The following is a 57,109-nucleotide window of genomic DNA, read 5'->3' as shown; positions in this document are numbered from 1 at the left end:
AGCGCGTCACGTCGAAGCTCGATGAATTCGGTCCCAACACCAGCTTCCACCGCATCCTGTGGGACGATGCGGAGCGCGGGTCATCAACCGTCACGCTTCGGCCGGACGATGAGATCAAGCGGGTCGTTCTGTGCACCGGCAAGGTCTACTACGACCTCTTGGACGCGCGCGACACGCAAGGCCGCGACGACATCTATCTCTTGCGTCTGGAACAGCTTTATCCGTTCCCCGCGCGCGCTCTGCTCCACGAATTGGGACGCTTCAAAGCGGCTGAGTTCGTCTGGTGTCAGGAAGAGCCGAAGAATATGGGCGCCTGGAATTTTATGGACCCCAATATAGAATGGGTGCTGAACCATTTGGGCTATAGCCAGTCGCGCGCCCGGTACGCCGGACGCTCGGCTTCCGCCTCGACGGCAACAGGCCTTCTTTCGCAGCATATCAAGGAGCAAACCGCGCTCGTCGCGGAAGCGCTCGGAACATAACGAGAGGCTGAAATGTCGATCGAAATTCGCGTCCCCACGCTCGGAGAAAGCGTAACGGAAGCGACCGTCGGTAAGTGGTTCAAGACGACGGGCGAAACCGTCAATGCTGACGAACCGCTTGTCGAACTGGAAACGGATAAGGTCACGGTAGAAGTCCCCGCGCCGGCGTCAGGCGTGTTGGGCGACATTCTCGTGCAATCTGGGTCAACTGTTGCGGTCGGCTCGGTGCTCGCGGCACTGAATGAAGGAAAGGGCGGAGCAGCTGCTGCGCCGACGGCTGCACCGCAACCGCCTGAACCAAAACCGCAGCCTCAATCGCAACCCGAACCCAAACCTGCTCCCACGTCAGCGAAGGAGCCTGCTCCAGCCGCGGCCTCAGGCAGCGAGCCATCGCGCGAGGTTCCGCCGCCCACTCCTGCCGCGCTGAGAGCGATGATGGAAGCGGGCCTCGAACCGAGCGATGTGCAGGGTTCCGGCCGGCGCGGGCAGATCCTGAAAGAAGACATCGCAAACGCCCTCGCTGCCGCGGCGCCTCGCCAGGCACCGCCGCCGCCACCGCGTGCGCCGGAACCCGCCGCCGCGCAACAGACGGCGGTCGCGCTGAAGCAGACGCCAACGACCGAATTCAAAGCGATGCAGGATGCGCGGCTGCCATCACCCGCCAACGATGAAACGCGCGAAGAACGCCTCAAGATGACGCGGCTTCGTCAAACGATCGCGCGACGCTTGAAGGAAGCGCAGAATACGGCGGCTATGCTCACGACGTTCAACGACGTCGATATGAGCGCGGTGATGGCGTTGCGCGCGCAGTATAAGGACGCGTTTGAAAAACGGCACGGCGTCAAGCTGGGCTTCATGGGACTGTTCGTGAAAGCCTGCATCCAGGCGCTTCGCGACGTGCCGTCCGTCAACGCCGAAATCGACGGCGATGAAATCGTCTACAAGAATTACTACCACCTCGGCGTGGCAGTCGGCACCGAGAAGGGTCTCGTCGTGCCGGTCGTGCGCGACGCTGATCGATTGACGCTCGCCGAGATCGAACAGCAGATCCATGCCTTCGGTAAACGTGCACGAGATGGCAAATTGTCGATCGACGACATGCAGGGCGGCACATTCACAATCTCGAATGGCGGCGTCTACGGCTCGCTGATGTCGACACCGATCCTGAACGCGCCGCAATCCGGCATTCTCGGTATGCACCGTATCGAAGAACGCCCCGTCGTTCGCGGCGGACAGATCGTGGCGCGGCCGATGATGTATCTCGCGCTGTCCTACGATCATCGCATCGTTGACGGCAAAGAGGCTGTGACGTTCCTTGTCCGCGTCAAGGAATGCCTGGAGGATCCGCAGCGCTTCATTCTGGAGCTTTGACATGGCATTTGGCCCCAATCCGCCGCCGATCCAGGCGCACATCTGCGTGCGCGATGGCGTTGCAGCGCTCGCCTTTTACGAGAAGGCGTTTGGGGCCAAGATAACATTCAAGGCCATGGCCGAAGACGGTGTTCGCGTTTTGCACGCCAACATCGCCGTCTATGGCGGCGAGGTGATGCTGCACGACGAGTTTCCCGAATTTGGCGGCGATGTGATGGCGCCAACGACGCTCAATGGAACGACGTTCGCGATCAGCATCAATCTGCCAAAGCCAGCGGACGTCGACGCAGCAATCGCAATGGCATCTGAAGCGGGTGCTGACGTTCTTCTACCGGCTGGTGACGTTTTCTGGGGCGCCCGCTATGGTCGCGTGAAGGACCCGTTCGGACACGTCTGGGCATTCAACGCCCCGCTTGCAACCACCAGCGAAATCAAGGTCTCATGAGCTACGATCTGATCGTTATCGGCACCGGACCGGGCGGATATGTTTGTGCCATCCGCGCCGCGCAACTCGGTTTGAAAGTTGCGGTCGTCGAGAAGCGCTCCACACACGGCGGCACGTGCCTCAACGTTGGTTGCATCCCGTCGAAAGCACTGCTTCACGCATCCCACTCCTTCGCCGAGGCGAAGCACGGTTTCGCAGAGATGGGCATCGAAGTCTCGCCGTCCCTGGATCTGCCGAAGATGCAGGCATTCAAGCGCGAGGGCGTAAAAGGCAACGTCGACGGGGTCGCCTACCTGCTGAAGAAGAACAAGATCGATACTGTCTTCGGTACCGGCCGCATCGTGAAGTCCGGCCAGGTCAGCGTCACGGACAGAAACGGTGAAACGCAAACGCTGGAAGCCAAAGCGATCGTTATCGCGACGGGCTCAGACGTGACGCGTCTTCCCAATATTGAGATCGACGAAAAGCGCATCGTCTCTTCAACGGGCGCTCTGGAGCTTCCGGCTGTCCCACGTAAACTGCTTGTCGTCGGCGCAGGCGTTATTGGACTTGAACTCGGGTCCGTATGGAAACGTCTCGGATCGGAAGTTCTCGTCATCGAGTATCTCGACCGCATCCTGCCCGGCATGGATCGGGAGGTTGCGAAGGCATTTCAACGGATCCTTGAAAAGCAGGGCATCGCGTTCCGCCTGCAAAGCAAAGTCGCGGCCGTCGAAACCGGTCGGAGCGGCGTCGTGGCGAAAGTCGAACCGGCGGCTGGCGGCGTCGCAGAGTCGATCGAGGCAGACGTTGTTCTCGTCGCCGTAGGACGCGTTCCCTACATCGAAGGGCTGGGCCTGGCGGAAGCAGGTGTCGCGCTGGATGCCAAAAAGCGCATTCTGGTGGACGGCCATTTCCAGACAAGCACATCCGGAGTTTTCGCCATTGGCGACGTCATCGCCGGGCCGATGTTGGCGCACAAGGCTGAAGATGAAGGCATCGCCGTCGCCGAAATCATCGCGGGGAAAGCGGGCCACGTGAACTACGACGTCATCCCGAACGTCATCTACACCTCGCCCGAGGTTGCAAGCGTCGGCAAAACCGAAGAAGAGCTGAAATCCGCGGGCGTCGCCTACAACGTTGGTAAGTTTCCATTCACAGCGAACGGCCGCGCCAAGTCAATCCGCGCCACTGAGGGTTTCGTCAAAATTCTCGCTGACGCAACGACAGACCGCGTTCTCGGTGTCCACATCATCGGTCCGAGCGCCGGAGAGTTGATCGCTGAAGCGGCGGTCCTGATGGAATTCAGCGGCTCAGCCGAAGACCTTGCACGCACGTGTCATGCGCATCCGACCTTCAGCGAAGCGGTCAAAGAAGCGGCCCTCGCCGTGGCGAGCCGCGCAATCCATTTGTAATTGCTTACTCGACGGCAGTGACGGTGAAGCCCTGCTCGCGCAGCAGCGCAACGAGGCCCTTGGGGCCGGAAAGATGCAACGCGCCAATCCCGATGAAGGCTTTCCCCTTATCGAGAAGCGGCAAGGCGGCTTCGGCCATGCGCGCATTGCGATCGACCAGCAGCGCTTTTTGAAACCCGTCGAACGCGCTTGCAGGCGTTCCATGCTCGGCCGCCAACGCAATCTGAAACGGCATGGCAGCGGAAATTTTCCGGTTCAAGTACATCTGCACCAACGTTTCCATGAGGTCGTTGGAGCGATCGATATACTGGAGGCCAACCTTCAGCATGGCGACCTGTTCGTCGTCAGGTATCGATGCCATAGCACCGAGCTGGTCTTGAATCGTTTCGAGACCGACGACCTTGATGCCACGCCTCTCCGCTTCCGCACCAACCAGAAGATCGAGCACCTTAGCGCCTGACGCGACTTGTTTGCGCTCGCAATCGGATGTCGCCATCAACATGCTGACGAGCCACGGCTTCATCAAAGTTGACGCAGAATCGGGAAGCCCCGATTTCGAGACGACCTGCTGCACTTTCTTGAATTCCTCGGGCGATAGACGCGTGTCGAGCTTCGTTCCGTCGGAATAGACGAGCAGCGCACTGGCTTTCGCCATCGCTTCAGCCACGGCCTTGTCCGAGAGATCCGCCACTTCGAGTGCGACCGAGGTCGAATGCCCAATCGCATCCTTCGTCGCCGGAGAAAGCCGTGCGATGCGCGGATCAGAGAGATGCATCGTTCCGAGGAGATAAGACGGGTCAACGCCGGGCTTTTCAATTTTCCAAAGCACCGCCTCGCTGTTCGGCAAGGCGCCCGCTTCGTCCATCACAGTCTTGTATGCGGCGGGCGCGCGCTCGCTCATTTCGGCAAGCATGTCGACGCCGAGACATTTCGGAGGCGCGGTTTTTCCGTCCTGGAACGAAAAGGCAGCGAACACGAAAACCAGCGCGACAACCGCCGCTGCAGCGATCTCGGTCCGGTACTTTGTGATGCTCATCGGAGGTACTCGAAACGCATTGACGTTAACAGTTCAGGACCGCCCGGCCCTCGGATGCGCCTGATCGTAAACGGCCAGCAGACGCTCTCGATCTACTTCCGTATAGATTTGCGTCGTCGAAAGCGAGGCATGACCCAAAAGCTCTTGAATTTGTCGTAAATCCGCGCCGGCCGAAAGCAGATGCGTCGCGAAGGAATGGCGCAATGCGTGAGGCGTCGCGGTGTCTGAAAGTCCAAGTTCGCCCCGCAACCGCTCCATCAGCAATTGAACGATGCGCGGCGACAAAGGCCCCCCGCGCGCGCCCAGGAACAACGGTCCGTCTGCCGGAAGCGGATAGGCGCAGAGCCGGATGTATTCCGCGATGGCCGACGAGACGATGGGGAGAGCAGGCACCAGACGTTCGCGCCCGCCCTTGCCGCGAATGTGCATCACGTCTCGGCCGTCAACAGGCGCTGTCCGCGGTGTAAGGCTTAAGGCCTCGCTGATGCGCAACCCCGCGCCGTAAAGGAGCAGAAGCACGGCGGTATCGCGCGCGGCGACCCAGGGAATGTCGTTTTCGCCACGGTTCGCGACAAGAGAGGCCGCGCCATCAACGGTCAGCGGACGCGGAACGCCGTGGGGTATCTTCGGCAGTGCGATCGTGAGAACGGCACGGTTTTTCAGTGTGTCTTCTCGCTCGAGCCAGCGGAAGAACGTCCTCAACGCTGAGAGCGAACGCGCAAGGGAGCGCGAAACAACGCCCGACTTTCGCCGCGACGAAAGAAATCCGCGAAACGTCTTCGCGTCGACGCGGGCAAGATCGGCAAGGCAGGGCGCATGCCCAAGATGGCTTTTCAAATAGGTGAGAAATTGCCGAACGTCGCGCGCATAGGCGTCAATCGTGGCCGTGCTCTGGCCGCGCTCACCGCGCAAATGATCGAGCCATACCGCCACAGCGCGATCGAGATCGCCTCCGAGCGCAAGCTCATCGTCATCCACATTCGCCGTCGTGTCGCGCGGTGCCATGGATTAGAGCTGTTCGGCTTCGGTTAATGAAACGTTACCGACGCCCGTTCTACAGCAATTTGCCGGGATTCAGAATGCCATTCGGATCTAGAGCGCGTTTGATCGAGCGCATCACATCGAGTTCGACGGGCGACTTGTAACGCGTCAGCGCCTCTCGCTTCATCTGGCCGATGCCGTGTTCCGCAGAAATCGAGCCATCGAGTTCCGCAACGAGATCAAAGATTGCGTTCGACATCTCGTCCCAACGAGCGAGATAGTCCACGCGAGCCATGCCCTCCGGCTGGGTCACGTTGTAGTGCAGATTGCCGTCGCCGAAATGCCCGAACGGCACCGGCCGCGCGCCCGGGCAGATGCGCTCCACGACCGATTCTGCGCGCCGGAGAAATTCCGGAATGCGCGCAACAGGAACGGAGATATCGTGCTTGATACTGCCGCCGGCGCCTTTCTGCGCTTCGGAAAACGCATCGCGAAGACGCCAGAAATCGTCGCCCTGCTGGAGCGACGCGGCAATCACGCCATCACGGATGATGCCGTCTTCAAGTGCCGTCGCCAGCAGCGGTTCGAGCCAGCGCGCCGTGCTGAGCGTTTGCCCGTGCGAAAACTCAACCAGCGCGTACCACGGATGGCGTGCAGCAAATGGATCGCGTATTCCCGGCATGTAGCGGACTGCGAAATCCAGGGCGCGCTCAGACCAGAGCTCGAACGCCGTCAATGATTGTCCGGCCCGCGCTTCTGCCATGCGAAAAAAAGCGAGCGCCGCGTCCGGAGACGCAAGCGCGACGATGGCGACCTCACGCTCGACCGGTACGGGAAAAAGCTTCAACGCCGCCGCCGTAATAATGCCGAGCGTGCCTTCCGAGCCGATCAAAAGATCGCGGAGATCGTATCCCGTATTGTCTTTTTTCAGGCGTCTCAGGCCGTTCCAGACGCGCCCGTCAGCCAACACCGCTTCGAGACCAAGTGCCAGTTGTCGCGCGTTGCCGTAAGCGAGAACGGCCGTGCCGCCAGCATTGGTCGCCAGTGCGCCGCCGATCGTGGCGCTTCCTTCGGAAGCCAGACTGAGCGGAAAAAGTCGCCCTGCGGACTGCGCCGCCTCCTGCACCGCGCTGAGAGTTACACCGGCCTCAGCGACCATCGTGCCGCCCGCCGCATCGACGTCGCGGATGCGCGTCATGCGCGTGAGCGACAGCACAATCTCGGTGCCGGACTTCGAAGGAATCTGACCGCCAACAAGACCCGTATTGCCGCCTTGCGGAACGACGGCAACGCCTTCTGAATTCGCCAGCGCCAAGATGCGCGAGACCTCATCCGTCGAGCCCGGGCGCAGCACGACCGGCGTCTTGCCAGTATAGCGATCGCGCCATTCCCGAAGATAGCCCGCCTGATCGGCCGCACTCGTCAGCGCGTTTTGCGCGCCGACGATCTCCGCGAAACGGTCAATCAGGTTTTGAGATAAAGGCTTCAGGAACACGTCACCCGCCGGTTAAACGATCGTCTGTCCGGTTTTCTTCCAGTCGCTCACGAATGCGGTGAGTCCCGCGTCCGTCAGCGGATGTTTCACCAACGCCTTCAGAATAGACGGCGGTATCGTCGCAACATCAGCGCCGATCAGGGCCGCTTCCTTGACGTGGTTCACCGTGCGGATGGACGCGGCGAGAATATCGGTCGAAAGGTCCGGGTAATTATCATAGATCGTGCGAATCTCACGGATGAGATCCATGCCGTTAAGCCCGATATCGTCGAGCCGGCCAATGAACGGCGACACGAACGTCGCGCCAGCCTTCGCCGCGAGCAGCGCCTGATTCGCCGAAAAGCACAGCGTGACGTTCACCATCGTGCCGTCGCTCGTCAGCGCCTTGCACGCGCGCAGGCCGTCCAGCGTCAGCGGCACCTTGATGGTGACGTTCTTGGCGATTTTTCGAAGCACGTCGGCTTCGCGCATCATGCCATCGTATTCCGTGGCCGCCACCTCAGCCGAAACCGGGCCGGGCACCACGTCGCAGATCTCCTTCACGATTTCCTTGAAATCGCGACCCGCTTTGGCAATCAGAGTAGGGTTGGTCGTCACGCCGTCCAGCAGACCCGAAGCCGCCAACGCCTTGATCTCGGTCACGTCGGCAGTATCGACGAAGAATTTCATTTCTTTCTCCTGAGCACGTCCCTTAAGTCTCGGCTTGCCTTTGGTGCGCCGCAACTTGGGACGAACCTAGCATGTGCCAGTCTTGGAGAAAGCTTCTAGTCCGTTGAACGTGCCTTTGGATAGCCTACTCGATATCTCGGATAATAATCCGCCCTCCGGCCTCAGAAGCGTGCCGGTGCTGATGCCTGTCGCCTTGGATCAGACTTACGACTATCTGGTGCCAGATGGCTTTGATGTGGCGCCGGGCGCGTTTGTCCTGGTGCCGTTTGGCCCGCAAACGCGGATCGGCATCGTGTGGGACGAACCGCGCGGCAACGCCAAACCCGTCGATCCTGCCAAGATGAAGACGGTAACGAGCCGGATCGACGCACCGCTGCTGCCCGAAATTTCGATGCGCTTCGCCGAATGGGTGGCCAGATACACGCTGGCGCCGCTCGGCATGGTCGCACGCATGATGATGAGCGCCGATCAGGCGTTCGAGCCGCCGAAGCACCGGTTCGGCGTTCAAATTGTTGAAGGCGCCGCGCTCCCGTCAAAAATGACTCCCGCCCGCACACGCGTGCTGGAGATCGCCGCCGACGGTCTGGTGCGCGCCAAATCCGATCTCGCGAATCTTGCGGCGTGCTCGACGGCCGTTGTCGATGGCCTCGCGGCGGCGGGAGTCCTCGTCGAAGTCGCGATACCCGAACGCGCGTTCCCCTGGCCCAACCCGAAGCACGCGGAAACCGAATTCACGCCGGAACAGACTCGCGCCGTCGAATCTTTGCGCTCTGCTGTCGATGCCGGAAACTTTTCGACAACGCTGCTGGACGGCGTCACAGGGTCGGGCAAAACCGAAGTTTACTTCGAAGCAGTGGCGCGCGCGCTGGAAGCTGATCATCAAGCGCTCATCATGCTTCCAGAAATTGCGCTGACGAGCCAGTTTCTCGATCGCTTTGCCCGGCGGTTTGGCGCGCCGCCCGTTGAATGGCATTCGGCGTTGAGTCCGGCCGAGCGTGGCCGCATCTGGAAAGGCGTAGCGCGGGGCGATGTTCGCTGCGTCGTCGGTGCGCGCTCAGCGCTGTTCCTTCCGTACGCAAATCTCGGCCTCGTCATTGTCGACGAAGAGCATGACCAGGGTTTCAAACAGGAAGACCGCGTTCACTATCAAGCGCGCGATATGTCCGTGGTTCGCGGCAACCTCGGAAAGTTTCCAGTCGTCCTCGCATCCGCGACGCCATCGATCGAAAGCCACGTCAATGCGCTTATCGGCCGATATCGCCACGCCGTATTGCCGGGGCGTTTTTCCGGTGTCGCAATGCCGGACGTTTCGTTGATCGACCTGCGCGCTCAGAAACTCGAAACGGGCAAATGGCTGGCGCAAGGCTTGGCCCAAGCCGTAACGGAAACGCTCGAAAAAGGTCAGCAATCGCTTCTGTTTCTGAACAGGCGCGGCTATGCGCCGTTGACGCTTTGCCGATCCTGCGGGCATCGGCTCGAGTGTCCGCAATGCACGGCTTGGCTCGTCGAACACCGCTTCAAGAAAAAGCTCACTTGCCACCATTGCGGGTTCTCGCTCGCTCTTCCCGAGAAATGTCCGAAGTGCGCGGAACCGGGGTCACTCGTCGCGTGCGGACCGGGTGTTGAGCGCGTCCAGGAGGAAGTCGCTGCACGCTTTCCAGACGCTCGTGTTGCGCTGCTCTCCTCGGATCTCATACCCGGCCTACCGGAAATGCGCGAGATCATCCGCGGTATCGAAGCCCGCGAATTCGACATCATCATCGGAACGCAGATTGTCGCCAAGGGTCACAACTTTCCGGGCCTCGCACTCGTCGGCGTGGTGGACGGCGACCTCGGCTTAGCGCACGGCGCCGATCCGCGCGCGGCGGAGAGAACGTTCCAGCTGCTGCATCAGGTGACGGGGCGCGCCGGACGAACGAGCTTCGTCGGCCGTGGCCTCGTGCAGACGTACTCGCCCGATCATCCCGTCATGCGCGCAATCGTTGCGGGAGATCGCGACGCTTTCCTCAATTACGAAGTCAAGACGCGACAGAACGGATTGCTTCCGCCCTATGGCCGGCTCGCGGCAATCCTCGTTTCAGCGCGCGACAAGGCGCTGACGGAGGTAACCGCGCGGGACATCGCACGCCGCGCCCCGCAATCAGAAACGATCTCGGTTCTGGGGCCTGTCGAGGCGCCCATTGCGATCGTTCGCGGCCGCCACCGTTGGCGGCTTCTCATCAAAGCGCCGCGGGAGGCCGATTTACAGGGCTATCTGCGCGCATGGGCTGGAACCATTCCAAAGCTTAAGAGCGACGTTCGGATCACGGTCGATATCGATCCCTACAATTTCCTCTAACGTGTCCGCGCGCCCGCAGCCGCGATCCGGTTGAATCCGTTTGCCATATGCAAAAATCGAGGTGTTGCCGCGAGCGTGCCGCCATTTCGCATTGGCCGCAAATCGGTTACCACGGACCCCGGCCCGGCACCTCGGCGCCGATACGATGCACACGACTGAAAGCGACCAATGCCCCTGCGTATCGCCGTTCAAATGGATCCAATCGACCGCATCGATATTGGCGGCGATTCGACGTTCGCAATCCTTCTCGAAGGTCAGAAGCGCGGGCATGAGATTTTCTATTACACGCCGCCGAACCTCTCGCTTCTCGGCGGCCGTCTCCTTGCACGCGGTGAAACGCTAAAGGTCGAAGACCGTCACGGCGCACATTACGAAGTCTCCAATCCCCGCATCGAAAATCTCACAGATCTTGACGTCGTGCTTCTGCGTCAGGATCCGCCATTTGATATGGCGTACATCACGACGACGCATCTGCTCGAACGGATTCATCCCGAAACGCTCGTCGTCAATGACCCCGCGCAAGTCCGCAACGCGCCGGAAAAATTGTTTGTGCTCGACTTCCTCGACCTGATGCCGCCGACGCTCGTCACGCGCTCGCTCGCCGACGTCGCAGCATTCCGCACCGAGTACAAAGACATCATCATCAAGCCGCTCTACGGCAACGGCGGCGCCGCTGTCTTCCGCATCGCGCCGGACGATGGAAATCTTGGCTCACTCGTCGAGCTCTTTCAGACGGTCTTCCGCGAACCATTCATGGTTCAGCAGTACCGTCCTGAGGTGAAACAGGGCGACAAGCGCATCATTCTGGTCGATGGCGAAATCGCCGGCGCGATAAATCGCGTACCAGCTGCGGGCGAAACACGCTCGAACCTGCACGTTGGCGGCAAGGCAGCACCGACCGATCTCACCGAGCGCGAACGCGAAATTTGCGCGCGGCTCAAACCGGAATTGAAGCGCCGGGGGCTCATTTTTACCGGCATCGACGTTATCGGACCGTATCTCACCGAGATCAACGTCACGTCGCCAACCGGCATTCGTCAGGTCAAGACGTTCGGCGGAAACGATATCGCCGCGATGATTTGGGACGTCATTGAAAGCAAGAAATCCGGCGCCGACTGAGCGACCAAAGAAAGGCTCCGCCAGCACATGCAATCGAACACCTTCCGAAAGCTCGCGGGTTCGCTTCTATTCGCGGCGACGTGTGCCGTCACAACGATAGCGCCCATCCCCTCGGCCATCGCCGTAACGGCTGGCCCCTTCGACGCCGCTCTCGGGCGATGGATCGGCCAAGGCATGCTCGGCCTGAAGGCAAGCGCTCCCGAGCGCGTCAAATGCCGCGCCACCTACATTCAAAGCGATGCGCCGAATGAGATGAAGCAGACGATCCGCTGCGCAACGTCCGGCGGCAGCATCGAGGTCGTCAGCAATCTCATAGAGTCGGGCGGCAAGCTGACCGGACACTGGAAAGAAACGATCCATAACTTCGAAGGCGACCTGACGGGTGACGTCACGCCGAAAGGCTTCAAGATTGTCGTCCAAAGCAAAGATGTGACGGCAAACATGGACATCATCATCATGGGCACTAAGCAGGTCGTCGAGATTCAATTCATCAACTCGTCGCTGATCGGCCTGTCCCTGATCATGGCGAAGGGATAAGCCCTTGCCCGCCCCGCGCCTCTGACGCCATCTGCCGATCGTTTTGGCAATGATGTCGGCCATGGAAGCCGTCGCGCCGGACGCCATTGCGCCGTACGTGGCGATCGGAGAGCTGGCGCTAGATGGATCGATCCGCGCAGTGCCGGGCACCCTGCCCGCTGCCATTGGCGCGAACGCGCTTCGCAAAGGCCTGATTTGTCCCGCCGCGTCCGGGCCGGAAGCCGCCTGGGCGAGCGAAGACCTCGATATCCTGGCGCCGGAGCATCTCCTGTCGCTCGTCAATCACTTCAAAGGCACGCAGACCCTGTCGCGGCCACGGCCGAACGTCATGCAGGCGGACGCGGCTCTCGCCGATATGCGTGACATCAAAGGGCAGGAAACGGCGAAGCGCGCGTTGGAAATCGCCGCCGCTGGCAACCACAATTTGCTGATGGTCGGTCCACCCGGATCTGGCAAGTCGATGCTCGCGTCGCGACTGCCATCGATTCTGCCGCCGCTACAACCCGAAGAGATCCTCGAAGTCTCGATGGTGCATTCGCTGGCGGGCGAACTGGTCGGCGGCAAGCTGACGACGGCCAGGCCGTTCCGCGCGCCGCATCATTCCGCCAGTATGGCGTCCCTCGTCGGCGGCGGTTCGCGGCCTCGCCCTGGAGAAGTTTCGCTCGCGCATCTCGGCGTGCTCTTTCTCGACGAGCTTCCAGAGTTTCAGCCGAATGTCCTCGATGCGCTTCGCCAGCCGCTCGAAGCGGGCGAAACGGTCATCGCCCGTGCCAATCATCGGATATCCTATCCCTCGCGCATCCAGCTCATCGCAGCGATGAACCCATGCAAGTGCGGCGGCAGCGTCGGACAAGCTTGTCGACGTGGTCCACGTTGTGCCGATGATTATCAGGCGCGCGTCTCGGGACCACTTCTTGATCGCATTGACCTGCAGATCGAAGTCCCGGCCATCTCCGCGGCTGACTTGGTGCTTCCGTCGCCGTCGGAAGGCAGCGCCGAAATCGGTATCCGTGTTGCGGCCGCACGCGACCGTCAGCGAACGCGCTATCAAAAACTCGGCGTCAAGGGCACGCGCACAAACGCGGAATGTTCGCCCGCGTTGCTCGAACAAACCGCGATGCCGGATGAGGCTGGGCTCGCACTACTGCGCCATGCGGCGGAAGCGCTGGGCCTGTCGGCGCGAGGGTTTCATCGCACGCTCAAGGTGGCGCGGACCATCGCCGATCTTGAAGGCTCCGACGGCGTTGCCCGTGCTCACATCGCTGAAGCTTTGAGCTATCGCGGCGAAACGCTACGCCGCGCACGCGCAGCATAAAAAGAAAAAGCGCCGGAATTGCTTCCGGCGCTCCAAACTCAGAAAAACGGCGAAATCCTTATGCAAACGCCGATTTCACACCGGCCTGCATCGCCGCGGCTTGGGCGGTATTGCGCAACAAGCAAGCAATGGTCATCGGGCCAACGCCACCGGGAACCGGCGTGATCGCGCCAGCAACGGCCGCGCACTCGTCATAAGCGACGTCGCCAACGAGCTTCGTCTTGCCATTCTCGGACGGAACGCGATTGATGCCGACGTCGATGATCGTCGCGCCGGGCTTAATCCAGCTCGCCTTGACCATCTCCGGAATACCGACGGCCGCAACGACGAGATCCGCGCCCTTGACGACGTCCTCGATATTCTTGGTTCGCGAATGAGCGATCGTAACGCTGCAGTTCTCACGGAGCAGAAGCGCTGCGACCGGCTTTCCGACAATGTTTGAACGACCAATGACAACGGCGTTCAGGCCAGAAAGGTTGGACAGCACTGATTTCGCAAGGATCACCGAGCCCGTCGGCGTGCAGGGAACGAGCGCACGCTCGCCAACCCAAAGGCGGCCGACATTGACCGGATGGAATCCGTCGACGTCCTTGTCGGGATTGATCGAGTTCAGAACCTTTTCCGAATTGATATGCTTCGGCAACGGCAACTGAACGAGGATGCCGTGGCACGCCGGATCGTTGTTGAGCTTCTCGACGAGAGCCAGCACGTCGGCTTCGCTGGTCTCCGCGGCGAGCCGATGCTCCCACGAGTTCATGCCGACTTCGACCGTCTGCTTCGCCTTGTTCGCAACGTAGACCTTGCTGGCTGGATCTTCACCGACCAGCACAACTGCGAGGCCGGGCTTCAAGCCATGCTCTTTCTGCAGGCGCGCAACTTCAGCTGCGACTTCGGCGCGAACGTCCGCCGCGATTTTCTTTCCGTCGATGACCTGGGCTCCGGACATTCCCCTTATTCCTCCTCGATTATTCTATCGTTTGAAAATGCTTCGACGTGAGACTGCAATTTCGCGCCGAGCAAGTCTGGGTCGCCATCGATCCGAACCGACTTCAGCCGCGATTTTCCGCCCGTGGAAAGGGTGACCGTTCGTTTTGGAACGTCCAGCCATCGCGCGACCAGCGCTTCGAGCGCTCGGTTCGCAGCGCCATCCTCGGGAACGGCGCGCAAGCGTGCCTGGAAAGCCTGACCGTCGGCGGTTTGTGCCAACCCGTCAATGGCCTCTTTGGTGGATCTGGGCGTGACCCGGAAGTGCGCAATCACGCACGCGGCGCCGTGCCGCCACGGCCCTCGCAGAGAGCCGCCAGCGGACGAAGATCCGGTCAAATGAATGCCTTGGCGATATTCGGCAGCAGGACTGTCTGCACGAAGTAGCAGAGAAGCAGCAGGATGACAGGCGAAATATCGAGCCCGCCGAGGTTCGGCATGGCGTTCCGGATGGGGCGCAGCAGCGGCTCTGTCACAGCGTTAAGAGCCTGCCAGATCGACCTTACCATCGGATTGTAGGCATTGATGACGCCGAAGGCCATCAGCCATGACACCACGACGACGGCGATGACGATGTACGTGTACAGCGTGATGAGATAGCTGATGAAATTCAGAAGTTCGAGCATCGGGAATCCGCGGTTGCCTGCTGCGCCATGTAGCCTCGTCATCGCAGCAATCGCAAGTGCTTGCGCGGATTATGCCTATCGGGTGCGGGCCTGCAATGTGGGGTTTTGAGGGGCCGACGAGCGACCATTCGGCGTCCCTGAGACCGGTGTGCCACGGCGCCCAGTTACGGCTCCGTTTCTTGACAATCCAAGAGCGTAAATCCTAAATGCCCGCGCCTTTGGGGCCGTAGCTCAGATGGGAGAGCGCTGCAATCGCACTGCAGAGGTCAGGAGTTCGATCCTCCTCGGCTCCACCAAAAACATTAAAGAATAAAGTGAGTTATTCTGAACATTTTCACAGGGCCCCTACTCGCTCTGTTGGGGTAAGCGCAGGGTAAGCAGCAGCGTCAATTCGATGCTTCGGCCGTCGCATGACGCTTGATCGGCGACGCAGAAGCGCCGCCGACCGTGTCCGGTCTCAGGCGGATTGCGTCAGAGACTCGGCAAATGCGCCAGAACCTCGTCCGATCAATTCCACTCGACACAAGGGGGGAATATCGTCGGCTGAGATGGAACCGATTCTGTCTTGGCCAGCAGGACAATGCGCTGACAGTTTTCTGAGACTGGAACCAAGTCGCGCGCGTTCATCACCCTATTATCGAATGTCCGATTGGGCAGTGTGGCCATGCTTCGTCCACGCAAGCATGGAGCCATCGTAGAGCGACACATTCTGATAGCCCAACAGCTCATGCAGAACGAACCAGTCTATCGCCGCGACATGTCCCGTGTTGCAGTATGGGGCAACCGGTCGATCGGGGTTTAAGCCGATAGCCCGCATGGCTGCCGCAAGCTTGTCCTTCTCACGAAAAGTCCCATCCGAATTCAAGTTCGCCTGGAACGGAAAGGACTTTGCCCCGGGGATATGTCCTGCCCTCGAAACAGCGGGCCGCTTTTCCAAGCCCACATAGAATTCAAAAAGCCGTGCGTCGAGAAGGTCAGTACGGCCATTTTGCACGATTTTTTCGACGGCGGCCGTATCGGCGATGAATTCAGAGCGCGCGGGATGGGCAACAAAATTGCCAGCTTCTACGATTTCATCCTCGCCCCAAACCTCTCGGCTTTCTGATATCCATTTGCTGGTGCCGCCATCAAGGATCGCAACGTTGTTATGGCCATGTAATTTGAGCTGCCAGTAAAGATAGGCGGCATATCCAACGTCGTCGGGGGATCTGCTGCGATGCGTGAGAACGATTGGCTGATCGACGGAAACACCGGCATCTCGCATCACCTTCTGGAAGGCGTCGGCGGGCACACCAATGTCTTCTATAGCTATTCCTGCTTCCGTCGCGGTGGCGCGCAGCGTTTTGAAATCTACGCGAATGGCTCCAATGATATGCCCGCCTTCTTTGAAGCTATCGGGATCATTGCGCACATCGATGACCCGCACACTGTCCTGGTTCTCGGCTAGCCACTGCGTGGTCACCAGAGGCGACGGCAGTTCGAGGGCCGTTGCGGAGATCGGGAAAGTCATGAAAATGCTGGCGAGGCCTACAAATATCGATCGCGTCATAGATGTTTTTCCTCCGGGTTTGAAAACATGTTTTTTGGCTGATTAAGCCCAGCCTGCTTCGTCTCCTGCATGGCGAAAGCCACGATGACGCCTGAGGCAAATGTCAGCAGACCAACGCTGACGATGGCCCACGACAGTCCGAACGCGTCACCGATAAAGCCTGCGATCAGCGCGCCCACCGCGTAGCCCATGTCCCGCCAGAAGCGATAGATGCTGAGCGAACGCGCTCGCCAGGTGGGATGCGCCACATCCGAGACCGTGGCCAGCAGCGTCGGATAGACCATGGCCGTGCCGAGCCCGAGCAGGATGCTAGCGACCAGCCACCATACGAACCCATCCCGTCCTGCCACCATAAACAGCGCTGCAGCCTGCAACCACATGCCTGCTACGATCAGGCCCTTGCGGCCGATGCGGTCGCTGAGCGGGCCCGTGATTGTCTGCGTGACACCCCACACCGCCGGATAAACTGCTTTTAAGAGTCCGATCGGCTCGATACCCAGCCCGCGCGCAGCGAAAAAGATGGGAAAAATTGCCCAACTCATTCCGTCGTTGAGGTTGTTGACGAGCCCGGCCTGGGAGGCAGCGAACAGAGTTCGGTTCGTGAAAGAGGTGCGCAAAAACACCTCCTTGAAGCTGATCGGATCGATCCTTGCGTGAAGACTTGCCTCTAGCCGCACATGCTCGTTCGTGTCGCGGACGAGAAGCATTGAGAGGCCTAGCCCGATCACCCCATAGCCAATACCCAGATAAAAGGGGTCCGGCCGCAACGCGCCTGCCTCGGCAGCAATCCAACCGGTAAGAAATGCGGTCAGGCCAACCATCAGATAGCCGGCGCATTCGTTGAGCCCAACCGCTAATCCGCGCGACTTGGGACCTACAAGATCGATCTTCATGATGACGGCCATGGACCAGGCGAGACCCTGACTGACGCCCAACAGGGCATTGGCGACAATGATCCAGTTCCAGCTCGGCGCCCAGATGATGAGGAAGGGAACAGGCAAAGCAATAAGCCATCCCAAAACCAGAACGCGTTTGCGGCCCCACCGGTCGGCCATTTGACCGGAAAGCAAGTTCGTGAACGCTTTCGAGATACCGAAGCTCACGATGAAGGAAGCGACAACGGCGGTCGATGCGATCTTGAACTCCTCGGAGCCGATCAGCGGCACCACAGTGCGCTCCAGCCCGACCATGCCGCCGACGAATGCATTCACCAGTACGAGCAAGGCAAACTGACGCCAGTTTTCGCGCAGCCCTAGCTTGACCGATGCGTGTGAGGCTGTCGTTCCCCCGTCCATCTCAGGCCGTTACCGCCGGCCAACCGGAATTGGCGGTTTGTAACGCGCGAGAATCTTGCGGAGCAGGTGGAATCTTGGCGAGGATGAAGTGGACGAAAGCAGTTTCGTCATCGACGCGCGGTGCCTCGTCCGTGGTCTTACCGAGCATGCAGGCGGTCGATCGATGGTGAGCACGGAGCTGGGTATCGATGAGCGGATGGATGCGCATCACCGCTTCTTCCACCGCGAGCAGGTAGGGCCTGCCGACGCGACCCACGTCAGCTCCGGCGGGGCGCTCTCTGACGCCAAAAATATAAAAATTCCGACTGTCTCCCCGATGCAGAATTCGAAAGAGGTCCATGGCCTTGAATTCCGCGCTCACAACATGTAATGTTTAACATTCAATTATTATGCGGAATGTGCCTAGGAAAATATCCATTGTCAAGCTGCAGCCCCAAACAGGCAATCTTTGCGAGCCTCGCCGAAGTCGCGCAGGCCCTTGGTCACCACCATCGGCTTGAGCTTTTGGAGCATCTCGGACAAGGCGAGCGCAGCGTCGAAGATCTTTCGGCTCGCGCGAAGCTGAACTTCGCAAACACGTCGCGTCACCTGCAGATCCTGCGCCGTGCGCGCCTTGTTGAAACCCGCCGGAACGGAAAGCGCGTTCTTTATAGTTTGGCGGGAGATGTCGAAGTTGTGAGTCTCATGCACGCGCTTGGCCGTGTCGGAGAACGCAACATCGCGGAAGTCGGGCGCGTGATGACGGATTTCTTCCACGCGCGCGATGCGCTGGAACCAGTCGCGCGCACGGAGCTTCTGACACGCCTTCAGGCAGGCCTCGTGACTGTTCTAGATGTGCGTCCGGAGGATGAGTTTGCGCAAGGCCACGTCGCCGGCGCACTCAATATCCCCATCGACGAGCTTGAACGCCGCCTCAAGGAGCTGCCACGGAGACGCGAGATCATTGCCTACTGTCGCGGACCTTATTGCATTTTCTCCTTCGAAGCCGTTGCCGAACTTCGGACGCGTGGGTACCTCGTCCGTAGGTTGGAAGATGGCTATCCCGAATGGAAAGCAGCTGGGCTCCCGGTGGAGGTCTCGGACCGCGAGCCAGCGATATCAATTCGCTCTTAAAATGAAAAAATCCGGAGGACACTAATGCAATCCACTATTCAACCCCATAACCAGCGCGTAGCGACGGTGTGGAATTCAGGCGGCAGCGAGTACGATAATATCAGTCGCGGCATTGCCGATTCCATTGCCCACTGCGTTCTCAGACTCGACCCGCAGCCTCGTGAGCAAATCCTCGACCTCGCTACGGGCACCGGCTGGACATCTCGCGCAGTGGCCCGGCTAGGCGCGAACGTGACGGGTGTGGACATCAGCGATGAACTGCTCGCGGCGGCGGAGGAACGGGCGCGGCGCGAACATCTCACGATCCAATACGATCGGGGCGATGCCGAAGGCTTGCCCTATGCCGACGGTCAATTCGATGCTGTGATTTCGACTTGTGGCATCATGTTTTCTAGCCGACCAGAGACGGCGGCAGGCGAACTCGGCCGCGTTTGTCGCAAGGGTGGGCGCGTCGCGCTCACGACATGGCTTCCCGACAGCAACCTGTTTAAGATGTTTATGGTGATGAAGCCGTATATGGCGCCCCCGCCTTCGTCGCCCCCGCCCTCTCCATTTGAATGGGGCAAGATGGAGCGAGTGCAGGAACTTCTCGGTGGCATGTTCGATCTTAAATTTGAAAATGGCACTTCATTCTACCGTGAGCCTAGTGGGGAAGCGGCCTGGACGACATTCTCTACGTCTTACGGTCCAACACGGGCGCTCGCCGCAAGCCTCGATAATGCGAAGCGCGCGGAATTGAAGCGCGATTTCATCGCGTTTCATGAGGACTTCCGCAACGATCTCGGCATTTGCGTGCCCCGCGAGTACCTCGTCACGCTCGGGGTACGCCGTTAGGATAGCCGACGATGCGCGGCTGCTTGCTCGTCGTCGCCATCGAACGGGCATCCGGATGGGTCAGCGAGACTTGCGGTTCGCCGGTCGTGTTCATGCGTTTTTCGACGGCGCGGAGCGTTTCGGCTTCTTTCTTGAGACTGCGCGTCAGCCAGATCAGTTCCAGATTGCGGCCGCACTCTCGCTCGAAGAGACGCCACGACTGCACTTGGTTGAGGTAGCCGTATGATACAGCTTTAGCATCGTCGCCGGATGATAGGCTGGCCGTCCCGTCGCATTCGATTCGACATCGAAGCCGAGGGCCGCGAGATCAAGCATGTCGATGAAAGTATCGATGGCCCGAACTGGGCTTTCCTCGCTAACGTAATCGTCAACGTACGCAGGCAAAAGTGACGTTTGCGTTCGGTCCAAGCTTTCAATGAAGCGCGTCATGGGAGCCCCGCAAGCAGCGCGAGGATTATACCATGCGTCGAGGCTCAACCCGATAAACTGCCCGCGTTTTCACACAACCTCTCTGCATAGCCACAAGCGACATAGCCGCAAGGTCCCATTTGCAGACATTCACCATGTGAGCGGACTGCTCAGGCAGCGCCTTGCTGGTGACGTCTGTTGAGTGAAGCCAAGCGGACTGCGCGCGACCGTCTACGGCAACGCGCTAGGAGTCACGAGCATAGAAGGCTTCGGAGACGATTTCCTCAACCACATCCCTATCAAGCGGCAACCTCGATTCATGAATAGCGGCCAATATCTCAAGGAAGACGGCTTCCGCTTTCCTAGCGTTGATGATCTTCCTAAGTTCATCCGACACCCCGGGCGCTACTCCATCGAGTAGCGACCATTCTGCGTCTTCTACCGCCGATGCTATACGAGCGTTGTCGGAAAGCGTTTGTTCCAATCTTCTGAGCAGGTCGTCCGGATCTAGCATGAGATAAAAAAGGAAGATCAATTCCGCGAGATTCTCCCGTGCAAACGCCGAACCGTTGTTCTCAATGTCTGCAACACTTGCGATTATATCTCGCACACGATTTACTGCTCGCGATCGACGTTCCTGATCCTGGCGAATGGCGTCGCCGTAACTCCTATCAAGATGAGCGGCATCACACGTGTGCCAGTCGTCCTCCTTCAGCGACCGAACAAAGCGATCGACCTCGTAAAGCCTCCCCTTGCTGCGCGCAAATCGCAGATGCTCTGAAAAACGCTCTCGCTTCTCACGATCCGTCGAAAATGCCCACCCCGATAATATCAACGGGGGCTCTAAATCACCGCGCGGCTGTCCCAGCAATCGCCAAATGGCGTCCCACTTGCCGGGCTGCGGACAAATGCGGTCTTCACTAGATGCGAAGACAAGCAGTCGCTGGAGCTGTTCTTCGTCGGACATGCTGACACTCGAAAGCTATTGGTCGCAAAATTTCCTGTCAGCGCTCTTTCGCCTTCAGTGGGGCTGCGGTCGTTCGGCCCTGGTCACTCCCGACATTTTCGAATTCAAACAGAACTGGCATAGCTCCCACCGGCATTGACCGCTCGATCTTCAACTCGCCCTGCTCTTTGAGAACATGCTTATGAAGCTTGTCGAAGTCAGAGCACCATACCGTCTCGATATCCCGATCTTTTGAGTGATCGTTGGCGTTTGCCTCAGAGCCAAACCGCATGGGCCGGAACTGTAGCTGTTCGGCCCCTCTCACTTCGACACCCATCTCAGGGTTAGCAGCACGGCGCATCACCAGCCGGCCATCTTTGACCCAAGCTGTTTCCATGCCCTCGCGTGCTTCGTAGCCGAGGTCTGCGAGCGTCTTTAAAATGGCGCGGCGCTTCGCTGCCAATGCTCTTCCCTTCCGCTCGGCGTCAGTGACGTCAACCACACGTTTCGAAACTGACGCCGCCGTCGAGGCATCTTCGCGCTGCAAGGCATCCCGTGCTTCCGCGATCAATCCCATGGCCGCCGGAAGTCTCAGGGCCTCCAGCTCGGCCACCCTTTCTTCGAGTGCAGAGAGAGCCTTGATCTCATCTCGGCGCTTTTGGATCGCCGCAGAAACCTCGAGTTGGAGCGTATATGTCGGCGAGGACAACCCGGTTCGCGTGGTCGACGCCTTCGTCGATGCGCTCGATCTCGCTGCGCTCGGCTTCGACGGTGTTGTTCCTGAAGAGACGGGTCGTCCGAGCTACCATCCCGCGACGATCTTGAAGATCTACATCTATGGCTATCTCAACCAAGTGCAATCGTCGCGCGGCCTCGAACGCGAGTGCCATAGGAATCTTGAGCTGATTTGGCTTACGGGCCGTCTGGCGCCGGATTTCAAGACCATCGCCGACTTCCGGAGGGACAACGGTCCGGCCATCCGCAAGGTTTGCCATCGTCGCGATCGACGGCAGCAAATTTAAAGCCGTCAATGCGAAAACCAGGAGCTTCACGCGCGAGAAGCTCAAGCGGCGTCTTGGCGAGATAGACGCGCTCATCGAAAGATATCTCGTTGAACTCGACCGTGCCGACGAGGTGGTGAGCAAGACCGGCATGGGAGTGCCCGAGGCGCGGTTGGCGCGTGCAATCAAGAAGCTCGCCTCCTGCCGACGAGAGGTCAACGCCTTGAAGGCGATCGAGCAGCGAATGGACATTAGTGGGGAAACGCAGGTCTCGCTGACAGATCCCGATGCTCGCGCCATGGCAACGACGAGCCGGAAGCCCCGCGTCGTTGGCTACAATGTTCAAACTGCCGTCGAGACGAACCATCATCTGATCGTCGCGCATGAGGTGACGAACCTCGGCTACGATCGCGACGCCCTGGCGATGATGGCGCGCGCAGCGCGTGAAGAGATATCCCGCCCCGACATCGAGGCACTTGCCGACAAGGGCTATTACAAGGGCGAGGAGATCGTCGCGTGCGAAGAGGCTGGTATCCCGGTTACCTTGCCCAAGCCGCACACCTCCAATGCGGCAGCCCATGGCCGCTTCGACCGCGCCGACTTCATCTACATCGCCGGCGATGATGCCTACGTCTGCCCGGCCGGCGAGCGACTGACGTACCGCTTCACGAGCGTCGAGGCCGGAAAGACGCTGCACTCGTACTGGACGGATGCCTGCGGAAGCTGCGCCATTAAAGGCCGCTGCACTACCAGCAAGGAACGCCGCGTCCGTCGCTGGGGGCACGAAGGCATCCTCGAGCGGGTCCAACAGCGGCTCGACGATGATCCCAACAAGATGTCGCTACGGTGCCAGACCGTCGAGCACCCGTTCGGGACGATCAAGGCGTGGATGGGTGCTACACACTTCAAGATGAAAACGCTGAAGCACGTTGCCACCGAGATGGCATTGCACGTTCTGGCCTACAATCTGAAGCGGGTGATGGCGATCCTCGGGGTGCCGCAGCTTCTGGAAGCGATCTGAGGCCGGCGACTGGGCCGGACTTCTTACCAGAAAGCTGGCTGCTTCTTCGTTCTCACACAGCCTCTCGGCAAAGCGGCTATAGGTCGGTAGGGGATGCTGCGGTTGCTTACGGCCGCTTTTGGGATTGTGCGACCGAACGCAAAGGTCTGCAAATACTAGCCATCGCGTTTCATTGCTCGTGACAGACGATCCGCAAGACCGTCGAGACCCTTGACGTTCAAGGTTTCATCGAACGCCTTCACACCGATATGCTTTCCGATCAACTCAACGCGCTTGACGCGATCTGACACGCGGATCTTTTTCACCTTGCCGATCTCGGTGCCCTCGACCGAGATAACGTCGATATCGAGACCCACGATCAATCCTTGCCGCCAGATCTTCGGCCACCGCTTCACGGGGAGTAGATCGCCGGCATCATCGTACAGGTGGGCAATGTCCGCCTCGGCTTCTTCCGAGAGACGCTTGAGCACCCAATTGGCGTCAATCTTCGTTTCTTGCGAGCGCGCGAGCATCGCAACGTTGATCGCATTACGAACTTGAGTTTTTTCAAGTAGCTCGTGACCGATGCGCGATGCGGTCTTCTTCGAATAGCCCGCACGAATTGCCGCCCGAGTTGCGTTCAAATCGAGGAGATAATTCTCGACAAACCGCTGCTGCTTTGACGTTAACATGTTCAATCATCCGGTTGACCTTCTCGGCGTTCCGGCCACAATGTTCACGCCGCTGTTCGCCATGGCACGAATCGCCGGGTGGAGTGCCCACGTCATCGAACAGCGCCAGGACAACAAGATTATCCGGCCAACGGCCAACTATATCGGGCCGGAGAGCTTGCCGTTCGTTTCGCTTGATGACCGAAACCGCAAGCACATCTGCCAGCACGCGGCGTGAGAAATCCACACGTTGTCCCGAATGATACACAAGGGTTTGCGTTTATCGTGATCTGGCACACAACATCTTGGAGTGCACTCCGAATCAGCCCTTTATAGGCGTCGTCATGGGTCGCTGAGTTTCAACGCTCGGCGCTAAGAGGGAACCCGGTGCGCATCTCCTTTATGGGGGCGTAATCCCGGGGCTGCCCCCGCAACTGTGAGCGGCGAGTCGTCTGTCGAAGAGTGCCACTGATGCTTATGCGTCGGGAAGGACAGACAGGCGGCGATGACCCGCGAGCCAGGAGACCTGCCTTTGACAACGGTTTTTTCGTCCGCGGGCGGGGTGTCCCGGTGGATTGGTTTATTCCCGTGCATGTGCGCGAGGATGAGCGCGCGTACCATTCGACCCAAGCCCCCTATCTTTCAGGGGTTTGCCGATGTCTTATACAATTGAAGCACGAAGCTCACACGTCGACTCTTCTTCCGGCACCAGCCCTTCTAAAGCGGCATCCGGTTCTGCCTTTCAAGTGATCCGCCGCAACGGCAGCGTGACACCATTTGATGCCAGCAAAATTTCTGTCGCTCTAACGAAAGCATTTCTCGCCGTCGAAGGCGGACGCGCGGCTGCATCGCGACGTGTCCACGAGACAGTCGAAGGATTGACGAGCCAGATCGTCGCCGCATTGACCCGGCGCAGCGCGCAGGAACGCACGTTCCATATCGAAGAAGTTCAGGACCAGGTCGAACTCGCTTTGATGCGCGGCGAGCATCACAAAGTTGCGCGCGCCTATGTTCTGTATCGCGAGGATCGCAAGCGGGAGCGCGCGGCCGAGCTGGCCATGGCGCAGACCCCCGCCGTGCCCGCGATCAATGTCAAAGCGAAGGACGGAAGCCTGTCGCCGCTTGATGGCGCGCGTTTGCAAAAGCTCATCGGAGAGTCCTGCGAAGGTCTGGAAGACATCTCTGCAGATGCCGTGCTCACCGAAACGCAGCGCAATCTCTATGATGGAATTACGCTCGACGAACTGGCCGATGCTCCGGTTCTGGCCGCGCGAACGTTGATCGAAACCGAGCCGAACTATACATACGTCACAGCGCGTCTCTTGATGGACAAGCTGCGCCGCGAAGCTCTCTCGTTCATTGCCGGCCGCGTGGACGAAGCACGCCAATCCGAGATGGGCGAACGCTATCCTGAATATTTCAAAGCATTCATTGCGAAAGGTATCGCCGCGGATTTGCTCGATCCGGAACTCGCACGCTTCGATCTGGAGCGCATCAGCAGCGCCCTGAAACCCGAGCGGGACGCGATCTTCCAGTACCTCGGTTTGCAGACTCTTTATGACCGTTATTTCCTGCAGACGAACGGGATCCGCTTCGAGCTTCCGCAAGCCTTTTTCATGCGCGTTGCGATGGGCCTGGCTCTGCGAGAGATCGACCGCGAAGCCAAGGCAATCGAATTCTACAATCTGATTTCGTCGTTCGACTTCATGTGCTCGACGCCGACACTGTTCAATGCGGGGACGCCGCGTCCGCAACTGTCGTCCTGCTTCCTGACGTCGGTGCCAGATGATCTCGACGGTATCTTCAAATCGATCAAGGACAACGCGCTCCTTGCGAAGTACTCCGGCGGCCTCGGGAATGACTGGTCGCGCGTCCGCGGGCTAGGCGCTCACATCAAAGGCACCAACGGGGAAAGCCAGGGCGTCGTCCCGTTCCTGAAAGTTGCAAACGATACGGCGATCGCCGTCAACCAGGGCGGCAAGCGCAAAGGCGCAGTCTGCGCGTATCTCGAAACGTGGCACATCGATATCGAAGAGTTTCTCGATCTGCGTAAGAACACCGGAGACGACCGGCGGCGCACGCATGACATGAACACGGCGCACTGGATTCCCGATCTCTTCATGCAGCGCGTTGCCGAGGACGGGCAGTGGACACTGTTCTCGCCGGACGAAGTGCCGGATCTGCACGACCTCTATGGCACGGCATTCGCTGAGCGCTATGAGGCGTACGAAGCAAAAGCCGAGCGCATGGAAATGAAGGTCGCCCGGCGCGTTCGCGCTGTCGACCTCTGGCGGCGCATGCTGACGATGCTATTCGAGACGGGGCATCCGTGGATCACGTTCAAAGACCCATGCAACCTGCGTTCGCCGCAGCAGCATTGCGGCGTTGTGCATTCTTCGAACCTCTGCACTGAGATCACGCTCAACACATCGAATGATGAAGTTGCTGTCTGCAATCTCGGTTCTGTCAATCTCGCAGCGCACGTTACCGCTGATGGACTCGACCGCGAGAAGCTTGCCCGCACGGTGAAAACCGCGATGCGCATGCTCGACAACGTCATCGACATCAATTTCTACACGATCCCGGAAGCCCGGCGCTCGAACCTGCGTCACCGTCCGGTGGGGCTTGGCATGATGGGCTTCCAGGATGCCATCCAAACGATGCAGATTGCCTACGGGTCCGACGAGGCAGTGGACTTCGCGGATATCAGCATGGAAGCAATCAGCTTCCACGCGATTTCCTCGTCCGTCGATCTCGCCGCCGAACGTGGCCGTTATCCCTCGTTCGATGGTTCGCTCTGGAGCCAGGGCGTGTTGCCGATCGACTCGATCGAGTTGCTGAAGGCTGCGCGCGGCCCGGATATCCGTATCGACACCTCGTCGACGCTCGATTGGGCAACGCTGCGTGAACGCGTGCGCACGATTGGTATGCGTAATTCCAACACGATGGCGATCGCGCCGACGGCTACGATCTCGAACATCTGCGGCGTGGCGCAATCGATCGAGCCCGCGTTTCGCAACTTGTACGTCAAGTCGAATATGTCCGGCGATTTCACCGTCGTGAATCCCATTCTCGTGCGGGATCTTAAGGCGCGCGGCTTGTGGGACGAGGTGATGGTTGCAGATCTCAAGTATTTCGACGGCTCGCTCGGATCGATCGACCGCGTGCCGGATGACCTAAAGGCCCTTTACGCGACGGCGTTCGAGATCGATTCGCACTGGCTCGTCGATGCCGCCGCGCGCCGACAGAAATGGATCGACCAAGGCCAATCGCTAAATCTTTACATCGCGGCGCCGAACGGACGGAAGCTCGATGCGCTCTACCGCTTGGCGTGGGAGCGCGGATTGAAGACCACGTATTACCTCAGGTCGCAATCTGCCACGCATGTCGAGAAATCGACGCTGAAGCGGACGGACGGAAAGCTCAACGCCGTCGCCAGTTCCGTCCTTTATTCGGCTCCTGCGGACAACAATTCGATGAGCGGAAAAGCCTGCTCGATCGACGATCCAACCTGCGAAGCCTGCCAATAACTTTCGCTTTTAAAATCTGAATTTCGAAACGGAGACGTCACATGCTCGACTGGTCAGAGCCAGCCGCAAATTTGCCCTCGACTCGTATGCCGGCACGCATCATTCCGCAGGACGATGCAACGGGATTAGGAAACATCGATCGCAGCGGCGAGCGCGTTCGCGTTGACGATAAGGCGATGATCAATGCACGCGCTGACGTCAATCAGCTTCTGCCGCTGAAATATCGCTGGGCATGGGAGAAATACCTGGCCGGCTGCAACAATCATTGGATGCCGACCGAAGTATCGATGCAGGCCGATATCGCGCTTTGGAAATCCAAAGACGGGCTCACTGAAGATGAGCGTCGCATGGTCAAGCGCAATCTCGGTTTCTTCGCCGCCTCAGAGTCGCTCGTCGCCAACAACATCGTGCTGGCGATCTATCGGCATCTGACAAACCCCGAATGCCGCCAGTATCTGTTGCGTCAGTCATTCGAGGAGGCCGTGCATACGCACACATTCCAGTACATCGTTGAAAGCCTTGGCCTCGATGAAGGCGAGCTGTTCAACATGTACCGCGAAGTGCCGTCGATCACGGACAAGGCAGCCTGGGCGCTCGCTTACACCAAGCACCTCGATGATCCGACGTTCCAGACCGGAACAAAGGAAACGGATCAGGCTTTCCTCCGCGATCTCGTTGCCTTCTACGTCGTGTTTGAGGGGATGTGGTTTTATACCGGCTTCGCACAGATCTTATCGCTCGGTCGGCGCAACAAGATGGTCGGCATCGCCGAGCAATACCAATACATCCTGCGCGATGAGAGCATTCATCTGAACTTCGGCATCGATGTCATCAACCAGATCAAGGCGGAAAATTCGCATCTCTGGACGAAGACATTTCAGGACGAAGTTCGCGGTATGCTGCACGATGCGGCGCAACTCGAAGCCGCTTACGGGCGCGATACGATGCCGAGCGGCTTGCTCGGTCTCAACGCAGCACTAACAGAGCAGTATATGGAGTTCATCGCCAACCGCCGGTGCGCTCAGCTTGGCCTCGCACCGGTCTTCAAGGATCGCGAGAATCCCTTCCCGTGGATGTCCGAGGCAATGGATTTGAAGAAGGAAAAGAACTTCTTCGAAACGCGCGTCATTGAATATCAAAACGGCGGCGCATTGAGCTGGGACTGAGTTAAAAAGCTGGATCCCCAGATGCTGTTCGCGTCTGGGGATCCAGCGTCACGCATTCGCGACCCAGCCACGCCACGTCAATGCTGCGTAAAACAAGCTGACGTTCGAGAACCCAGCTTCGCGCAGGATCTCCTCGTCTTGCTCCGGCGTCATCACTTCAAGATGGGCGGCCACCATAGAGCGCGCCTTGTTTGCCTTTTCCGGGTCTGTTCCCGAAGCAATTGCAAACTCGGCATAGCGCGATAGCCAAGCGCCGCGTTCTTCATCTCGCTGCGGAAAACTTGAGTGGGCCACCACAAGCGGCGCGCCTGGGCTCATGCGCCGCCGGATCTCGCGTGCCGTGCGGACCCGTTCTGCGTATCCCAGAAAATGCAGAGTCAGAAGGCAAGCGGCAGCATCGAACGGCCCAAGCGGCGCATCGTCGATGTAGCCGTGATGCAGCGTCGCGCGCGATGCCATGGAGCCAAGCGTGCGCTCGGCCTGCTGAAGCATTTCAAGAGCCGGATCGACGCCGTCGAATGTCCAATGAGGGCGGGCCTCAGCAAATGCGCGCAACTCCAATCCGCCTCCAGCCCCCAAAACGAGGACGCGCGCGTCGCGTGGTGTGCGCTCGGATAGCAGCAGCGTCGCCATGCGATGCAGGTCAGCAAGGCCCGGCACAAACCGCGGCGGCCCGTCAGCATATTGCGAAGCCGCTTCCGGGTTCGAGAATGCCGCAACGATATCCATGGGCGGGATGCCTTTTGCTATTGGGACAAATCTCGGATTGACGCGGCGCGCGTCACGGGGCGTGAACCGTCTCGATCTCTTGCGAACCGCCGCGCGCTTTGAGCCGCCGATGGAAGTCAGCGCTGAGCATCGCGAGCGTGACGTCTCCCAATCGGTTCAGCAGAAGCGCTTCGGCATCCTGAAAGGCCTGATTGAGAGCAGCATTCACAGCTTGCTCCACGAGGCATCCCGGCGCCTCGCTCCTATTTCCAAGAGCGATGAGAGACGGCTCTCCAAGCGCTTCGTAGACGTCGCGCAGGGTCACTTTCGAAAGGTCGCAATTGATCTGCCAGCCGCCGCCATGACCTTTTTCCGAGCGAACGTAGCCTTGGCTGCGTAGGCCAGCCATGACACGGCGGACGACAACGGGATTTGTCTGCATGGCCATGGCCAGAACGTCGGAAGTCACCGGACCTTTCTGTTCCGCCATGTGCAGAAGGACATGCAGAACGCCCGACAAGCGACTATCTCGTTTCATGATACTTTATATGTTACGTGATGCGACACTGTCAAGAACGCGCCGACCTCTGCAGGGCAAGCGAAATCCGCCGCGCGCTCACGGAAGGAGCTGCCTGAACAACAGTGGGAATGAAATTGACCGCCAGAAATGCAAAGAGAGCGGCGCATTGGCCGCTCTCTTTTGAGCTTATCGCTCCAACAGAACCATTTGGGGACGGCTCGGTTCTGTCGCCGCCGATATTGACCTCGGGGTAGAGGCTGATCCCGTATATCCGGGAGCAACAACCACTCAGCACACATGCTGCTGTCGGCAATCCCCAACCAATCTGATTTGTGGATTACTCGTCAAGCCCGATTGCAGTCGATAGCATCAGTATGCCAGCGCGCGTGGCACGCACTCACATCTTGGATCGGCAACCTGATATGCGTCGCGGTGAGTACAATTCCAGACAGTCGCGAGACGCGTTCAGCGCGCACGTGAAGCACGGAACCGCGCGTGCAGCGGCCGAAGATACTTCTTCTCCAGCGGCTGGAAGATGTTGTTGAACCCGAGCCCGAAACGCGAGCGCATGAGCAGCAGCCTGACGGCAATCCGCGCCGCGATATCGCCGCGAGGTATCTGACGAAGAATATCTTGCCAGAACACCAGTTCGACCTGTGACAGGCTCTCAACCGTCAGGAGCTGGGAAAGACTCGGGCGCCGCGTAAACGTCGGCTTTACATCGCCCGTTGCCGCATAGAGGCCCATAGCGGTGCGAACGCACTTCTCGCAGACCTCGCAGTTGATTTGGTTGCCCGCACCCTTCGACGCTCTGCAGATGCTCAGCATGGACAGCGCTTCCGGCACAGCCGCGAGGTAAGCGATCTTGTCGACGCGCCGCGTATTCGCGCCGCCGCCGGCAACGCGAAACTGTGACGAACCGAGCAGGTGCGTCATGTACTGATTATTGCCCCAGGGCATGATCTCAAGATCTTCGCCAAACGTGAAATCTGCGGCGATGTTTACTCCTTCATGGCTGGCGCTTAGCAATTGGCCAATGGCGGCAAGCCCCAGCTGCGTATCCAGCTCATACTGAACGCAGAAGTCTTTCCAGTTGGTCGTGCAGACGAGAAAGGGAAGATCTAAAGCGCGCGCTACCGTCGCGACGCGGCTCTCAAGCGTTGGAAAATATTTCGTGTCTGTTAGTGCGTAGTCGAAGCCGTGTACTAGGAAGACGCTTCCAGGAGTACACGTATCGCGCCCAGCGTCGCCCGAGCGATTGGCGAAGATGGAGAACATGCTGTCGACGCCGCCGGAAAATGGAAACGTCCACGTTCTTGAGGTGGGTCTCGGTTCCGTCTCCGTCTCTTTGTCGGCCGAGACTTTCGCGGCTTTGTAGCGGTCCGGCCGCCACTGGGCCCATATCTGGGTATACCGCTCCGCGCCCGCAAGAAGCTGGGAGTCGACCGCACCGCGCACATGCAGAGGGCAGCCTCGTGCCATCGCAAGTGGAAGTGCTGCCAAAAGTGCGAAATTCGCATTCACGGGCGCTGGGCCGATAGCGTCCGAGGGGCCGCGCCATTCAAACCATATGGTCCGCTCGAGTTCCGGAATTTCGACGGAAGCGCGCGGCCATGAGAGGCGCGGGATGGCGGTTATGGAAGCTGTGCTCGCTATTTGCCCAATCCGATCATTTGCGCTTCCAGTGGAAGCTGATGTTCGACAGAAATTTCATACGGAACGGCAGTGTCGCACTCTAGCGTTTAAGCCGAATAGCTCACAACATTTCGTGGTGCTCGACGCGTATCACCGCTATCAGGACCCCAAGATAGAACTAGGCGTACAGGGCATCGCCGGCTCCTGGGCATATGAAATTCTGGACTGACAATGCGGAAAGTTGGAATCGTATGTGCCTTCAATCCTGGAAACACGGGCATGTTGTCCGTCGATCTCGCCGCCTCGAGCGTTCTCAACTCCTGGAATATTGAACACACGCTCATCAATTTTCAGAAACGGCCATGGCGTCTGCCGTCGAAATTCCGGGTTTGTCGCACCTCTGCGAAGCTGGCGCAGTTTACGCACCTGCTATTCTGGGGTGATTTCCAGAATAACCCCATTTACGGCACGCGTGACTTCGCAAACCGCGAGATGAAATTCGGGTACGCGAGCACGAAGCAAGATGCGATCTCGAACTGGACCCGGTTGCACTTATCGCTTGCGCAGGAGCTACCCCGCAGCACGGTGATCGCCTCCATTGGAAATTGCTTCCTTGGAACGCATAGCGCCACCGCGGAGCACAATCTTTTCGAGCCGCTGAAGACTTTTGCAGACAGCGCGATCTCGATCCTTCCGCGCGAAGCGCGTTCTGAAAAAGAACTTGTCGAAGCCGCGGGCGGCGCACCGCGAGATAACATTCGCTCGGCGCTTGATACCGCATTTCTCCTGGAGTTTGGGGAGTCCGTCGATCCGCGTGAGAGAGAGTGCTTCGGCTACTGTTTCGCTCGATCAGGGGTCGCAGATATTGCTGAGGGCGTGCAAAAAATCAGCGAGCGAACGGGTCTGACAGCGGTCGAAGTTCCCTGGAGCGTCGGTACGCGAAGGGTGTCGCAGGAAAAGATATTCGCGCGCGCTTTAGAGGTCGTGCCGAAGTGCCGCTTTATTGTAAGCGACGTCTACCATCTCACCGTCAACGCGATGAATCACGGGACGCCGGTGCTTGCCGTCAGCCGACTGGATTCGCCGACGCAATCCTCCGTAGACGATCAAAAGAAATACGCACTCGCCGAGCAAATCGGCGCGACGGATCTGCATATCGCGCTGGGAGCAGATGCTTCGATCCTCTCAAGCGTTTCGAGCATAATTGAAACTTACGAGCGCCTAATGGATCGGGAAATCTCCTTTGATGAAATCCGTCAGGGGCTGAGAAGTCGGAAGGATCGCTACCGCTCCGCGATCAAAGACATCTTGGATGCCTGACATGCGCGGCTTCTAGCGGCCGTCTGTCGATCGATAATATGCGCCGTTATGGCCAAAGCCGCCTGATAGACTGCCGAGCGCTTTCACGATGCGGAACGCACCGCTGTAAAACATTGCCCGTCCGGCAGTCGGGTGAACAATCCAGACGAGCAGACTAACCGGAACCGAGATCGCGCCGACCACGAGCCTGCGCAAAATTTTTGGCATCACGGCCAGCATGCCGGGAATTTTGCCGCGCTGGATTTGCGAAACTTGGGTCTGCGACGTGGCAACCATATACGCGCGCGCCAGAAGACGCCGGGGCGTCAAGCGCGACGCGGGCAAGCTCTCGTGCAGCCACGCGTCGGCCACCCAAATTATCCGCGCGCCGTTGTTTATTGCCCGGCGAAAGAATTCGATATCTTCGGAGCCGGAAAGAAGTCGCTCATCAAAGCGCATCGCGTAGCCGCTATCTCGAACCAGCTCCGCGCGCATCAGAATGTTGTTGGTCGGCGCGCCCCGCAAGATCTCGCCCGTCTTCCGCTCTGGGCGGCTGTAGGGCTCCCACCAATCCGGAGAGACGCCCTCGCAGATTTGATTGACTGGCCCGTGCGCCACATCAGCCGCAAAGTCCAAGCATCCCTGGTAAAGCTTCACGAGCCACTCAGGATCCGCATACTCGTCGTCATCGATCAACGCGATCCAATCGGCATTGAGAGACGTTGCGAGGTCGAGTGCCGCGTTGCGCGCGTAGGGAATTCCCCGTCGCGTTTGCAGCTTGTAATGAATTGGCAGGTCGGTTCCGCTTGCGACTTCAGTCACGACGAATTGGGAATCAGGCGTTGCGTCGTTCTCGATGACGACGATCTGAATGCGGCCGTCCTTCGGCGCATCGAGATGGATCAGACTGTTGAGGCATCGGCGCAGCATCTCCGGCCGTCGGGCCGTACAGACTGCAATCACAAATTCGATCATTTCGAACTCCAGCGTTTCATCTTTGGTGGAGCCCTTCAAGCGTCGTTGTTGATCGGGATCATTTGGCGCTTCGGTTCCCAAACAGACACTGATCCTTTGCCTTTTCCATTGTGCTCAAAATAGGGCTTCTGATAGAGGCCGCAATCAACACAGGAGCACCTCACATTGCATTCGTCGGGCCAGCATTCCACCGCCCCTTCACTATCGAGCATCAAGCGTTCGAGGTGCATGTTTCGAGAAGATTTGACGAGAATGACTTCGCCCTCTGTCGCCGTTTTCTTGAGATGCTCGGACAGTTGTCTCGCGGACGAAAACTGACGGAACTTCCCACTGCGAATATCTTCAGCGGGTGCGCGCGACTTGTTGGAGTTCGGGCCCACAAAGCAGATTTCGTCAGCGACCTCCGCGGCGGCGGCATAGGTAGAGCGATACTTCGGTACCGACGGACCGCCGAAATCGCTGATCTGGCCAAGTACGAACCGCTTTTTTACTCCGGGAATGGACTTCAGCGTTTCGAGAGGTAGCCCGATGCTGTGGAACGGCGCCTTCGCCGTGTCGAGAATGAATGTCGGCCCGCTCGTAAACGAATGCACGCTCATCCGTCCCAGGAGTGGCGCAAAAGAAGCCACACGATCGATGATCGTTTGGGCCGGGATACCAAGCTCTAATGCGCAGACGGCAGCGGTCGTAACCGTAAGCCAATTGTGCTCACCGACGAATTGCGTCTTCAAATGGAGGTCGCCAGCATCGCTGCTGATGGTAAAGCTGAGATAGCCTTCCGGAGACAACGATAAGTCTCGTGCGTGATAGTCTCCGCCGTGAGTGCCGAACAGGACGACCCTTGCGCGCGTTTTTTGCGCCATCGCACGAACGTTCGGATCGTCAAAATTCAAGACAGCCAATCCCGTAGAAGACAGGCTTTGCACGAACGCGACTTTTTCATTCGCGACAGCTTCAATAGAGCGAAATGACGAATAGTGCTCCAGCGCGACAAGCGTGACGACAGCAACATCCGGCTTGATCACACGCGCAGCTTCATGCAGCTCCCCCGGTGCCGCCGTGCCTTGCTCCAACACCACGTATTGGTCTGTCCGTTTGAGTTTGCGGAGCGCTTTGACGGCTTGCTGAATCCTATTGCCAACGGATTGCGAAAGGACCTGGTTGTCTGCTGACAGAATGTGAGTGAGCAACAATACCGAAGACGTCTTGCAACTGCTTCCAGTTACAACGACGACGGGAGCTTTCGTGGCATAGCGCTTCCATTCTGCCTGCTGCAGCTTCACGAACTGCCTTGCGCGCCGCAGAGAAGAGCGAACGCCGTTCTGTGCGCGTGTCACTTGGGCAAGCATGTGGGTCTCGTCACCAGAAAGCCTGAGCCTCGTAGGGTCCAACTTGCGATAATTGCAGCGCAACGCTTCCGTTGCCTACTCTCGAAACGAGGCGATCCCCAGCGAATGCTCGCAGGAAAAATCCGCCCGCATCGTAAGTCCGAAAGCACATGAGTTTCAGGTGGTTGCGGGGGCTGCTAAAATGCAACGCTCGCCGTTAGAAATTGCGATCGTGCAGCAAGGCCGATTTGCGAAGGGCTGCGTGCGGAAATCCGGGCGGAAAATTGCAGTCTCGGAGCAGTATGGAAACTCATCGGCAGATCGACCGCATACGAAGCGGTGCGTTATGCATCGTTGAAGATCGGCGATGTTTGCCGCCGCGGTCCCCAGATCTGCTTTGATACGTCTTTGTGCCCGTCATGCTCGTAGTATGGCTCTCTATACAGACCGCAATCGGTGCAGGAGCATTTGATTTTGCATTCACTGGGCCAACATTCCACGTCGCCCTCGCCGTCGAGCATCAACCGCTCGAGATGTAAATTGCTGGAGGATTTGACGACGATGACTTCGTCTTCCGTCGCCGTTGCCTTCAAATATTCGGATAGCTGCTTCGGTGTCGCAAACGACCGAAACTTCCCGCTGCGAATGTCCTCGGCAGGTGCGCGCGCCTTATGGGCGTTTGGCCCCACAAAGCAGATCTCATCCGCGACCTGCGCCGCGGCCGCGTATGTTTCGCGATACTTCGGTATAGAAGCCCCAGCATAATCGCTGATCTGACCAAGGATAAAACGCTTCTTGGAACTCTCGATTGATTTCAAAGCTTCAAGAGGCAGTCCGATGCTGTGAAACGGCGCCTTCGCGGTATCGAGGATGAATGTCCGGTTGCCAGCGATGGTATGCACGCTCATGCGCCCGAAGACTGGCGCGAACGATGCCACGCGATCGATGATCGTTTGGGCCGGGATACCAAGCTCCAATGCGCAGACTGCAGCAGTCGTAACCGTAAGCCAATTGTGCGTACCAACGAACTGCGTATTCAAACAAATGTCGCCGGAGGTGCCGCTGAGCGTGAGGCTGAGATAGCCCTGTTTCGACAGCGACAGATCGCGTGCGCGGTAGTCGCCGCCTTGAGTGCCGAACTGGACAATGCGTGCGTCGGTTTTTTGCGCCATCGCACGAACGTTCGGATCGTCGAAATTCAATATTGCCAAGCCGGTAGACGACAAACCTTGCACGAACGCGGCTTTTTCATTCGCGACGGCTTCGATAGAGCGAAATGCCGTGTAGTGCTCCAGCGCGACAAGCGTAACGATGGCGATATCCGGCTTGATGAGCTGCGCGGCGGCGGGGAGATCTCCGGGGCGCGTCGTTCCTTGTTCCAGCACAGCGAATCTGTCCGTGGGCTTGAGGTGCCTCAGAGCGGCGACGGCTTCGCGATGTTGATTTCCCAAAGACTGAGAAAGGACCTGATGATCGGCCGACAAGATATGAGTGAGCAGAGATACGGATGAGGTTTTGCAACTGCTCCCGGTCACGGCGATGACCGTGGCCTTGGAGTTGTGACGCTTCCACTTCGCATGCTGAGATCTGAGACGCCCCTTGGCGCGCTTCACCGTCGCGCGAAACTGATCGTTCAGATGCTTTCCTTGAGCAAACATATCGGGTCCTCAAGTGGCGTCCAAATTCGCCGCCCTCTTCGCGACGATTGCCCAGAAATCTTCGCCCGCCTACACCGGGGAAATAGTCTTCCTCAGGAAATGCCACGCTGTGCAAAACTCTGCATACGCTGCGTCGCGATAAACCAGTGAAATTCAATAGGTTGCTGGCGGAGCTAAAATGCAACGCTAGCGCCCGAAATTGAATTTGATCGTCGGCAGCAGACGAGAGATCCGGCTCATCATCTCCAACGGGCGTAGACCTCTGCCGGGAGAGACGAAAAGGCCTAAGCGTCAGGCCAAACAAATCGGCGCGCCGGTCGGGTGCGTGCAATCTGCAACAGCGCAGCCCGTGGAATGATTCCAGAGTTTATGCAGCATACATAACAAGGCGGAAAAGCCAGAAGATTCGCGATTCCAGCGGCGATGCTGCGGCGTCTGCGTCGCATGGTCGGACGGAGTGAATTTGTTGACTTATTTTGTAATGTTGAGCAATGTACTCGAGCTAAGTCGTTAAGACTTCAGCTCTCCGTCGGCGCTCTCGCAAGGAGTTTTGTTGCTGGAGATCGAGGCAAGCCCGCCCGGTGCGCGTAAGCGCGAGCCAGCCAGCCCGTATTACGTTTTACAACAACGGGGGGTTGTTCATGCCGTCGCGACGTCTCTACGTCTCTCAGGGTCTACCGGTTATTCGGGCGCTCGCTCGCTCATTGACGCTTGGATTGTCAATCGCAGCGCTCGCCGCGGTCAATTCCGCTCATGCGCAGGAGACGGAACTTCCCGGCATCGATGTTCAAAGCACGAAGCCGAAAAAAAGCAGCGCCGCGAAAAGCAAGCCGCGGCCGCAGCCGGTTCAAGCCAGCGCACCTGAGCCTTTCGATGAAGAGACGGCAGAGGCGAGTTCTGGCTCGATGTCCGCTGCTTCTGATGCGCCTTACAACACGCCCGCAGGCGTCAGCGTCATAACGGGTAATGAACTCGCGACGTACGGCAATTCCAACCTAGATGATGCGCTGCGCTCGCAGCCCGGCACTTTTACGCGCGTCAGCCCGCAGAACGCCGGTCTGGCTGTCAATATTCGCGGCTTTGAAGGTTCCGGCCGCGTGAACACGTCGATCGACGGCGCGCGCCAGAATTTCCGCTTCCTCGGCCACGAAGCACAAGGCTTCGCGTACATCGACTCGTCGCTTGTCGCCGGGGTTGATGTCACGCGTGGCGCTGTGTCGACGGCAGGTGGTGCAGGCGCTTTGGCTGGTGCCGTAAACCTGCGCACGCTTGATGTCGAAGACATCCTGCTGCCTGGCAAGAACATGGGCGCGATTACCAAACTTGAATGGGCCAGCAACCATCAAGGCTTCTCGGAGATGGCGGCGGCAGCCGCGCGCAGTGGCGGCGTCAGCATCGCGGGCGCAATCAGCCATCGTGAGCCGGACAACTATGAGAATGCAGCCGGAGTTGAAATTCCCGACACCTTCCAAAACCTGACGTCGGGTCTGTTCAAGATCAACTTCCAGCTCAATCAGGAACAGTCGCTGCGCTTCGGCGGCGTCTTCTATGACAACGATTTCTTCGCCAACTCGTATAACCAGAACGTCAAAACTCAGACGTATACGGCGAAGTACGCCTACAACCCGATCGGCAATGATCTCATCGATTTCAGGCTGAACGGTTACTACAACAACGCCAAGATGATGTACGGCACGGATAAGACGCCGACCGTAGGCAACCCACCTCAGGGCACGGCATGGGGCCGCGTTATCGACGACACCGGGCTGGGAATGGACGTGTCCAATACGTCCCGCTTCAACATCGGCAGCATCCGGGTCAAATCGCAGTACGGCTACGAATTCTTCGGCGACGACGTCGATACTTACAACCGCTTCCGTCCGGTGGCGGGCGGTGGTGTGAACTCGTCGGGATACGCGGCAACGAGCGCGGTGTTTTCCGAAACCGTGTTCTCAAAGAGCATTTTCGACCTGACCGTTGGTCTCAAGTACGACATGTACGCGATCAAGGGCACCGGTGTCGGCAATCCGGGCGCAGGATTTCCGCCGTGGTATCCAATCGGCCGTTACTCGGTTGATAAGGACGGCGGCAACTTCGATCCGAAAGTCACGCTGGCTGCACAAGTAACGGACTGGCTGCAGCCCTACATCACATATTCTGAATCGATGCGTCCGCCCACGATCTCCGAGCTCTTCGCAGGCGGCAATCATCCAGGCGCATCAGGCATCGGCTTCTCGCCAAATCCGTTCCTCAATCCTGAAAGCCAGCGCGGCTGGGAAGTCGGCGCGAACATCAAGCAGGATCGGCTGTTCACAGTCGACGACTCCTTCCGCATGAAGGCCGACTACTTCCGGCAGAATGTAAGCGACTATATCGCTGCATGCTCGACGATGTTCGGTTCAATGTACTTCTGCAACGCAGAGGGCAATTCGACGGTCCAAGGCGTAGAGCTGCAAAGCATGTACGACGCGGGCTATGTGTTCGCCGGCTTGAGCTACACGTACACGCACACAGACCTGCCATCGCAGGTGGACGGCTTCGGCGCACACAGCTATCTGCCCGAGCATACGCTCGTAACGTCGGCTGGCGTTCGTCTTCTCGATCGTAAGCTGACGCTTGGTGGCCGCGTCTCGTACTTCTCAGAAAGCGACGTTGGCGCAACCAACGTGGGCGGCTTCTACGCAAGCCAGTTCATGCCGGGCTACACGCTCGTGGACTTCTTCTCGAGCTACAAGGTCACGGAAAACATCGAACTCGGCTTCAACATCTCGAACCTGTTCGACAAGGAATACACCGAAGCACTGACGACCGCCTTCTTCGATGGTCGGAATTGCTACGGCTCCAACCTGCCGGGCTGCAACGACACCGGCATGGGGCGGACATTCTATCTGACAGCGAAAGCACAGTTCTAAAACACGGGGGATGGCGCCGTGCCGTGACGCGCGACGCCATCATGACTGGGGGAAGTATGGTGACATCGGCGAGCGTTGTGCTCGCCGGTGTTTGCATTGAATGGCCGCATGACGCGGCGAATGATGCGGATATGGAGACCGGCGACATGTTCTTTGCCCAGCAGTTTCGCAGCCCCCACAGAGCCACCACGCAACTGCGATTGCTCGTCACCGCGTAATCATCATGTTTTCGCGTCAGTCCCCTGAGCAGGCAGACATCCCGCGCACCGAGCCGCCTCCCGCGTTAGCCTTTGGCTCGCCGGAGCATCCGGTGCGTCGGAGCACGCCAGCGCCTTCGCTGAGCCACGTTCGCCGCAACCTCAAACTTCTTTCGTTCGATACGGATACGCGGCGCGAACAATCGCGACTGCTCGACGACAGGGGTCGCTTCGAGCCTTCGCCCGGCACGCCATTGGAAGTCGTTCCAGCGGCAGCTGCGATCACATCGGCAAAGCGTCCCGCGCAATGGCTGCGCAATTCTGCAATTCTCTTTTCCTTCTGCCTGCATGGCGCGATCGCGCTGACCATGATCGACTGGTCGGATTCAGCCGAGCAGTTCGGGACGGTCGCAGAAAAGTCCGACGCGATCAGCTTGGCGATGGAACAGACGGTCGTTCTCGAATCCATCGAAACGGAATCTATCCAGACTGCGGCCGCGGCTTCAGCGGCTTCGCAAGCTGGCAGCGTTGAGGCGGCTCAGTCGGCGCCTCAGCCGGTCAACGAGGCAGAAGAGGCTGTCGAGGCGGCCGAGCCTCCGCCTCCCCGACCGCTTGAGGTCGCTGAGGTAACACCTGCCGCCTTAAACCCGACGGAAGATCCGCTGACCGTTATCCGCGGGGCCGCCGAGCCCGACGAGGTGAGCGAGATTAAAGCCATCGACCCCGTCGAAACGGTGGAAGAGGTCCAGCTAGCGCAGGTCGAAACGCAAGAGGTCGAGACTGAAAGCAAGGAACGCGAGGCCGAACAAAAGGTCGAGCGCAAGCTGACAGCACAGGCAGAATCCCGCGCCTCGGCCGCGGGCAGCACCACCTCACGGGCAAGCGCAGCGCAGTCTGCCAAGAGCGGCCGGGTATCGGCGAGCCGGGGCAACGTGCTGAATTATGCGGCACGCATCCGCACCGTTCTCTCGCGGAATAAACCGATGGGCGACGGTCACAGTGGAACGACCCGCGTATCGTTCGGAGTGACGGCCTCCGGCGATCTGAGCTACGTCAAGATCGCAGGATCGTCCGGAAGAGCAAACCTGGATCAGCTGGCGATGGCCGCTGTGCGCAGGGCAGCACCGTTCGGAACGCCGCCGGAGGGTGTCTCCCCCAACGATCTCCGCTTCACCATTCCCTTCTATTTCCGCTAGGCGAGCCGCGTCGGCGGCCGCACTTCGAAACCAGAAATAGCCTCACTTGCCGTGGGGGCAGCGTCCGCGGCAAGGCCTTTGGCGCTGCGGCCCGTAACCGCGACGAACGAATTCCTTTGCACAGGATGCAGCGTTCCTATAATCCGCCGGTCCGGCCGTCAGGTTCGGCCATAGGATTTACGGTCGGTGCGCCATGAGAATCCTCCTGCTTGAAGACGATGCCAATACCGCCTCGTACGTTTCCAAAGGCCTTGAGGAGGAAGGACATCACGTCGATCATTTGTCTGATGGGCGCGATGCTGTCGCGCAGGTGCTAAACGAGGATTACGATGTCGTCATCCTCGATCGCATGCTGCCAGGTCTTGATGGGCTCGCGATCATAAAGGCCATTCGCGGCGCCGGACGTCGTGTCCCCGTCCTGTTTTTGACGGCGCTGGGTGGCGTTGATGACCGCGTTGAAGGTCTGGACGCAGGCGGCGACGACTATCTCATAAAGCCTTTTGCGTTCTCCGAACTCCTGGCGCGCGTCAACGCACTCGTTCGTCGTCCACACAGCAAGGGCGAGGACACGCGGCTGAAGGTCGGTGACCTGGAAGTTGATCTTGTCAGCCGCAAAGTCACTCGTGCTGGCGATACGATCGATCTGCAGCCACGCGAGTTCCGTTTGCTCGAAGTCTTGATGCGAAATCGCGGTCGCGTCGTCACGCGCACGATGTTGCTCGAGCGAGTTTGGAGCTTTCATTTCGATCCAAGAACGAGCGTCGTCGAAACGCACATTTCGCGCCTGCGCACGAAAATCGATAAGCCGTATGGCAAGGAGCTGATCCATACGATCCGCGGCAGCGGTTACACGATCAACGACGAGGCATAACAGTGCGCGATCTTCTCAAGCGCACGCCGATCCGTTTGGCCGCAACGTTCTCTCTGTTCTTCCTCACGACAGTCCTCGTTCTTTTCACGGTCATATATTTGGTCGCGAGTGCCCGCCTCGTAAGCGATATCCGTGATCGGGTTCGTTCCAACATCGATACATTGACCGTGCTCGACGGCGAGCGAACGTTCGACGACCTCGTGGCCGTCGTCGGCGAAGAAAGCGTCTCAATTCGCGATCCGGATTTCATTGTCGAACTTGTCGATGAGAACGGGACGTTCCTCGCAGGCAATGTCCGCGGCGTGCCGAATTCCGATCATTGGATGACGCTCCAGCGTTCAGATCTCAACTTCTCGCTCGACCGTGGCGACCCGACGGACGAGTTCCTTGCGATCTGGAGGCCGCTCAGCAAGGGGCGGCTTCTGGTCGGAAGCGACAACAGCGAAGTGAAGCAGATGAAGTCGTTTCTGCTGAAACTTCTGGCTTTCGGCCTGTTGGCCACGGCCGTCGCTTTGGTGCTGTCTGCGATATACTTCGCACGCCAGACGCAACAACGCATCGATGCGTTCGCGCAGACGTTGGCGCGCGTATCTCAAGGACAGATCGCAACGCGCGTACCGATATCGGGATTTCACGACGACATCGATCAGGTAGCTGTTCAAGTCAACGGCATGCTCGGCAATCTGCAGAGGCTCATTGAGAACGTCAATCAGTCCTCTTCGGACATCGCACACGATCTGAAAAAGCCACTTGGCCGGTTGCGGCAGCGCCTCGACGACGCGCTTAGAAAGACCGAGAACCCTGAGCAGGTTCGCGTGGACCTTGAAAGCGCGCTGCTGGACATCGATTCAATTACCGGAACATTCGACGCATTGTTGCGGATCACACAGATCGAAGCCGGTGCTCGCAAGGATCGGTTTGTATCGGTTGAACTGCGGGGCCTGCTCGCCGAAGTCCGCGATGTCTACGACATTGTCGCCGAAGACGCAGGGCAGGATCTGAGTCTGACGGAAAGTCTCGGAGAAGCCGCCGAGATCCGTGGCGATTACGAACTGCTCGTTCAGCTTTTCGCCAACCTCGTCGAGAACGCCATTCGACATTGCCCGGTCGGAACGAAGATCGCCATTCGCTTGGAGCGTACGGCCGAAAGCTATGACGTCGAGATTGTCGATACGGGTCCGGGCATTCCGTCATCGGAACGCGAGAATGTCTTCCGGCGCCTCTATCGCTTGGAGCATGCCCGTTCTACCGATGGAAGCGGACTGGGTCTGAGCCTTGTCGCTGCGATCGCAGAACTACACGGCGCGAAGATCACTCTCGGCGACAACAATCCCGGGCTGCGCGTAAAGGTGAGTTTTCCGATCGCGTCATAGCGATGCGGACGGAAGCCGGCCTGAGGTATCTCAGGCCGAGCCGTTTTTGTAGCTCTTCCGCAAGTCATTGTAGAGCGCCACCTGCTCAGCAATGAGATCGCGCTTATCGTCACGGCGGACGAAGACCTTGAACATCGCTTCGCCAGCTCCGTTGAAGAACTGAAGCGAAAGCGACTCCCGGCCCATGAACGGCCGCGCCACGAAAACAATCGTCTCGCAGTTTTCTGCCCGTATGTGACCGCCGATAGGGCTGTCGCCATGCAGATTGAAATACCCGCGCCCATAGGTGCCAGGCGGGATCGGCCCCTCGCACTCCAGCACGATGTCAGGCGTATGCACGATGAAGACAACGGGGCCCCATGCGACGAGCGCGGCGAGAATCTTCTCGAATGCCGCGCCCGGCACGATGGTGCGAAATTGCTCCGGCAACGCCTTCACGGCGTCGAGTGTGCTAACGCCATACTCGGCCGCAATCTTCTCAAGGATTCCATCGGCGTTACCCGCCATCCGCTCAACAAGAGAGGGACGCTCGGCCGTTGGGCTCGCCGTCGAAACATCGGACATCGTGAAATCCTTATGAGAAATGCGCGAAACGAGAGGCTTGCGAACCGAGGACTTACTCGGCCGCGTCAAGGATCCGGGCAGTGCCGTCGCTCTGGACGTCCTGAATCACTTCAAAGCCTTCGAATTCCGGATGACCGAGGGTCAGCTTCTTCGACGATCCCGCGCCCGAGTGCGATTTGCGGAATGATTCAGACTTCGTCCAAGCCTCAAAGTCAGCGACCGAGTTCCAAAGCGTGTGCGAGGAATACAGCACATGATCGTCGCGCACGGGACCGCGCAGCATCTGGAAGGAAATAAAGCCGGGCTCTTTGTGAAGATTGATCTCACGCGTGAACCAGACCTGCTCGAACTCCTTCTCCGAGCCGATTGCCACCTTGAAGCGATTCATTGCGATAAACATGGTCATGTATCTCCGACGTTGAAAGAAAAAAGCAGCGGATCGGTGGCTGGGGTTATAAGCAATCCGATCCGCTGCCGATGTGTTCAAGAGCGACGAGACGGGAAAGTCAGTTAGCTCGAGGACGCATCGTAACTCCAATACGGGTATGTGACCATCGTGTCCGGTTGACCAAGAGAGTCTGGCCTTGAGTAGGGGCAGATTGTTTTGGCTGGCTAGCGCGAACAACGAGTGTTCGTCGGCTTGGCTGACATGAACGCTGTCGCAAGTTCATCGCGACGGCAAGGAGCATACCTGTTGTGCCCAAAACGTATTGTTCTTTACGAACATCGTCAAGTTAATGCGATGCGCTATTTTAACAATTTCATTCCGCTGCGATCGTCACCGCGTCGCTTCCATCGATTGAAATCGGAAGGACGATCGGGTGGCTCGCGCCGTCTGGTTTGATGACGCACAGGCGACACCCGTACACGTCGCTGAGGGTCGATTCATTCAGAATATCATTGGGTCGCCCGCGCGCTGCAATTCGACCCTCGCACATCAAAACGATCTCGTCGGCAAACGCGGCCGCAAGATTGAGATCGTGAATGACGAGGAACACGGCCCTGCCACTCTGGGCCTGACTTCGGATGACCTTCAGCATATTCCGCTGATACTTCAGATCGAGGCTTGCTGTTGGCTCGTCTAGCAGAAGAGCCAAAGGGCGGTCATCGGTACGCGGCGCCATCTGAAGCTGACACAGCGCACGCGCTATGTGCACGCGCTGGCGCTCGCCGCCCGAAAGTTGTGGCAGTGGTCGGGATTCGAATTTCGCCATCCCGACAGCTTCTAACGCCTCACGCGCGGCCACTTGCGCTGCGGGATCGGAAATGCCGAACGCGGGCACCGTTGCGCCGAGCATCACGACTTCTAAAACCGTGAACGAAAAAGCCAGCGTCGTCGATTGCGAGACGACCGCGCGCCGCGCCGCGAGCTGAGCGGCCGCAAAATCGCTAAGGTTTGTGCCGTCCAATGTCGCCGTGCCATCGGTCGGTTTGATTTCGCCGGTGAGAACGCGCAGCAGGGTCGATTTTCCAGCCCCGTTTGGCCCAACGACGGCCGTTAGTTTTCCGGGAACGATTTCCAAGGAAATCTGATCGAGAAGTTTTTTGTCGCCGCGTGTGACGGTCACGTGTCTCGCTTCGAGCATGGCTACTCCCAGCCTCCCATGCCGCGGCGAAGAACGAGATGCAGAAACACCGGTGCGCCGATCGCTGCGAGCACGATACCGACCGGCATTTCGGCAGGGCTGACGGCCATCCGCGCAACGATGTCCGCAAAGATCACGAGAACGGCGCCGAGAAGCGCGCTGCCGGGAAGAACAATGCGATGATCCGGCCCGCCGATGAGGCGCATGACATGCGGCACGACGAGGCCGACAAATCCAATAACGCCCGCTACGGCAACGGCAGCGCCAACGCCGGCCGCCGTCATCACGACGGCAAGCTTTTTCGTCTTTTCGGTGTCGACGCCGAGATGCATGGCCTCAACCTCGCCAAGCAGAAATCCGTTAAGCTCGCGCATCAGCCGCGGGACAAAAATTGCCAGAACGACGGCGAAAGGCAGGATCGCTCCCACTTTAGGCCAACTCGCGCCCGAGAGACTACCCATCATCCAAAGCGTCAGATCACGAAGTTCGCGATCGTCGCTTGAGTAAGAGATAAAGCCGGTAATTGCGCCCGCCAGAGCTCCAAGCGCAATGCCTGCAAGCAGCAATGTTCCAATTGCGAGATGTCCGCGCCGCGAGGAAATGGCAACCAGCGTCAGCGTCGTAATAAGGCCGCCGGTAAACGCAGCGATTGGTAGAGCGTAGATACCCAAAGGCTGAATGAAGTTGGCGGCAACGCCGTGACTGAAAGCAATCGTCGCGACGGCTGCCAGCGCTGCGCCGGAAGAAACGCCGATGAGACCCGGATCAGCGAGAGGGTTGCGGAACATGCCCTGCATCATCGCACCGGATACTGCCAGTGCGGCGCCAACGAAGCCCGCAAGAAGCGTCCGCGGCAATCGAAGATCGATCAACACGAGTCGATCGCGCGCTGCCGCCGGATCATCGACCCAGCCTAAAGATGCTGAGATCGCGCGCGGCAACGCTTGCAAGGAAATTCCCGTCGGGCCTATCGCGAGCGAGAGTGTGATGGCACAAAGAAGAAGAACACCGAGGGCGGCAAAGATGGTGCCGCGCATCCCGATGATTCTGGCGTGCGTTCCGAAAGTCTGCTCTGTCGTCGTCACGGTTTGGATGACTGCGTTGCGTTCGCCATTTGCGGATAGAGCTTTTGCATTAAATCGCGCGCTGCCGCCGGCGCACGGGGACCGAAGCCTAACAGATAAAGGCCATCCATCTCGATCAGGTTCTCTTCCTTCGACGCAGGCGTGCCGCTCAGCCCGGCGAGGCTACGTGCCTGCTCAGCGCCGTGTCGGCTGGCTTCCCCGCGCCGCATGATGACCAGCGCATCCGGAGCGAACTCAGCAAGCTGCTCGTCGCTTACGGGTTTGAAGCCGGAGATCTTCGCAGCTGCGTTGTCTGCACCAGCGAGCTGCAAAATGGCATCTGCGCTCGTTCCACCGCCGCCAACGACGGCGCGTCCGTTCTGCACCGACAGAACGAACAGGACGCGCTTATGCTTGCCGAGCGTCTTCCGGTCGCTCGCAAGCGCATCAAATTCCGTTTGAATTTTGGTGGCGAGTGCTTCCGCCGCGTCGCGCGCACCAACCACATCGCCAATCGAACGAACCTTGGCTGGCACGCCATCCGCGCTCGGATTGTCGTCGATCTCGACGTAGCGAATATTCGTGCTCTTGAGCGCCTTGACGACCTCGGGTGGTCCGGCCTGTTCCGAAGCAACGATGACATTCGGATTGATCGACAGTACGCCCTCAGCGGAAAGCGCGCGCAGATAGCCGACGTTCTTTTTGTCCTTCAGAGCCTGCGCCGGAAATTGACTTGTCGAGTCCACCGCCACCACTTTGTCGGCTTGGCCGAGATCATAGAGAATTTCCGTTACGTCGCCACCGAGCGAAAGAATACGAGGGTTTGCATCCTGCGCCGCTTTCGGCTGCGCATCGTCCGCCAGGGCAGGCATAAATAAGGCCGAAGAAAAAGCGGTCGCCAGTGTAATTGCCGCCGCCGCTATATGTCGTGTCGCGCCGTTCATACGATTTCAGCCCTTCGATAGAACGTTACTTGGTTAGGATTAGTTTGCCAGTTGCGGTAATGCGCAAGTGATATTCTTGTCCACGATGATCAAGAATGATTTCGCGCTGCCCCTGCATGAGGTCAGTCACGCGATACCGCGGTTTTGCGCCGCCAATAGAAGTGCCTATCGGCGATGCGGTTTTGGGATCAGCTTCCGCGCTTGCACTGCCGGGTGATGCCAAATTCGGATTGGTCTTGTTTGACATCGAAGTTACGTCAACGTCCGTAAGCGTAGTCGAACTTTATGGTCCACAACCGTGACGGGCCTCAGTGCAGATACGTAGCTTGAACGGATTGGGTCTCGAAGTCTGTCGCGCCGCGCATGGACGCAGGGGAATGCAATCTATGACGCGACTGATGCGCGGCAAGCGCGCGCACGGCGGAACGTGTTCTCTCGGAACGCTTTCCGTTATCGAGAATCAAAGCAATTCCGCGTTCAAATGCGGCCTGATCTTTAAGATGGACCGATTTCAGAACGGCAGTCACGGCCAGTTCGTCCGGCGAGATATGATGGCAGCCGATGCTGAGATAGGAAAATCCAAGCGCCCGTTCGCGCCTCAGCGCGCGCAGCAGCGCCGTCACGTGGCCCACAAGAACTGGACCTTCGACATCGCCAAGATGCTCTTCAGCGGCCTTCATCGCGATTTCCCACGGCTGGGTCGAGCCGGAGGAGTAGACGTCGCAAACGCACCGGAAAACATCGAGCGTGACATTCTCAATAGGAGAGAAGCCAAGCGTGCGGCGGAGTGGAAAGCCGAGCGCTTGTCCGGCGCAAACGGGTTCGTCTTTTCCGCCTGAGCAATCCGATTTCGGCGTTTTCGATTTGCTGTCACCCATATCGTCACTCTCCGTCAGCATGGGGATGATTGATTGAAATATGCGCAAGGCGCGCGCAATTGCGCTTTGAACTCACGCTCAACGTGAGTTCGGTGTTTCGCTATCGGAAAGATTTGAAAGGATGCGATCGAAAGCGGAAGCATGGCCCGTTGCCAAGTCCCAGATCATACCTGCGGAAGCCGCAAACAATGTTGCAGTCAAAGCGGTGCTCGACAAATCGCGCGCATCGGCTCGCTCACCCTCAAGGTGTGAACGCTTCATCGTGTCTCTCCAATGTATCGAGGTTCAAGGCCTCGCAAATGGCACGAGGACATTAAGCTAATCTAGACTACTCAAGTCAAGATTAAAGTTATGTATGCGTTTGCGACGGATCGCGTAGGGTTTGCCTACGAGCGAAAAACAGCGCCGCCGCCGGAGAGGCCTGCACCCGCCGCGGTCATAAGGATGATATCGCCGCGCGCGTTTGGAGTTTTTTCGGCAGCCATCGACATCGTGAAAGGAATGGTCGCAGCAGAGCTGTTGCCGAATTGATCGACGGTCGAACGCATCACGTCCGGCCGAACGCCAATCTGATGCGCGACAGTCGCCATCAGACGTGCGTTGGCCTGATGCGGAATAAAATGGTTGACGTCTGAGACGTCAACGCGCGCCTTGCCGAGCGCGGTCGTCGCCGCAGTCGCCATCATTGCGACGGCCTTCGTATAGACCGATTGGCCGTCAGGCATGGCCATCAGCGCCTCGGCGGGATCGAAATCGGCGCCGAACGGTTTGCGGCTTCCTCCACCTGGAATTTTTATCAGATCATAGTGCGCACCTGCGGCCGCAAGATGCGCGCCGATCACACCAGCGTCGTCCCGCTCGCTGGGCGCGAGGAGAACGGCGCCAGCCGCGTCGGCAAACAAAACGCTGCTCGCACGCTCTGCCGGATTGATACGTCGGGACAGAATATTCGCTGCGATGACAAGTACCGCTTGGCCATGCGTGCGAACGAAACTATCGGCGAGCGTCAGCGCGTAGATAAACCCCGCGCACGCGCCCGCCATGTCGATCCCGCCCGCTGACGCGAGTCTAAGCCGATGCGCGACGAGCGGGGCGCTCGGCGGCAATAGATGATCCGGCGTCGATGTCGCGAGCAGCAGCAGCGCCACGTCGTCCCGGCGGAAGCCAGCACGCTTCAACGCCATGTCGCCAGCGGCAACGGCAAGATCGGACAAGGCTTCGTCGTCCGCCGCATAGCGCCGCGCTTCGATGCCTGTTCGCCGCTTGATCCATCCAGATTGGAGTCCCAGACGGTTTTCGATTTCGCTGTTGGGTACAACGCGGCTCGGCGCGAAATGCCCAAGCCCGATAATTTCGACGCCGCTCATCGTCCGACCTCATCGATCGCGTCTTCAATGTGAGCGTAGACGGCGTCGAGATCATCATCCGTCGCGCAGTAAGGCGGCATCACATAAAGCGTATTTCCGAGCGGCCTGAGAAGAACGCCCCGGCGCAGCAGCGCGGCGCGCAAACGTAGCGAAATGTCGTTGAGATACCCGCTGTCGCCGCCTTTGATTTCGGCAGCGGCGATGGTTCCGAGACGACGAAGATTCTCGAAGCGCTCGGTTGCCTCAAGCGCGGCGAGGCCGCGCTCCTGTGCCTCTGCGATTTTCTTCACGCGATCAAGCACTGGCTCATCGCGCCAAATAGTGAGGTTTGCCACCGCGGCCGCGCATGCAATCGGGTTCGCTGTAAAAGAACTCGAATGAAAGAACATGCGCGCGCGATCCTCGGAAAGGTGCGCCTGAAAAATCGCGGACGTGCACAGCGTCACAGCGAGCGGTATTGAGCCGCCGGTCAGACCTTTCGCAAGACAAAGAATGTCAGGCGTGAAACCAGCTTGTTCGCAGGCAAATGCGGTGCCCGTCCGGCCGAAGCCCGTCATGACTTCATCTGCGATGAAGAGTACGCCATACGCCGCGCAAATCCGCTGCATCTCCTGCAGGGTTGCGGCATCGTAAAGCAGCATTCCGCCCGCACCGAGAACCAGTGGCTCGCAGATGAAGGCGGCGACGGCGCCGGTTCGGCATTCTGCTTCGAGCGCGTCGAACGTATCCTGCTGTCGACCAGCCAGCGGAAAAGGAATGCGTCCCACGTCGAAGAGAAGGGGTTCATAGGGAGCGTTGAATACACCGCGCGCGCCGGCCGACATCGTGCCAACGGTATCGCCATGATAGGCGTGCTCAAGCGCCAGAACGCGCGTTCGGCTTTGGCCGATGTTGCGCCAATATCCAAGCGCCATCTTCAATCCGACTTCGACAGCTGTTGAACCACTATCGGAAAAGAAAACATGCGCGAGCCCCGCAGGCACCATGTCGAGAAGCGCGCGCGCCGTGGCTTCTGCGGGCTCATGCGTCAGTCCCGCGAAGATGACCTGATCGAGCCGCTCGGCCTGATTGCGAATGGCTTCAATGATTTTCGGGTGACGATGGCGATGGGTGATGACCCACCACGACGAAATGCCGTCGAAAATCCGCTGCCCATCACGGGTTTCAAGCCAAGCGCCTTCGGAGCGAACGATTTCCGGAAACTGCTGTTCGAGGCCATGTTGCGTGAAAGGGTGCCAGACAGGTGATGATGTCATGATCTTGGCACGCCTTCGCTCGCGAAATCGCTCACGTTGAAGTTCGCGTTGAATGCGGCACGTAACGAATGTGCATCGAGCGGATCGATCTGCGGCAAGCGACCCAGATGCTTCACGCCGCCGAATGCAGCAATCGTTTGCTCGCTGTCGCGGGCTTCGTCGCCGATGAAGGCAATCCCCATGATCGGGATGGACCGTCGTTTTAGCGCTTCGATCGACAGCAATGAATGATTGATCGTTCCAAGCCGCGTCGAAGCGCAAAGCACGACGGGCAGAGCCCACGTCGATAGAAGATCGATCTGCAACAGGTCGCGCGTTAGCGGCACGGCGAGACCGCCCGCCAGTTCAATGACCAGTGGCGCCGGATGATCGTGCGGCCGCAACGTGTCCGGATCGATCTGGAGGCCGTCGATCTCTGCCGAAACATGCGGCGAAGCGGGGCTGTTCAGCCGGTAGCCCTCGGGCAGAATGCGCTCCGGGCCAGCCTTTGAAAGCCGCGCGACAACTTCGGAATCTGTTTCACCGGCGAGTCCGGATTGTGTCGGTTTCCAGTAGCTCGCGCCGAGCGCCTGCGTCAGCGCCGCTGCGAAAACCGTTTTGCCAATGTTGGTGTCTGTTCCTGCAACAACGATGCGCACGCTCATGCGGCCGTCTCCGCATCCGCACAAGCGAGGTCGCGAACGAGCGCGGAGATCATGTTTTCAGTCGCATTCAGCGTAATCGTTAGTCTAAGCCGCGCCGTGCCCTCTGGTACGGTCGGCGGGCGGATCGCTCGGATGTCGTACCCCCGCGCTTGGAGCGCCGACGCAAGCGCAACCGCACGAACGTCTGAGCCGACAACGATAGGCTGAATCTGAGAGCCAGACGGCCGATATTGGGTGTGCTTGGAAAGCTCCCGCCCGGTAAACGCGATGAGGCGATGAAGATCATCGCGCCGCTCGGGTTCGTCTCGGCAAAGTTGAAGCGAGGCGCGGACGGCGGCGGCGACGAGCGGCGACGGTGCCGTTGCGTAGATAAACGAGCGGGCGCGATTGATGAGAAAATCGCGCATCCTGCGCGGCGCCAGAACCAGAGCGCCCATCACACCGAGAGCCTTTCCGCACGTATGAACGGAAATGACGTCGGCGCGGCCTTCAAGGTGGGCCGCGAGCCCGCGTCCGTCGGGTCCGAACACACCCGTCGCATGCGCTTCATCGACGATCAGGATGGCGTCATGCTTCTGCGCCATGTCAAAAATCGCATCGATCGGCGCTTGGTCGCCGTCCATGCTGTACAGGCTTTCGATCACGATCCATGGTCGACCCGAATGCCCTGCAGCGCGCCACATATCGATTGCGGCCGCGATGCTTTCGGCATCGTTGTGTCGAGCGCTCACGGCGTCCGCTTTGGAAAGGCGAATGCCCTCATGCGCGCTTGCATGAATGAGTTCGTCGTAAACGATAAGATCGCCACGTGCGGGAAGCGTTGCGAGCAGTGCAGTGTTGGCGATGAAGCCGCCGCCGAAAAAGAGCGCGCTCTCTGCGCCGAAGAAATCGGCAGCCTCGCGCTCTAGCGCTTCGTGCTCCGCGTGATTGCCGCGCAGAAGACGCGATCCTCCCGCCCCAACGGGAACGCCACGCGCAAGCGCTTGCTTTACGGCCTCGCCCATTTTCGCGGACTGCGCAAAGCCGAGATAGTCGTTGGAGGTAAAGTCAGCGCCCTGCGGCGCAGCTAGAGAGCGGAGCCGGCCTCGGCGCGCCAGCGCCTCAAGTGCGCGTTCATGACTGTCGGACATCCTTGAGGCCGGCGCAAACGCCGGTTCCATTTTCAAATGAGCCGTCGCTCTCTTCGCTCCGATCAAGCTCAAGCGCGGAAATGCCAAGTTTCGCGAAAAGGCGGCTGTCTTTGTCTTCGCCAGGATTGTCCGCCGTCAGCAGCGTGTCACCTGCGAAGATCGAATTGGCGCCAGCGAAGAAGCACATCGCCTGCATTTCGTCGCTCATCTCGGTACGCCCGGCAGAAAGCCGCACGAACGACTTCGGCATCATGATGCGGGCGACAGCAATCGTGCGCACGAAATCGATGGGGTCGATGCGATCGGCGCCCTCAAGCGGCGTACCGGGAATAGCGACGAGCATGTTGATCGGCACGCTCTCAGGATGCTCTTCGAGGTTGGCGAGCGTAACCAGCATGTCGGCGCGGTCTTCGCGCGTTTCGCCCATGCCGACGATGCCTCCCGAGCAGACCTTCATGCCCGCTTCACGCACGCGCGCCAGCGTATCGAGGCGTTCGGCGAAGGTGCGCGTCGTGATGATCTTCTCGTAATAGGCTTCCGACGTATCGATGTTGTGATTGTAGTAATCGAGTCCGGCATCGCGCAGTTTGACGATATCCTCGTCTGAAAGCATGCCGAGCGTCATGCACGTTTCCATGCCGAGCGCCTTCACGCCCTCGACCATGGCTACGATGACGTCCATGTCGCGCGCTTTGGGGCTCCGCCAGGCGGCACCCATGCAATAGCGCGATGAGCCCTCGGCCTTCGCCTTCCGCGCTTCGGCCAGCACGCGCTCAACTTCCATCAGCTTCGAGGCTTTGAGACCGGTCTTGTGGTGGGCTGATTGGCTGCAGTAGCCGCAATCTTCGGCGCAGCCGCCCGTCTTGATCGATAGCAGACGGCTCTTTTGAACTTTGTTGGGATCGAAGGCAGACCGGTGCACAGTCTGCGCCCGGTACAGCAGGTCCATGAACGGCAGATCGTAGAGCGCCAGCGCGTCCGTCCGGGTCCAGTCATGGCGAAGAGCAGAAGAGGCGCGCGATGCGGAACGCGCGGCCGAGTCAAATCGGGTAACCGTCGATGTCATCTTCCGGGTGATCTCCGCTGGGAGCAAAAGCTCCGACCAGGAGTCGATGTTTGCACCGCTTCCGCCCACCCCCGCAACCGTCAAAATGCCTCTCCGGAGAGACTGGGCGGCAGACTATGGTGAAGAAGGCGGAAAGGGACCCGTCAAACCGCGATCTTGCCTCCGCCCTTGCGCGTAATCGCGATGACGGAGGGGCGAGGGGGCATGTCGTCTTTGAAGTCCGGCCAGCGCGTCAACGGGGCTTCGAACGTCGAGGCGGGAGCATTCGGGTCGTCGTAGTCGCCTTCGCCGGGGTGCTGAACGGCAACGAAGAACGTTTCGAGATCAGGCGTGAAATACGGCCCACACATTTCCGCGCCCGTAGGCACGCGGAAGAAGAGCTTGGAGGTTCCCCGCCGTGAACCCTCAGTTTCGAGCGCGAAGATTCCGTCGTTCCGCCCGGTCGTCGCTTCGGAGTTCCCGTCGGTGGCAATCCAGAGCCGCCCGAGCGCGTCCACCACGCAGTTGTCCGGATTGGCGAACCAACCATCCTTCGTCGTCAGCGCATTGAAAGTTGCGCCAACGTCGGCGATCGCAGGATCGCCGCAGCGGACCAGAATGTTCCAGCGGAATGCCGCTGCCGAGTGATCATCGGCGTCCGGCTTGATCTCGATGATGTGGCCATACGCATTGGGAGCACGAGGATTTGCGGCGTCCGTTTGCTCAGGCGTGCGCTTGGAATTGTTTGTCAGCATGACGAAGACGGAATTCGTTTTCGGATTGGCTTCGATGTCTTCGGGCCGATCCATTTTCGTGGCGCCGAGCAGGTCCGCAGCAAGGCGCGCGAAGATCACGACATCGCCTTGGGTGTGAAATCCGTTTTCGGGTGTTAGCGGCCCCTGGCCCTGAACGAGTGGAAGCCAAACCCCTGTCCCATCGGCATCGAAGCGCGCCACGTAAAGCGTACCATCGTCCAGAATATCGCGATTAGCTGCGCGGTCGGACGTATCCACACGTGCGGTCGTCACGAATTTGTAGACGTAGTCGAAGCGCTGATCGTCACCCTGATAGATAACGAACCGGCCATCCTTGTTGACGATGTTGCCCGCGCCCTCGTGTTTGAAACGGCCGAGCGCCGTCCGCTTAACCGGCGTCGATGCGGGATCGAACGGATCAATCTCGACAACCCATCCGAAGCGATGACATTCGTTCGGCTCTTTGCCGAGGTCAAAGCGATCGTGGAATCGGCCCCAGGAATAAAACATCGCCGGAATGCCATAGCGCTTGAGAGCCGTGGCATCGGGGTGGGTCGCCGCGGCGTCGATGTTCATGAAATACCCGTTGATGTTCTCCTCGCACGTCAGCCACGTTCCCCACGGCGTAACGGCTCCAGCGCAGTTGTTGAGCATGCCTTTGACGCGCGTGCCTGATGAATCGGCTCCCGTGCGCATCTTCAAATGTCGGGCGGCCGGTCCCGAAATACGCATTTCGGTCTCAGCCGTAATGCGCCGGGCATAATTGCTGTCGCTGACGACGTGCCACTTTCCATTCTCGCGTTTGACTTCGAGAACGGAGCCACCGTGCGCCATCATTTCAATCGCGACCTGGTCCTCTGTCGCGTGGGCCGCTCGCGCCGAACGCTCGACATCGCCGAACCCCGGAAACATCAGTTCTGTGCAGGTGTATTCGTGATTGACGACGAGGAGGCCGTGATCGGATCGGCCGTCGATCGGGATGTACCCAAGGAAGTCGTTGTTGTAACCAAACTGACGGCCTTGGCGATCGGCAGATTGTGCAGACGGATCGAACTCCGGCGCATGGGCGACGAGCGGGTCGCCCCAGCGAATGAGCACGTCGGCGTCATAGCCTTGCGCAACATGATGCGTCTCATCGAAACCCGCTGCGAGTTCGTCGAACGAAAACGCCGGAGCATCATTCGCGGCCTCGGCGCGAGACGGCGCAAGACGCGGCAGAAGGCCGTCGACCGCGAGAACGGCGAGCACCCCTCGCCCAAGATCTCGTCGCGACAGCCGCTGTGCGATAATCTCGCCGAGCGTCGCCGTGGGAGCAGGATTCGACCCCTCGTCCTCGGACGCTTCGAATGCCTGCGAAATACTACCGTTCGTCACCGCTTCGAACTCCGACTTAGCGCAGCGTTGGAGCATCCTGAATAGAAAACGAAAGCGACGCGCATATGAACCGCGCGCGGTAAGACATGCCTCGGCGCTCAGTCCAGGTCTTCGGGCAGGCGGGGCAATACACCGAACGGAATGCCGTCGTTAAAGAGGGCTCGAGCTTCTTCGAAAGTCGAATTGCCGCGAATACTGCGCTCTTCGGTTTCGCCGAAATGGATCTTTCGCGCCTCCTCTGCGAAGCGCGTTCCCACGTCCTCGGAATTCTCAATCACGGTCTTTCGGGCGGCGCGCAGAGCGGCCAGCTCAGACGGATTGTGATTGGTTTCAGCGTGTTCGGCTTGCGGCTTTACCGATGCAGCGCGACGGCTCGATACGACGGCCGGCGCCATCGGCAGCTTCTCGATTGTCGTAGACCCGCACAACGGACAGGCAACGTCACCCGTTTTGGCCTGAACGTCATAGTCTGCGCTTGATCGAAACCAGCTTTCAAATTCGTGGCCGCTGGAGCAGCCGAGGCGATAACGGATCATTGTTCGTGGGCGGCCTCAAGTGGGGTCGTCGAAATCGTCACGACCTCGAACGAACGGTCGTGCGTCAGCGACGGCACGCGGCGGCGAACATCGTCGATGCGCGTCACGTCGATATCGGCAACCACAACTCCGGGCTCGGATCCGGCGTCCGCCAAAACCTCGCCCCACGGAGAGATGATGAGGCTATGCCCGAACGTCTCGCGCCCGTTCTCGTGATGTCCCGTCTGCCCTGCAGCCAGAACAAACGTTTCCGTTTCGATTGCGCGCGACCTGAGGAGCGTATGCCAATGCGCTTGACCGGTGATACGGGTGAAGGCGGCCGGCGATGCGATGAACTTCGCGCCGCCCTTCGCAAGCGCGCGATGCAGCGCCGGAAAACGCACATCGTAACAGATCGTCATTCCGAGCATGCCCCACGGCAAGCCCGCGAGAACGGCGCTCGTTCCAGCTTGGTAGTTGACGCTCTCGCTGTAGATCTCGCCATTGCCGAGATCGACGTCGAACATATGAATCTTATCGTAGCGCGCTGCGATCTCGCCGTTTGGCGCAAACAGATAAGACCGGTTCGTAAGCCGCCGCTCGCCAACTTTGACGGCGATCGAACCAATGTGCAGCCAGACCTTGCGATCCCGCGCCGTATCGGAGAACGCCGCAAGAGCCGCGTTGCCAGCTTCGGGGTGCGTTTCCGCCATCAGCCGATCCGCGTCGAGCTCCATCAGCGTTGTGCATTCCGGCGTCTGGATATAGTCGGCCTTCTGCGAGGCCGCATCTCGGATCAGGGCGGTGGCATCGGCGACGTTGCGAGATACGTCGCGGCCAGCGCACATCTGTACGAGGGCTGCGCGAAAGCCTGAGCCCGATGCGAATGACATTGGTTAAGCCGATGTGGTTCGAGAAAGAAGGTCGTCGAGTTTTCCGGAGCGCTCAAGATCCAGGAGGTCGTCACATCCGCCGACGTGGAGATCGTCGATCCAGATTTGCGGAACGGT

Annotated in this window: 53 protein-coding genes, 1 tRNA gene, 4 pseudogenes and 1 riboswitch (2 of these 59 only partly in view); of the genes and pseudogenes, 21 read left to right on the top strand and 37 right to left on the bottom strand. The window is 59.1% G+C overall.

Features of this window, described 5'->3' with window-relative positions; genetic code table 11:
- The 4 genes in view from DLM45_RS07500 to lpdA are tightly spaced (at most 12 nt apart) and all read left to right on the top strand, a layout consistent with a single transcriptional unit that may run on beyond the window.
- Positions 1–482: the final stretch of a 2-oxoglutarate dehydrogenase E1 component gene (locus tag DLM45_RS07500; protein ID WP_181336540.1), read on the top strand. The gene continues 2,488 nt to the left of window position 1, outside the view; 482 of the gene's 2,970 nt are visible here — the last part of the coding sequence; the start codon falls outside the window, past its left edge; the stop codon is at positions 480–482.
- 12 nt (positions 483–494) lie between these two features.
- A complete protein-coding gene (gene odhB / locus DLM45_RS07495; protein WP_181336539.1) occupies positions 495–1,853 on the top strand; it encodes a 2-oxoglutarate dehydrogenase complex dihydrolipoyllysine-residue succinyltransferase in 1,359 nt (452 codons plus the stop codon).
- Position 1,854: 1 nt separating this feature from the next.
- Entirely contained in the window at positions 1,855–2,298 is a 444-nt protein-coding gene (locus DLM45_RS07490; RefSeq protein WP_181336538.1) for a VOC family protein, read from the top strand.
- A complete protein-coding gene (gene lpdA / locus DLM45_RS07485; RefSeq protein ID WP_181336537.1) occupies positions 2,295–3,692 on the top strand; it encodes a dihydrolipoyl dehydrogenase in 1,398 nt (465 codons plus the stop codon). The genes DLM45_RS07490 and lpdA overlap by 4 nt, the downstream gene beginning before the upstream one ends.
- Positions 3,693–3,696: 4 nt before the next feature.
- On the opposite strand, the gene DLM45_RS07480 is transcribed toward lpdA, so the two are convergent.
- Genes DLM45_RS07480 through fsa form a run of 4 tightly spaced genes read right to left on the bottom strand, consistent with a single transcriptional unit; the run spans position 3,697 to position 7,873 of the window.
- The gene (locus DLM45_RS07480) at positions 3,697–4,728 is read right to left on the bottom strand and encodes a TraB/GumN family protein (protein WP_181336536.1); all 1,032 of its coding nucleotides are present in this window, start codon (positions 4,726–4,728) and stop codon (positions 3,697–3,699) included.
- A 33-nt stretch (positions 4,729–4,761) separates the two neighbouring features.
- Positions 4,762–5,733 (bottom strand): tyrosine recombinase XerC, encoded by a 972-nt coding sequence (locus tag DLM45_RS07475; protein ID WP_181336535.1) that lies wholly within the window; start codon positions 5,731–5,733, stop codon positions 4,762–4,764.
- A 49-nt stretch (positions 5,734–5,782) separates the two neighbouring features.
- Entirely contained in the window at positions 5,783–7,204 is a 1,422-nt protein-coding gene (locus DLM45_RS07470) for an FAD-linked oxidase C-terminal domain-containing protein (protein ID WP_181336534.1), read from the bottom strand.
- A 12-nt stretch (positions 7,205–7,216) separates the two neighbouring features.
- Entirely contained in the window at positions 7,217–7,873 is a 657-nt protein-coding gene (gene fsa, locus DLM45_RS07465) for a fructose-6-phosphate aldolase (RefSeq protein WP_181336533.1), read from the bottom strand.
- Positions 7,874–7,976: 103 nt separating this feature from the next.
- On the opposite strand from fsa, the gene DLM45_RS07460 reads away from it, so the two are divergent.
- The 4 genes and pseudogenes from DLM45_RS07460 to DLM45_RS07445 form a co-directional block, all read left to right on the top strand.
- On the top strand, positions 7,977–10,211 hold the full coding sequence (locus DLM45_RS07460; RefSeq protein ID WP_181336532.1) for a primosomal protein N': 2,235 nt from the start codon (positions 7,977–7,979) through the stop codon (positions 10,209–10,211).
- Positions 10,212–10,379: 168 nt separating this feature from the next.
- Positions 10,380–11,330: a glutathione synthase gene (gshB, locus tag DLM45_RS07455; RefSeq protein WP_181336531.1), complete on the top strand. Its 951-nt coding sequence runs from the start codon at positions 10,380–10,382 to the stop codon at positions 11,328–11,330.
- 27 nt (positions 11,331–11,357) lie between these two features.
- Positions 11,358–11,867, top strand: a complete 510-nt coding sequence (locus DLM45_RS07450; RefSeq protein WP_246317212.1) for a hypothetical protein — start codon at positions 11,358–11,360, stop codon at positions 11,865–11,867.
- Positions 11,868–11,898: 31 nt separating this feature from the next.
- Positions 11,899–13,182: pseudogene (locus DLM45_RS07445) on the top strand (YifB family Mg chelatase-like AAA ATPase); the annotation flags it as partial.
- A gap of 58 nt (positions 13,183–13,240) precedes the next feature.
- Here the strand turns inward: DLM45_RS07445 and folD are convergent.
- The 3 genes from folD to DLM45_RS07430 are packed head-to-tail and all read right to left on the bottom strand — an operon-like array spanning position 13,241 to position 14,792.
- Complete coding sequence (gene folD, locus DLM45_RS07440) at positions 13,241–14,128, bottom strand: bifunctional methylenetetrahydrofolate dehydrogenase/methenyltetrahydrofolate cyclohydrolase FolD (RefSeq protein WP_181336530.1); 888 nt, start codon at positions 14,126–14,128, stop codon at positions 13,241–13,243.
- Between the two features lie 5 nt (positions 14,129–14,133).
- Positions 14,134–14,442: a DUF167 family protein gene (locus tag DLM45_RS07435; protein WP_343062338.1), complete on the bottom strand. Its 309-nt coding sequence runs from the start codon at positions 14,440–14,442 to the stop codon at positions 14,134–14,136.
- 59 nt (positions 14,443–14,501) lie between these two features.
- Positions 14,502–14,792: a YggT family protein gene (locus DLM45_RS07430; protein WP_181338224.1), complete on the bottom strand. Its 291-nt coding sequence runs from the start codon at positions 14,790–14,792 to the stop codon at positions 14,502–14,504.
- Between the two features lie 220 nt (positions 14,793–15,012).
- Between DLM45_RS07430 and DLM45_RS07425 the strand changes: the two genes are divergently transcribed.
- Positions 15,013–15,088, top strand: a tRNA-Ala gene (locus DLM45_RS07425).
- 338 nt (positions 15,089–15,426) lie between these two features.
- On the opposite strand, the gene DLM45_RS07420 is transcribed toward DLM45_RS07425, so the two are convergent.
- From DLM45_RS07420 to DLM45_RS07410, 3 genes are read right to left on the bottom strand one after another with little or no spacing between them, the layout of a single operon-like run.
- The gene (locus DLM45_RS07420; RefSeq protein ID WP_181336528.1) at positions 15,427–16,341 is read right to left on the bottom strand and encodes a sulfurtransferase; all 915 of its coding nucleotides are present in this window, start codon (positions 16,339–16,341) and stop codon (positions 15,427–15,429) included.
- Entirely contained in the window at positions 16,338–17,636 is a 1,299-nt protein-coding gene (locus DLM45_RS07415; RefSeq protein ID WP_181336527.1) for an MFS transporter, read from the bottom strand. The genes DLM45_RS07420 and DLM45_RS07415 overlap by 4 nt, the downstream gene beginning before the upstream one ends.
- A 1-nt stretch (position 17,637) precedes the next feature.
- Positions 17,638–17,976, bottom strand: a complete 339-nt coding sequence (locus tag DLM45_RS07410; protein WP_181336526.1) for a hypothetical protein — start codon at positions 17,974–17,976, stop codon at positions 17,638–17,640.
- Positions 17,977–18,053: 77 nt separating this feature from the next.
- On the opposite strand from DLM45_RS07410, the gene DLM45_RS07405 reads away from it, so the two are divergent.
- On the top strand, positions 18,054–18,749 hold the full coding sequence (locus DLM45_RS07405) for an ArsR/SmtB family transcription factor (RefSeq protein WP_181336525.1): 696 nt from the start codon (positions 18,054–18,056) through the stop codon (positions 18,747–18,749).
- 24 nt (positions 18,750–18,773) lie between these two features.
- Positions 18,774–19,583, top strand: coding sequence for a class I SAM-dependent methyltransferase (locus DLM45_RS07400; RefSeq protein ID WP_181336524.1), 810 nt, complete (start codon positions 18,774–18,776; stop codon positions 19,581–19,583).
- Positions 19,584–19,695: 112 nt separating this feature from the next.
- Here DLM45_RS07400 and DLM45_RS16720 read toward each other — a convergent pair.
- The 3 genes and pseudogenes from DLM45_RS16720 to DLM45_RS07385 all read right to left on the bottom strand — a co-directional run.
- Positions 19,696–20,012 (bottom strand): annotated as a pseudogene (locus DLM45_RS16720) (transposase); the annotation flags it as partial.
- 223 nt (positions 20,013–20,235) lie between these two features.
- Positions 20,236–20,958 (bottom strand): hypothetical protein, encoded by a 723-nt coding sequence (locus tag DLM45_RS07390; RefSeq protein WP_181336522.1) that lies wholly within the window; start codon positions 20,956–20,958, stop codon positions 20,236–20,238.
- A gap of 37 nt (positions 20,959–20,995) precedes the next feature.
- Positions 20,996–21,646 carry a hypothetical protein gene (locus tag DLM45_RS07385; protein WP_181338389.1) on the bottom strand — a complete coding sequence of 217 codons (651 nt, stop codon included), beginning with the start codon at positions 21,644–21,646 and terminating at the stop codon, positions 20,996–20,998.
- Here DLM45_RS07385 and DLM45_RS07380 point away from each other — a divergent pair.
- Positions 21,576–22,959, top strand: a pseudogene (locus tag DLM45_RS07380) (IS1182 family transposase). The gene DLM45_RS07385 and the pseudogene DLM45_RS07380 sit on opposite strands and share 71 nt — an antisense overlap.
- A 155-nt stretch (positions 22,960–23,114) precedes the next feature.
- Here DLM45_RS07380 and DLM45_RS07375 read toward each other — a convergent pair.
- The gene (locus DLM45_RS07375; protein ID WP_210269812.1) at positions 23,115–23,630 is read right to left on the bottom strand and encodes a terminase small subunit; all 516 of its coding nucleotides are present in this window, start codon (positions 23,628–23,630) and stop codon (positions 23,115–23,117) included.
- A gap of 22 nt (positions 23,631–23,652) precedes the next feature.
- Here DLM45_RS07375 and DLM45_RS07370 point away from each other — a divergent pair.
- The 3 genes and pseudogenes from DLM45_RS07370 to DLM45_RS07360 form a co-directional block, all read left to right on the top strand.
- A pseudogene (locus DLM45_RS07370) lies at positions 23,653–23,847 on the top strand (citrate/2-methylcitrate synthase); the annotation flags it as partial.
- Between the two features lie 91 nt (positions 23,848–23,938).
- Positions 23,939–24,157, top strand: a riboswitch (cobalamin riboswitch).
- A 108-nt stretch (positions 24,158–24,265) separates the two neighbouring features.
- A complete protein-coding gene (locus DLM45_RS07365) occupies positions 24,266–27,139 on the top strand; it encodes a ribonucleoside-diphosphate reductase subunit alpha (RefSeq protein ID WP_181336519.1) in 2,874 nt (957 codons plus the stop codon).
- A gap of 41 nt (positions 27,140–27,180) precedes the next feature.
- Positions 27,181–28,305 carry a ribonucleotide-diphosphate reductase subunit beta gene (locus DLM45_RS07360; protein ID WP_181336518.1) on the top strand — a complete coding sequence of 375 codons (1,125 nt, stop codon included), beginning with the start codon at positions 27,181–27,183 and terminating at the stop codon, positions 28,303–28,305.
- Positions 28,306–28,353: 48 nt separating this feature from the next.
- Here the strand turns inward: DLM45_RS07360 and DLM45_RS07355 are convergent, their stop codons facing one another.
- The 3 genes from DLM45_RS07355 to DLM45_RS07345 all read right to left on the bottom strand — a co-directional run bounded on the left by DLM45_RS07355 (position 28,354) and on the right by DLM45_RS07345 (position 31,036).
- On the bottom strand, positions 28,354–29,034 hold the full coding sequence (locus DLM45_RS07355) for a class I SAM-dependent methyltransferase (RefSeq protein WP_181336517.1): 681 nt from the start codon (positions 29,032–29,034) through the stop codon (positions 28,354–28,356).
- A 52-nt stretch (positions 29,035–29,086) separates the two neighbouring features.
- Positions 29,087–29,551, bottom strand: a complete 465-nt coding sequence (locus DLM45_RS07350) for an Rrf2 family transcriptional regulator (RefSeq protein WP_181336516.1) — start codon at positions 29,549–29,551, stop codon at positions 29,087–29,089.
- 447 nt (positions 29,552–29,998) lie between these two features.
- Positions 29,999–31,036: a hypothetical protein gene (locus DLM45_RS07345; RefSeq protein ID WP_210269811.1), complete on the bottom strand. Its 1,038-nt coding sequence runs from the start codon at positions 31,034–31,036 to the stop codon at positions 29,999–30,001.
- Positions 31,037–31,399: 363 nt separating this feature from the next.
- Here DLM45_RS07345 and DLM45_RS07340 point away from each other — a divergent pair, with 363 nt between their 5' ends.
- A complete protein-coding gene (locus DLM45_RS07340; RefSeq protein WP_181336514.1) occupies positions 31,400–32,488 on the top strand; it encodes a hypothetical protein in 1,089 nt (362 codons plus the stop codon).
- 12 nt (positions 32,489–32,500) lie between these two features.
- Here the strand turns inward: DLM45_RS07340 and DLM45_RS07335 are convergent, their stop codons facing one another.
- The 3 genes from DLM45_RS07335 to DLM45_RS07325 all read right to left on the bottom strand — a co-directional run bounded on the left by DLM45_RS07335 (position 32,501) and on the right by DLM45_RS07325 (position 36,428).
- Complete coding sequence (locus DLM45_RS07335) at positions 32,501–33,442, bottom strand: glycosyltransferase family 2 protein (protein WP_181336513.1); 942 nt, start codon at positions 33,440–33,442, stop codon at positions 32,501–32,503.
- 35 nt (positions 33,443–33,477) lie between these two features.
- Complete coding sequence (locus DLM45_RS07330) at positions 33,478–34,791, bottom strand: Mur ligase family protein (protein ID WP_181336512.1); 1,314 nt, start codon at positions 34,789–34,791, stop codon at positions 33,478–33,480.
- A gap of 323 nt (positions 34,792–35,114) precedes the next feature.
- Positions 35,115–36,428, bottom strand: a complete 1,314-nt coding sequence (locus tag DLM45_RS07325) for a Mur ligase family protein (RefSeq protein WP_181336511.1) — start codon at positions 36,426–36,428, stop codon at positions 35,115–35,117.
- 641 nt (positions 36,429–37,069) lie between these two features.
- On the opposite strand from DLM45_RS07325, the gene DLM45_RS07320 reads away from it, so the two are divergent.
- From DLM45_RS07320 to DLM45_RS07300, 5 genes are all read left to right on the top strand, one after another.
- The gene (locus tag DLM45_RS07320) at positions 37,070–39,340 is read left to right on the top strand and encodes a TonB-dependent hemoglobin/transferrin/lactoferrin family receptor (RefSeq protein WP_181336510.1); all 2,271 of its coding nucleotides are present in this window, start codon (positions 37,070–37,072) and stop codon (positions 39,338–39,340) included.
- A 23-nt stretch (positions 39,341–39,363) separates the two neighbouring features.
- The gene (locus tag DLM45_RS07315) at positions 39,364–39,558 is read left to right on the top strand and encodes a hypothetical protein (RefSeq protein ID WP_181336509.1); all 195 of its coding nucleotides are present in this window, start codon (positions 39,364–39,366) and stop codon (positions 39,556–39,558) included.
- Between the two features lie 5 nt (positions 39,559–39,563).
- The gene (locus DLM45_RS07310) at positions 39,564–40,733 is read left to right on the top strand and encodes an energy transducer TonB family protein (RefSeq protein WP_181336508.1); all 1,170 of its coding nucleotides are present in this window, start codon (positions 39,564–39,566) and stop codon (positions 40,731–40,733) included.
- A 193-nt stretch (positions 40,734–40,926) separates the two neighbouring features.
- Entirely contained in the window at positions 40,927–41,604 is a 678-nt protein-coding gene (locus tag DLM45_RS07305) for a winged helix-turn-helix domain-containing protein (RefSeq protein ID WP_181336507.1), read from the top strand.
- A gap of 2 nt (positions 41,605–41,606) precedes the next feature.
- Positions 41,607–42,977 (top strand): sensor histidine kinase, encoded by a 1,371-nt coding sequence (locus tag DLM45_RS07300; protein WP_343062253.1) that lies wholly within the window; start codon positions 41,607–41,609, stop codon positions 42,975–42,977.
- Positions 42,978–43,007: 30 nt separating this feature from the next.
- Here DLM45_RS07300 and hutX read toward each other — a convergent pair whose 3' ends face one another.
- From hutX to grxC, 17 genes are all read right to left on the bottom strand, one after another.
- A complete protein-coding gene (gene hutX / locus DLM45_RS07295; RefSeq protein WP_181336506.1) occupies positions 43,008–43,541 on the bottom strand; it encodes a heme utilization cystosolic carrier protein HutX in 534 nt (177 codons plus the stop codon).
- A 52-nt stretch (positions 43,542–43,593) separates the two neighbouring features.
- On the bottom strand, positions 43,594–43,941 hold the full coding sequence (hmuQ, locus tag DLM45_RS07290) for a heme-degrading protein HmuQ (protein ID WP_181338222.1): 348 nt from the start codon (positions 43,939–43,941) through the stop codon (positions 43,594–43,596).
- A 361-nt stretch (positions 43,942–44,302) separates the two neighbouring features.
- Entirely contained in the window at positions 44,303–45,139 is an 837-nt protein-coding gene (locus tag DLM45_RS07285) for a heme ABC transporter ATP-binding protein (RefSeq protein ID WP_425485232.1), read from the bottom strand.
- Positions 45,130–46,164, bottom strand: coding sequence for a FecCD family ABC transporter permease (locus tag DLM45_RS07280; protein ID WP_181336504.1), 1,035 nt, complete (start codon positions 46,162–46,164; stop codon positions 45,130–45,132). The genes DLM45_RS07285 and DLM45_RS07280 overlap by 10 nt, the downstream gene beginning before the upstream one ends.
- Before the next feature lie 44 nt (positions 46,165–46,208).
- On the bottom strand, positions 46,209–47,063 hold the full coding sequence (locus DLM45_RS07275; protein WP_181336503.1) for a heme/hemin ABC transporter substrate-binding protein: 855 nt from the start codon (positions 47,061–47,063) through the stop codon (positions 46,209–46,211).
- Between the two features lie 97 nt (positions 47,064–47,160).
- The gene (gene hemP / locus DLM45_RS16620) at positions 47,161–47,382 is read right to left on the bottom strand and encodes a hemin uptake protein HemP (RefSeq protein WP_181336502.1); all 222 of its coding nucleotides are present in this window, start codon (positions 47,380–47,382) and stop codon (positions 47,161–47,163) included.
- 61 nt (positions 47,383–47,443) lie between these two features.
- Complete coding sequence (locus DLM45_RS07265; protein ID WP_181336501.1) at positions 47,444–48,013, bottom strand: hypothetical protein; 570 nt, start codon at positions 48,011–48,013, stop codon at positions 47,444–47,446.
- A gap of 78 nt (positions 48,014–48,091) precedes the next feature.
- The gene (locus DLM45_RS07260) at positions 48,092–48,274 is read right to left on the bottom strand and encodes a hypothetical protein (protein ID WP_181336500.1); all 183 of its coding nucleotides are present in this window, start codon (positions 48,272–48,274) and stop codon (positions 48,092–48,094) included.
- A 125-nt stretch (positions 48,275–48,399) separates the two neighbouring features.
- A complete protein-coding gene (locus DLM45_RS07255; RefSeq protein WP_181336499.1) occupies positions 48,400–49,380 on the bottom strand; it encodes a beta-ketoacyl-ACP synthase III in 981 nt (326 codons plus the stop codon).
- Positions 49,377–50,636: an adenosylmethionine--8-amino-7-oxononanoate transaminase gene (locus DLM45_RS07250; RefSeq protein WP_181336498.1), complete on the bottom strand. Its 1,260-nt coding sequence runs from the start codon at positions 50,634–50,636 to the stop codon at positions 49,377–49,379. Before DLM45_RS07250 ends, DLM45_RS07255 begins: the two co-directional genes overlap by 4 nt.
- On the bottom strand, positions 50,633–51,280 hold the full coding sequence (bioD, locus tag DLM45_RS07245) for a dethiobiotin synthase (protein WP_181336497.1): 648 nt from the start codon (positions 51,278–51,280) through the stop codon (positions 50,633–50,635). The genes DLM45_RS07250 and bioD overlap by 4 nt, the downstream gene beginning before the upstream one ends.
- Positions 51,277–52,410: an 8-amino-7-oxononanoate synthase gene (locus DLM45_RS07240; RefSeq protein WP_181336496.1), complete on the bottom strand. Its 1,134-nt coding sequence runs from the start codon at positions 52,408–52,410 to the stop codon at positions 51,277–51,279. The genes bioD and DLM45_RS07240 overlap by 4 nt, the downstream gene beginning before the upstream one ends.
- Complete coding sequence (bioB, locus tag DLM45_RS07235) at positions 52,394–53,476, bottom strand: biotin synthase BioB (protein WP_181336495.1); 1,083 nt, start codon at positions 53,474–53,476, stop codon at positions 52,394–52,396. The genes DLM45_RS07240 and bioB overlap by 17 nt, the downstream gene beginning before the upstream one ends.
- Before the next feature lie 143 nt (positions 53,477–53,619).
- Positions 53,620–55,620: a PhoX family protein gene (locus DLM45_RS07230; RefSeq protein WP_181336494.1), complete on the bottom strand. Its 2,001-nt coding sequence runs from the start codon at positions 55,618–55,620 to the stop codon at positions 53,620–53,622.
- Between the two features lie 62 nt (positions 55,621–55,682).
- Positions 55,683–56,120, bottom strand: a complete 438-nt coding sequence (locus tag DLM45_RS07225) for a DUF1178 family protein (RefSeq protein WP_181336493.1) — start codon at positions 56,118–56,120, stop codon at positions 55,683–55,685.
- The gene (locus tag DLM45_RS07220; RefSeq protein ID WP_181336492.1) at positions 56,117–56,992 is read right to left on the bottom strand and encodes a carbon-nitrogen hydrolase family protein; all 876 of its coding nucleotides are present in this window, start codon (positions 56,990–56,992) and stop codon (positions 56,117–56,119) included. The genes DLM45_RS07225 and DLM45_RS07220 overlap by 4 nt, the downstream gene beginning before the upstream one ends.
- 3 nt (positions 56,993–56,995) lie before the next feature.
- Positions 56,996–57,109 carry the 3' portion of a glutaredoxin 3 gene (grxC, locus tag DLM45_RS07215; RefSeq protein WP_181336491.1) on the bottom strand. The gene runs 156 nt beyond the window's last position, so only the last 114 of its 270 coding nucleotides appear in the window; the start codon falls outside the window, past its right edge; the stop codon is at positions 56,996–56,998.

It is taken from the genome of Hyphomicrobium methylovorum (genome assembly GCF_013626205.1).
GTDB classification, from domain to species: Bacteria; Pseudomonadota; Alphaproteobacteria; order Rhizobiales; family Hyphomicrobiaceae; genus Hyphomicrobium_B; species Hyphomicrobium_B methylovorum.
The sequence above is the reverse complement of the archived record's forward strand: the minus strand, read 5'-3'. Positions and strand labels throughout refer to the sequence as shown.

Bases quoted from the DNA above. Each gene is read 5' to 3' on its own strand.
- odhB (WP_181336539.1), top strand. From the start codon at position 495: ATGTCGATCGAAATTCGCGTCCCCACGCTCGGAGAAAGCGTAACGGAA.
- DLM45_RS07490 (WP_181336538.1), top strand. From the start codon at position 1,855: ATGGCATTTGGCCCCAATCCGCCGCCGATCCAGGCGCACATCTGCGTG.
- lpdA (WP_181336537.1), top strand. From the start codon at position 2,295: ATGAGCTACGATCTGATCGTTATCGGCACCGGACCGGGCGGATATGTT.
- DLM45_RS07480 (WP_181336536.1), bottom strand. From the start codon at position 4,728: ATGAGCATCACAAAGTACCGGACCGAGATCGCTGCAGCGGCGGTTGTC.
- DLM45_RS07475 (WP_181336535.1), bottom strand. From the start codon at position 5,733: ATGGCACCGCGCGACACGACGGCGAATGTGGATGACGATGAGCTTGCG.
- fsa (WP_181336533.1), bottom strand. From the start codon at position 7,873: ATGAAATTCTTCGTCGATACTGCCGACGTGACCGAGATCAAGGCGTTG.
- gshB (WP_181336531.1), top strand. From the start codon at position 10,380: ATGCCCCTGCGTATCGCCGTTCAAATGGATCCAATCGACCGCATCGAT.
- DLM45_RS07450 (WP_246317212.1), top strand. From the start codon at position 11,358: ATGCAATCGAACACCTTCCGAAAGCTCGCGGGTTCGCTTCTATTCGCG.
- folD (WP_181336530.1), bottom strand. From the start codon at position 14,128: ATGTCCGGAGCCCAGGTCATCGACGGAAAGAAAATCGCGGCGGACGTT.
- DLM45_RS07430 (WP_181338224.1), bottom strand. From the start codon at position 14,792: ATGCTCGAACTTCTGAATTTCATCAGCTATCTCATCACGCTGTACACG.
- DLM45_RS07420 (WP_181336528.1), bottom strand. From the start codon at position 16,341: ATGACGCGATCGATATTTGTAGGCCTCGCCAGCATTTTCATGACTTTC.
- DLM45_RS07415 (WP_181336527.1), bottom strand. From the start codon at position 17,636: ATGGACGGGGGAACGACAGCCTCACACGCATCGGTCAAGCTAGGGCTG.
- DLM45_RS07410 (WP_181336526.1), bottom strand. From the start codon at position 17,976: ATGGACCTCTTTCGAATTCTGCATCGGGGAGACAGTCGGAATTTTTAT.
- DLM45_RS07400 (WP_181336524.1), top strand. From the start codon at position 18,774: ATGCAATCCACTATTCAACCCCATAACCAGCGCGTAGCGACGGTGTGG.
- DLM45_RS07390 (WP_181336522.1), bottom strand. From the start codon at position 20,958: ATGTCCGACGAAGAACAGCTCCAGCGACTGCTTGTCTTCGCATCTAGT.
- DLM45_RS07375 (WP_210269812.1), bottom strand. From the start codon at position 23,630: ATGTTAACGTCAAAGCAGCAGCGGTTTGTCGAGAATTATCTCCTCGAT.
- DLM45_RS07365 (WP_181336519.1), top strand. From the start codon at position 24,266: ATGTCTTATACAATTGAAGCACGAAGCTCACACGTCGACTCTTCTTCC.
- DLM45_RS07360 (WP_181336518.1), top strand. From the start codon at position 27,181: ATGCTCGACTGGTCAGAGCCAGCCGCAAATTTGCCCTCGACTCGTATG.
- DLM45_RS07355 (WP_181336517.1), bottom strand. From the start codon at position 29,034: ATGGATATCGTTGCGGCATTCTCGAACCCGGAAGCGGCTTCGCAATAT.
- DLM45_RS07350 (WP_181336516.1), bottom strand. From the start codon at position 29,551: ATGAAACGAGATAGTCGCTTGTCGGGCGTTCTGCATGTCCTTCTGCAC.
- DLM45_RS07340 (WP_181336514.1), top strand. From the start codon at position 31,400: ATGCGGAAAGTTGGAATCGTATGTGCCTTCAATCCTGGAAACACGGGC.
- DLM45_RS07335 (WP_181336513.1), bottom strand. From the start codon at position 33,442: ATGATCGAATTTGTGATTGCAGTCTGTACGGCCCGACGGCCGGAGATG.
- DLM45_RS07330 (WP_181336512.1), bottom strand. From the start codon at position 34,791: ATGCTTGCCCAAGTGACACGCGCACAGAACGGCGTTCGCTCTTCTCTG.
- DLM45_RS07325 (WP_181336511.1), bottom strand. From the start codon at position 36,428: ATGTTTGCTCAAGGAAAGCATCTGAACGATCAGTTTCGCGCGACGGTG.
- DLM45_RS07320 (WP_181336510.1), top strand. From the start codon at position 37,070: ATGCCGTCGCGACGTCTCTACGTCTCTCAGGGTCTACCGGTTATTCGG.
- DLM45_RS07310 (WP_181336508.1), top strand. From the start codon at position 39,564: ATGTTTTCGCGTCAGTCCCCTGAGCAGGCAGACATCCCGCGCACCGAG.
- DLM45_RS07305 (WP_181336507.1), top strand. From the start codon at position 40,927: ATGAGAATCCTCCTGCTTGAAGACGATGCCAATACCGCCTCGTACGTT.
- hutX (WP_181336506.1), bottom strand. From the start codon at position 43,541: ATGTCCGATGTTTCGACGGCGAGCCCAACGGCCGAGCGTCCCTCTCTT.
- hmuQ (WP_181338222.1), bottom strand. From the start codon at position 43,941: ATGTTTATCGCAATGAATCGCTTCAAGGTGGCAATCGGCTCGGAGAAG.
- DLM45_RS07280 (WP_181336504.1), bottom strand. From the start codon at position 46,164: ATGCGCGGCACCATCTTTGCCGCCCTCGGTGTTCTTCTTCTTTGTGCC.
- DLM45_RS07275 (WP_181336503.1), bottom strand. From the start codon at position 47,063: ATGCCTGCCCTGGCGGACGATGCGCAGCCGAAAGCGGCGCAGGATGCA.
- hemP (WP_181336502.1), bottom strand. From the start codon at position 47,382: ATGTCAAACAAGACCAATCCGAATTTGGCATCACCCGGCAGTGCAAGC.
- DLM45_RS07265 (WP_181336501.1), bottom strand. From the start codon at position 48,013: ATGGGTGACAGCAAATCGAAAACGCCGAAATCGGATTGCTCAGGCGGA.
- DLM45_RS07260 (WP_181336500.1), bottom strand. From the start codon at position 48,274: ATGAAGCGTTCACACCTTGAGGGTGAGCGAGCCGATGCGCGCGATTTG.
- DLM45_RS07255 (WP_181336499.1), bottom strand. From the start codon at position 49,380: ATGAGCGGCGTCGAAATTATCGGGCTTGGGCATTTCGCGCCGAGCCGC.
- DLM45_RS07250 (WP_181336498.1), bottom strand. From the start codon at position 50,636: ATGACATCATCACCTGTCTGGCACCCTTTCACGCAACATGGCCTCGAA.
- bioD (WP_181336497.1), bottom strand. From the start codon at position 51,280: ATGAGCGTGCGCATCGTTGTTGCAGGAACAGACACCAACATTGGCAAA.
- DLM45_RS07240 (WP_181336496.1), bottom strand. From the start codon at position 52,410: ATGTCCGACAGTCATGAACGCGCACTTGAGGCGCTGGCGCGCCGAGGC.
- bioB (WP_181336495.1), bottom strand. From the start codon at position 53,476: ATGACATCGACGGTTACCCGATTTGACTCGGCCGCGCGTTCCGCATCG.
- DLM45_RS07230 (WP_181336494.1), bottom strand. From the start codon at position 55,620: ATGCTCCAACGCTGCGCTAAGTCGGAGTTCGAAGCGGTGACGAACGGT.
- DLM45_RS07225 (WP_181336493.1), bottom strand. From the start codon at position 56,120: ATGATCCGTTATCGCCTCGGCTGCTCCAGCGGCCACGAATTTGAAAGC.
- DLM45_RS07220 (WP_181336492.1), bottom strand. From the start codon at position 56,992: ATGTCATTCGCATCGGGCTCAGGCTTTCGCGCAGCCCTCGTACAGATG.